We start from the raw sequence: 47434 nt of genomic DNA on the forward strand, positions 1-47434 counted from the left end.
GCTCGCCGCGGTGCTCTACGGGCCGGCGTCGGCGTCGATCACCGGATCGTCACTGTCGGTTGATGGAGGCTGGACAGCACGTTAGCCGACAGGTCGCGCGGCGGACGGCGGGGGGCGCCGCTGTATCCGATGGACCGGGGCAGCTGCCCCTTCGACCCTCCCGCTCCACTGCGGGAACTGCGCGAGCACGAGCCGGTCAGCCGGGTCCGGATCTGGGACGGCAGCACGCCGTGGCTGATCACCCGGCGATGATCACCGAGGTCGTCGGCGAGCTGCTCGACGCGATGGCGGCGGGCCCCAAGCCCGTCGACCTCGTCACGGCGTACACGCTGCCACTGCCGTCGATGATGATCTGCCGCATGCTCGGCGTCCCCTACGCCGACCACGGCTTCTTCCAGCGCATCAGCGCCGCGCTGCTCAACAACCGCACAGCACCGGACGTCGCGCTGGCCGCGAGCACGGAGCCGACCGACTATCTGCGCGAGCTGGTGCACGCGAAGGACGCCGATCCGGGCGACGACCTGATCAGCCGGCTGGTCCTGCGGCGGGTGCGCACCGGCGAGATCGACACCGAGGAGCTGGTGTCGATGGCGAACCTGCTATTCATCGCGGGCCGCTGCTGCGGCTGTCGACGATCGTGCACAGCGGACGGCGCCGGGTCGCCACCGCAGACGTCGAGATCGGCGGGGTCACCATCCGCGCCGGAGACGGCGTGATCGTGGCGGGCGAGGCGGCCAACCGCGATCCCGCGGTGTTCGACGCGCCCGACGAGCTCGACATCCACCGCTCGGCACGCAACCACGTGGCGTTCGGGTTCGGGATCCACCAATGCCTGGAACAGCCGCTGGCCCGGCTCGAGCTGCAGATCGCCTACCCGGCGCTGCTGCGGCGCTTCCCGACGCTGGCGGTGGCGGCCGAGGTGGCGGACCTGCCCTTTCGCCACGACATGCTCGTCTACGGGCTGCACGCGCTCCCCGTCACCTGGTAGCGACCGTCGAGAACGACGTTGCCATGATCAACAGGGCCATTCGATCATGGCAACGTCGTTCTCGACGGCTATCATCGTCGCGTGCCGATGACATCTACCGTCGACGATCTGGCGCCCGGGTCGTCGACCTGACCCGCGCGCTCGGGCTTGCCCAGTCCACGGTCTAGCAGCACCTCGCCTGCCTGCGCGGCTGCGGGCTCGTGGATCACCGCACGGCGGGACGCCAAACCTTCTACGCGCCGACCCAACCCGAGTTGCTGGACCTTCTTGCACAGCGCGGAGCAGTTGCCCGCCGAGACGGGCTCGGCGGCGCGGCTGTGCCCCGAGTGTGGTTCCGGATGACGGCGCCCACCCGCGACGCCGTGCTGCGCCGGCGGATCCGGCTGCTGGCCGCCACCACCATCACCTACAACGTCATCGAGGCGGTGGTCGCGCTCGCCGCCGGCACCATCGCGTCGTCGACGGCGCTGATCGGGTTCGGCCTGGACTCGGTGATCGAGGTCAGCTCGGCAGCCGCCGTCGCGTGGCAGTTCTCGGCGCGCGACCACGCCCGGCGCGAACGCGTCGCGCTGCGGGTCATCGCGGGGCCGTTCTTCGCGCTCGCCACGTTCGTCACCGTGGAAGCGGTGCGGGCGCTGCTGGGTGGCGCCGAGGCCGAGCGCTCCCCCGTCGGCATCGTGCTGGTGGCGATCAGCGTGGTGATCACGCCGCTGCTGTCGTGGGCACAGCGGCGGGCCGGGAGGGAGCTCGGTTCGGCCAGCGCCGTCGCCGACTCCCGCCAGACCCTGCTGTGCACGTACCTCTCCATAGCGGTGCTCGCCGGGTTGGTGCTCGACGCCGCGCTCGGCTGGTGGTGGGCCGATCCGGTGGCCGCGCTGGTGGTGGCCGTGCTGGCCGTGCGCGAGGGGCGGGCGGCCTGGCGGGGCGAGGGGTGCTGCGCGCCGACCGTCGCGACGGCGTGCGGCGACGGTTGCGAGTGCTGCTGACGGCTCACCTAGGCTGGGGTCAGTGACGAGCCTTCGACGTTCCCGGCTCGCCGTCTCGCTCGTCTTCGCCGCCTGCGGCGCCGCCTTCGCCACATGGGCGGCCCGCATCCCCGCGGCGCAGCAACAGGTCGGCCTCGACGCGGGCGGACTCGCGATCGCGCTGTTCGGCCTGGCGCTCGGTTCGGTGCTGATGCTGCTCGCGTCCGGACCGCTGCTGGCCCGCATCGGCAGCCGGACGGGTGCGCTGATCGGCGCCGTCGTCCTGTGCGGCGGGCTCCCGCTCGTCACGGTCGCGGCCACGCCCACGCTGTTCATCGGCGCAGTGTTCGTGCTCGGGATGGGCAACAGCCTGCTCGACGTCTCCATGAACGCCCACGCCGCACGGGTGGAGCACGCCTACCGCCGGCCGATCTTCGCAGGCTTCCACGCCTGGTGGAACGTCGGCGGGCTGGCCGGCTCCGGCACCGGAGCCCTGCTGGCCACCTACGACGTCCCGATCGACGTCCACTTCCCGATCGCGGGCGCGGTGCTGCTCTGCACGGCCGTCTGGGCGGTCACCACCGGATTCCTGCCCGGCCCCGACATCGCCCCCGACACGGCGTTCGCCCTGCCCGGCAAGGCGCTCATCCCGCTCGGGGTGATCGCGTTCTGCGGTTTCCTCGCCGAAGGCACCGTCAACGACTGGAGCGCAGTGCAGCTGATCGACGTCGCGGGGGCCACGGCGGCCGTCGCGTCACTGGGGTTCTTCGCCTTCTCCGCAACGATGATCGCGGTGCGACTCGTCGCCGACCGGTTCGCCGATCGGGTGGGCCTCGTCCCCTTCACCCGAACGGTGGCGGCAACCGGGTTGGCCGGGTTCGCGCTGGTCACGGCGTTACCGACGCCCGCGATCGGGATCGTTGGCTACGCCGTGATCGGGGTCGGCGCAGCCGCGATCGTCCCGCTGGCCTGGAGCAGCGCGACGCGCCGGGATCCGGGCTCCGCCGCCCGCTCGATCGCGGCGCTCGCGACCTGCGGGTACCTGGGTTTCCTCCTCGGGCCGGTGCTCGTGGGTGCGGCAGCCACCGCGTTCGGGCTGCAGGCCGCCATCGGCATCGCGGGACTCGGGCTCGTCGTGGTGTTCCTGCTCGCGCCGACGCTGCGGGTGCGGGTGGCGGCATGACAGCCGTGTGGTGGGTCGAGCTGACCCCGCCGGTGCTGGAGTCGCTGGTGGCCGGTGACCTGACGCGGGCGAGCGCGACCGCCGGCGTCGCGCTCACCGACTTCTTCGTGGCCGCGGACGCTGTGTCGGTGTGGCGCCGCCGGTTGGGGCTGCTCGCCGACCACCCCGGCGCGGCGCGCTGGCTCCTCCCGGCCGCCGTGGTGTCCGACGCCGGCCCGGTCGGCCGGGTCGGCTTCCACGGGCCGCCCGACGGGCTGGGCATGGTGGAGATCGGCTACAGCATCGACGCCGCGCACCGACGCCGCGGCTACGCCCGCGCGGCGTTGCGGGAGGCGATCCGCCGGGCCGCCGCCGCTCCCGACGCGCTGGTGCTGCGCGCCTCGATCCGGCCCGACAACGTGGCCTCACTCGCCACGATCGCCGGCTTCGGCTTCACCGTCGTCGGGGAGATGTGGGACGACGAGGACGGGATGGAGACGCTGTACGAGCGGGCGGTCTGAGCGGCCGGTCCATCCGGGCCGGCGCCACCCCCCAGCCGTCCGTCCCGTTGCAGGAAAGCCACTTTCCTGCAACCTCGTTGCGGGAAAGTGGCTTTCCTGCAAGGCCCCGGCTGCGACGAGCACCAGGGCCCCGAGCTACAACCCGGGACGCCGATCCGCCCACGGCGCCGCCTGCTCCAGCTGCGCAGCCACCCGCAGCAGCACGTCCTCCCGCCCGTAGGCCGCCACCAGCTGCACCCCGACCGGCAGGCCCTCGGGCGTCCAGTGCAGCGGCAGGCTGATGGCCGGCTGGCCGGTGGTGTTGAACACCGGCGTGAACGGCACGTACGCACCGGCGCGCACCATCGGCGCGATGGGGTCGGCCGGGTTGTTGGCGAACGTACCCAGCAGCACCGGGGGTTCTGCGAGCGTCGGCGTGATGAGCAGGTCGAAGCCGTCGGCCCACCACTGGTGCACGGCCCGCCGGTACTGCGCTGCGGCCGCCAGCGCTCGCGCGTAGTCGACGGCGGTCAGCGCGCGGGCCCGCTCCGCCAGCGCCCAGTTGATCGCCTCGACGTCGTCGGCGGTGGCCGGGCGGCCGAGCTGGTCGCCCAGCGCGGCGATGCTCACCGCCATGTTCGTGGCCCAGAGCGCGCCGAAGCGCTGCCCGGCACCAGGATCGGCGAGCGCCCTGGGGAACCCCGGCTCCACCTCGTGCCCGAGTGACTCCAGCAGCCGAGCGGCATTGCGCACGGCTGTGGCGCACTCCTCGTGCACCGGCTCTCCCGTCGGACGGTGGTCCAGCAGCCCGATCCGCAGCGACCCCGGCTCCGCGCCGAGCTCCTCGACGTACGGGCGCAGCGGTGGCGGCGCGATCACGGTGTCGCCGACGCCCGGGCCGCGCACGGCGTCGAGCATCGTGGCGACGTCGCGCACCGAGCGGCTCAGGCACAGCTCGACGCCCAGGTTGCTCTCGTCGCGCGCCGGTCCGAGCGTGATGCGCCCCTGCGTCGGCTTGAGCCCGACGAGCCCGCAGCAGGACGCCGGGATCCGGATCGAGCCGCCACCATCGCTGGCGTGCGCGATCGGCACCATGCCGGACGCGACCGCAGCACCCGAGCCGCCGCTTGACCCGCCCGGCGAGTGCGCCAGGTTCCACGGGTTGTGGGTGGCGCCCCAGGCCTCCGGTTCGGTGGTGGGCAGGCTGCCCATCTCGCAGCTGTTGGTGCGCCCGGCCGTCACCAGCCCGGCCGCCCGGAACCGCGACACGAGCGTGGTGTCGGCCGCCGCGCGCGGCAGCAGCTCCTTCAGCCGGACGTTCCCGTTGGTCGACGGCTGCCCTGCATAGGCCGCCCAGAGGTCCTTGAGCAGGAAGGGGACCCCGCGGAACGGACCGTCGGGCAGCTCACCGGCCGCCGTCGCGCGCGCCTCGTCGAACCACCGGACGACCACCGCGTTGACGGCCGGATCGAGCGTCTCGATGCGCTCGATCGCGGCCTCCAGCAGCTCGCTCGGGTGCACCTGCCCGGTGCGGACCAGTCCGGCCTGACCCGTCGCATCCAGCCAGCGGGTGTCCTCGGCAAGGGAGCTCATCCCCCGTGTCTAACACCTTGATCAGCGCGGCCGCCACGTCGACGTCGGCGTGCCGGATCGTGAGTAGGGTCGGACCCGTCCAGCAGAGTCGGAGGCGCCCGTGGCGGAGAAGGTCGCGCTCACCGGTGCGGCGGCCACCATGCTCGGCACGCTCTACGGGCGGGCCGTCGACGCGCGGTCGCGGCATCCGCTGCTCGCCGACCCGACGGCCGTCGACGTCCTCGACAGGATCGACTACGACTTCGCGAGCCTGAAGATCGCCGCGTCGAGTGCGGTCGGGGTGGCGCTGCGCGCGAAGCGCCTCGACGGCTGGACGCGCGCCTTCCTCGCCGCCCATCCCGCTGCCACCGTCCTGCACCTGGGTTGTGGCCTCGACAGCCGCGTCCAGCGCATCGATCCGCCGCCGGAGGTCCGCTGGTTCGACGTGGACCAGCCCCAGGTGATCGAGCTGCGCCAACGGCTCTACGCGCCGCGCTCCGGCGGGTACACGACGATCGGGGCGTCGGTGCTCGACCCGGGCTGGCTGGCCCAGGTCCCGCGCGGTGGGCCGGCGATCGTGGTTGCCGAGGGGCTCACGATGTACCTGCCGACGGTGGAAGGGCCGGCGCTGCTGCGCCGGCTCGTGGAGCACCTGGGCACCGGGGAGCTCGCCTTCGACACCTACAGCACGCTCGCGGTGCGGCTGACCCGCCGGATGCCGATCCTGCGGGCCACCGGGGCCCGGCTGGACTGGGGCGTCGACGACCCGGCGGCGCTGGCCGGCGCGGTGCCGGGGCTGCGGCTCGCCGAGCGCGTCGGGCAGTTCGCGGCGGCCGCCCCGGACGACCTGCGCCGCGCGCCGCTGAGCTACCGCCTGGAGTGCGCGGTGTTGGGGCGGCTGCCCTGGCTGCGTGACATCGGCGACCTGCTGCGCTACACGTTCGCGCCGGGCGGATGAAAGTCTGAAGCCCATGAGATACGTGGTGATCGGGGCGGGGGCCATCGGCGGCACCATCGGGGTCCGGCTCGCACGAGCCGGCCGGTCCGTGGTGCTGGTGGCCCGCGGAGCCCATCTCGAGGCGATCCGCAGCGACGGGTTGCGGCTGGACGAGCCCGGCGGCTCGCACACCGTCCGGCTGCCGGCCGTCGCAGCGGTCGGGGACCTCGACTGGGCCGACGGGGACGTCGCGCTGCTGTGCACGAAGACGCAGGACACCCCGCCGCTGCTCGAGGCGTTGAGCGCGGTGGCACCGAGCGTGCCGGTGGTCTGCGTCCAGAACGGGGTGGCCAACGAGCGGCTCGCCGCCGAGCGCTTCGCCGACGTGCTCGGGGTGTGCGTCATGATGCCGGCCGAGCACCTCACCCCCGGCCGCGTCGCCTCGTTCTCGGCCGGTGTGCCCGGCCTGCTCGACATCGGCCGCTACCCGAGCGGCGTCGACGCGCTGACCGAGGAGATCGCGGACGACCTCACCGCCGCCGGGTTCAGCGCGCGGCCGACCGCGTCGATCATGCGGTGGAAGTACAGCAAGCTGCTGGGCAACCTCGGCAACGCCGCGGAGGCCGCGTGCGGGTTCGACGACCCCGACCTGCCTGCGCTGTACCGCGCTGCGCGCGACGAGGGCACCCGGTGCCTCGACGCCGCCGGCATCGACGTCGCGTCCCCGGACGAGGACCGCGAGCGGCGGGGCACGCTGCTCGACGTCCAGCCCATCGACGGCGCCGCCCGACAGGGTGGTTCGACGTGGCAGAGCCTGCAGCGTGGCATCGGGTCCGTCGAGGTGGCTTACCTCAACGGCGAGATCGTCGCGCTCGGGGAGCGCCACGGCGTCCCGACGCCGGTCAACACGCTGTTGCTCGCGACGGCGGAGCGGATGGCGGCGGCGCGGGAGGCTCCCGGCCGCTACCGGGCGGCCGACCTGCTCGCCGCCGCGGGCTCCCGAACCGCGCAAGGCAGTGCCTGACCTCCCCGATCGCAGGTCATGCTGCAACCATGCCCTGGTGGTGACCTCGCGAACTGCTGCTGTGGACGGCTTCACCCTCGCCTACGACCGCGCCGGCACGGGCCCAGCGATGGTGCTGCTGCACGGCTGGCCGGGTGATCGCACCGACTACCGCGCACTGACCCCGCTGCTCACCGATTCGGTGGAGGTGGTGGTTCCGGACCTGCGCGGGTTCGGCGAGTCCGACAAGCACCTGGTCGATCCGGCACTCGGGTACAGCGCTGCCGCGCAGGCGCGCAGCGTCGTCGGGTTGATCGACGAGCTCGGCCTGCACCGGCCCGTCCTCGCCGGCTACGACATCGGCAGCCGGATCGCGCAGACGGTCGCCGCGACCCACCCGGACCTCGTCGGCGCGATCGTCGTCGCACCCCCGCTGCCGGGTGTCGGCAACCGGGTGCTCGATGCCGCCGCCCAGTCCGAGTTCTGGTACCAGCCCTTCCACCAGTTGCCACTGGTCGAACAGCTCCTCGACGGGCGGCCGGAGGCGATCCGCACCTATCTCGCGCACTTCTGGACGCACTGGTCCGGCCCGCGGTTCACCCCCGACGCCGCGCATCTGGACCACCTCGCCGCCGCCTACGGCGCGCCGGGCGCGTTCACCGCATCCATCGGCTGGTACCGCAGCGGAGCAGGCACGGTGGCACGGTCGCTCACCGAGACGGCCCCGGCACCCACCGACCGGATCGCCGTGCCCACCACCGTCCTCTGGCCCGAGCACGACCCGCTGTTCCCCCGCGCCTGGTCCGACCGGCTCGACGCCTTCTTCAGCGCCGTCGACCTGCAGTTCCTCGACGGCGTCGGCCACTTCCCCCCGCTCGAGGCGCCGGAGCGCCTGGCCGCGGCGGTACTGGCGGCCGTGGACTGAGCGTCAGTCCCGCTCCCAGTCGGCCACCGACCGCTTCGGCGCGACGATCCGGAAGGCCTCCTCGACGATCGCGGTGACCTCGGTCCAGTCCGGGTCGACGTCGAGCCGCACCCCGAGCCAGCCGCTCCCGCCGACGTGGGGCGGCCGGAAGAAGCGCCCGGGCTCGGCGTCGACGAGCGACTCCTGCACCCCCGGCGGGGCCGGGCACCACATCCCGAGGATGCCCACCTCGTCACACGCGTCCCAGTACTGGACGAGGGTGCGGCGGCCCGCACCACCCATGACGGCGTGCCGTGGTTGAGCTTCTCGCTCACCTCCGGCAGGGCGAGGCAGAGGGCGCGCAGGCGCTCCAGTGCGGGTCTCCGTCATGCCCGATTCTCCCTTGCGGGAGAACCCGTTGCAGCGTCTGGTGCGACAGGTGATCGTCGATCCGGATGCCGAGCAGCCGTTGCACGGGGGCAACGTGAGCACCGGGATCGTCCGCATCGGCGACACCGTCCGGCGCCCGGCCGGGCCGCAGACCCCGGCCGTGCACGCGCTGCTCGCGCACCTGCACGGTGCCGGCTTCCACCATGCGCCGCAGCCGCTGGGCATCGACGAGCAGGGCCGCGAGGTGCTCTCCTACGTTGCAGGGGAGGCGGTGCATCCCGGCCGGCTCGACCTGCTCGACGACGACCGGTCACTGATCGAGATCGGGCGGCTGATCCGCGACTTCCACGACGCAGCCGCGGAGTTCACGCCGCCCGCCGACGCGCAGTGGTGGGTGGCGATCCCCGACGTCGGCGCCGACCTGATCGTGCATCACGACCTCGCCCCCTGGAACCTCATCGCCGCCGACGGCAGCTGGACACTGATCGACTGGGACACCGCTGCGCCCGGCACGCGGCTGTGGGATCTCGCGTACGCCGCCCACGGCTTCGTGCCGCTCACCGCCGATCCGGCGGCCGCCCGGGGGCACCCGGCCCGCCGCCTCCGCGTGCTCGTGGACGCCTACGGGCTCGACGAGGCGCAGCGGCTGCGGCTGGTGGAGCTGCTGCCGGAGCGGACGGGGTCGATGCACACCATGCTCGCCGAGCAGTCGGCCGCGGGCGTCGAGCCGTGGACGACGCTGTGGTGCGAGGGGCACGGTCGGGTCTGGTGGGACGACACGGTGTACATCGCCGAGCGCACCGAGATCTGGACCGCGGCACTGCTCGGCTGAGACCCGGCATCACCGAGCTGCGCCGCCGATCTCCCGGGTGCGCTCCTCACGGAGGATGCGCAGGTGGACCGCCGCCCAGGTGCGGAAGGGCCGCCACGCCGGGGACACATCGGCAAGGATGCGGCCCGGGCCGTACCGCTCGGTGACCTCGTCGTCGAGCCTGCGCTCGTGGTGCGGGAGCGCGTCGGGTGCGTTGGCGCCGCGCAGCACGACGAGCTCCGCGGCGAACGGCCCGAGACCCTTGATCTCCTGGACGGCGGCAACGGCTTCCTCGGGTGGCCCCGCTCGCAGCGTGGCGGCATCGAGCCGGCCCTCGATGGCGGCGTCGGCCACCGCGTGCAGGTACTCGAGCTTGCGTCCCGGCAGCGCGACGTCGAGACGGCGGAGCACCTGGGGCGCCGGGAAGGCGCCGTCGTCACCGTGGCGGCTCACGAGGTCGTTGCGCAGCGCCGCGGCCTGCACGATCCGGATGCGCTGCGACAGCACCGCCCACGCCGCGGCCTCGTACGGCGAGTGGAAACCGCAGGGTCGCAGGCCCGGCAGCTGTGCCTGGGCGCCGGCGATGACCGGATCGCGGCTGCCGACCGCAGGCCAACCGCGGGCGTCGACATCGAGTGACAGGAACCGGCACGCCTGCGCGGCCGCAGCCTCCAGATCACCGGCGCCGGTGACGGCGACCTGCGCGGCGGCGCCCCGCTGGGTGACCGCGACCTCGGCCCGGGACCAGTCGCGCTCGACGCGGAAGGTGGTGCGCAGGGCGGACTCCTCGCTCTGCGCGGCCAGCGCGGCGGGAGCGAACCCCTCCCAGAACGCCCTGCTCGTGGCCAATGACCACGGACCGAGCACTTCGACGAGCACCTCGTGACGTCTGGTCATGCGGGAACCGTGCCACAGCACCCCGACAGAATCGGCCCCGCCGGAATCAGGCTGGTACCGCCGCCGCACGGGACAGGACGCGCGTGGTGCTGCCGTCGTCGTTCGCGATGTCGCGGACGTGCCGGAAGCCCAGCCGCGCCAGCACGGCCGACGAGGCCGTGTTCTCGAGCGCGACGGTGGCGAAGACCTCGGGCAGCTTCAGCGTGCCGAACCCGTACGCGACGATCGCGTCCGCCAGTTCCGTCCCCAGCCCGCTGCCCCACTCCGCCGCAGCCAGCGCGTAGATGATCTCGTGCCCGCCAGTGGTGTCGGTCGGCTTGATCTCGGCGTGCCCGATCAACCTGCCGTCGCGACGGACGGCCCACACGTCGAAGAGATCGTTGTCGTAGACCTTCGAGAAGATGCGCCCGAACAGCGCGCGGTCGGACTCCTCCGACTCCGGGCCGTCCCCCATCCACCGCGAGACCCGGGTGTCCTGGAACAGCGCGACGAACCCCTCCTCGTCGGCGGGGACGTACGGACAGAGCAGCATCCGCTTCGTGCGCAGGACCGGTGTCACGGCGGTCGACGCTACTGAGCCGGCGGTGGGCGGGCAACGGAGATCACGTTCGGGTGCCGGGCCGTGGCCTCAGCTCCGACTCGAAGACGGCCGGTCGGATGTCGAGGACCCGCCGTCCGCTCCGACCTTCCCCCGAGACGCGCCCGGACGGGCGCGCCGCAGCCAACGTTCGGGAGGTTCGACGATGGACGACACGAAGACGGCAATGCTGACGGTGCCCGGAGCCACGCTGTACTACGAGGTGCGCGGCGCCGGCCCGACCGTGCTGCTGATCTGCGGTGGCATCTACGACGCCGCGGCGCTGGCCGGCCTCGCGGGCCTGCTCGCCGAGCGCTACACCGTGATCACCTACGACCGGCGTGGCAACTCCCGCAGCCCGCTCGACGGGGCCCCCGAACCGTTCCCCGTCGACGTCCATGCCGACGACGCGCATCGCCTGCTGACCGCCGTCGGCGGCACCGAACCGGCGTTCGTGTTCGGCAACAGCGCCGGCGGCCTCATCGGCCTGGCGCTGGCCGCGCGCCATCCCGAGCAGGTCGGCGCCGTCGTCTCGCACGAGCCGCCGGTCCTCTCGCTGCTCCCCGACGCCGCGCGCTGGGCCCAGGTGCTCGAGCAGGTGCATGCCACGTACGTCAGCGACGGGGTGGAGGCGGCGATGGGGCAGTTCGGTGCCGCGATGGGCATGGCGGACGGGGGTGGCCAACCGCCCATGGACCAACTCCCGCCCGAGGTGGCCGAGATGCTGGGGCGGTTCGCCCGCAACACCGAGGTCTTCGTCGGCTACGAGATCATTCCGTTCGGCGCCTTCACCCCGGACGTCGCGGCGCTGCGGGCGGGCTCGCCGCGGGTCGTGCTCGCGGCCGGTGCGGACTCGGCAGGCGAGCCACCCCACCTGGCCGCACTCGCGGTTGCCGAGCGACTGGGCACCGAGGCCGTGCTGTTCCCGGGAGACCACGGCGGTTTCGGCACCCATACCGACGGGTTCGCCACGGAGCTGCAGAAGATCTTCTCCGCGAGCTGACGATCCGGCGCCGGATTAAGCCCGGGCTGAAAGGGAAGAGATCGGACCGATCCCGCGGATACGGTTCGGCCGAACGGCCGAATCGGATTCCACAGGGAGAGAACGACGATGAAGGTGCTCCGCTGGACACATCGCGCGGTGGCGACGCTGGCGGTGGCCGCCGCGCTGCTCGTCGCGCAGGCGGGTGTGTCCGCCGCCGCGACGCAGAACCGGGACTACGCGGGCGGGTACTGGCTGTACGTGGACTTCGCCGACGGCAACGTCTCGGGCAGCACCGGCAACCAGGCGCGATCGATCTATCTGGACCGTGCCACCAGTGCGAACCCGGGATCGTGGACGGGGTGGATCGAAGCGCGCACGAACACGTTCAGCACGGGTTCGACCGGCTTCGGGAACTACTACTGGCGCACGTGCGTCGAGAACTACCAGGGCGGCTTCGCCTGCGGCGGCTGGTACCGGCCCTGATCGTCGGCACGCCCCACGTGCCGGCGGGTATCGACCCGAATCCAGATCGACAGCCCACATAACCGGACAGTGATCGATCGGTGAACATCCGGACGCGAGAGCGTTGAGGAAGCTCATCATGCTCGATATCCCCGACGAGGTCCGGGACAAGGTCATCGCCGACGGAAACGCCGTGTGGCTCGATGAGCTGCCCTCGGCTGTGGCGTCGTTGGCGCAGGAGTGGTCACTGACCATCGGCGCCACGCTGCGCGGCGGCCAGAAGGCGTTCGTCGTGGAGGCGACACCCGTCGACGGGACGGCGGCCGTCCTGAAGGTGGGCGTTCCGGGACTCGGCGCCAGCTCACCTGTGAGGCCACCGCTTTGCGCCTCGCCGACGGCGAGGGCTACGCGAGACTGCTGCGCGACGACCTGGACCGTGACGCGCTCCTGCTCGAGCAGCTCGGCGCCGCCTTGTACGACGTCGTGCCTGATCCGGCGACGCGGCACGACCGATGTGCGATGTCGCTGCCCGGCTCTGGCGTCCGGTCGGCCCCGATGTCGACCTGCCGACGGGCGCCGACAAGGCACACGAGTCCTCCGACCTGCTGCCGCGGCTGTGGGAGGAGACGGGTCGGGCGTGCTCGGTAGCGACCGTCGAGGACGCTCGAGCGTGCCTGGAGCGTCGTCGCCGCGCCCACGATGACCGGCATGCCGTGCTCGTACACGGCGACGTCCACGGCCTCAACGTGCTCCAGGCGGCGGACGGCACGTACAAGCTCATCGATCCTGACGGCCTGCGCGCTGAGCCGGCATACGACCTCGGCACCATCATCCGATGCAACCCCGACACCGGCGACGACCTGCACGCCAGGGCGAGGCGGCTGGCCGCCCACACCGGTGTGGACGCCACGGCGATCTGGGAGTGGGCAACGATCCACCGCGTCATCAGCGGGCTGTACAGCCGGCAGGTCGGGTTCCAGCCGTTCGGTGACCTGTTGCTCGCCGAGGCAGATCGCCTGACCGGATGAGCGGGCCAGCCGTACTTAGCGGGCGACGGGAATCGAACCCGCGTAGCTAGTTTGGAAGGCAACTCATCAGCCTGGCCCGACGCCTCTAGCAGCAACGATCCCCACACGGGCGCACTACGGGAACCGCTCCAGTCGCACCCGTGGACGGCGTTTCGTGTCACGTGTGTGGTGTCACGCGCCGACCGTCCCGTCGACCGACATGCGCTCGTTCGCGACCGCGCACAAGGGGCTCGGCACTACGATCAGAGCCGTGCTCACGCCTACCGAGCGCGGATACCTCGACCGCGGGAGACCCACACCGTGTCGACGACCGACCCTCAACATCCGGCGGCCAAGCAACCGCCTGTCCCCTCTGCCGAGGCATCTTCAGCGACTCCGCGCCGCTGCGATCCGCCGAGGACCTGACCCGGGCCGGGATCTTCGACGACGGCGAGGTCGAGGAGTTCATCGCCGACCTCTACGCCATGCGCCGCTCGGACGTCGCCTGACAAGGCGGCAGGTCGTCCTCGACACCGACGTCGCGGATCATCAAACGGCGACTGCCAGGCGCGTTGATGCGCGAGATCGTCGACGCCCAGGCCGGCATCACCACGGATGCATGGGACGACCTGGGCAGCCAGCGATGACTGCGTCAGCATGCAGCTCGCTGGCTCTGCCACCAAGTGGCATGATCGCGCCGATGCCTTCCCACACGAGCTCCCGGGTACCTATCGCGTCGCCGACGGTGCCAAGGTCGAATTCTCGGACGCGCTGGCCACGTGGATTCCGCTGGCGTACGACGAGTTGGTCGCCACCGCCCATACGTACCACGCTGTCATTACATACATGGAACTCAGTCAGCGCGTTCAGGATGTCTCTGGAATGAAGACCCGAATGCTACTGGCGAACTGGATCGGCAAGCTACTGGAGGAAGTGGCACGCCGATCCGTGGCCAACGATGAGCCACCCTTGACGTCACTGTGCGGACATCAAGACGGGACGATCGGCTCCGGCTACGCCCGCGCACCTAAAACAACCCAAGATGCGCCCGGCGAGGACATCGAGCTCTACGCGGCAGCACATCGCTTAATGTGCTACCAGAAGTATGCTACCGACCTACCGTCCGATGGCGGCATGCCTGCACTAACGAGGGCCGAACGCGAGCGGCGTGCGCGGGAGATCTCACAGAAGCCAGAAGACGCCGCTCGACTCGATCGCTTGCATCCGGCGATGTGAGGGAGTCAAATTCCCCGGACTCGCAGTCAGCCGACCTTGATCTGCTCGTCCCCGAAGTTCGCGACGATCTGCAGATCCCCGCCCAAGGCGCTCACGTAGCGGTCGAGGACATCGATCCCGGCCAGTTCGCCGTTCTCGATCTGACTGACCCTCCCAACAGTCACGCCCATCGCCTGGGCGACCTGACGCTGGGTCAACCCACGGCGCTTGCGCATCTCCGCCAGGCGGTGCGCCCGTACTTGAGCAAGCAGCCGCGACTTGCCTTGCTCGACCTCCTGCTCGCCGATCGCCTCGACATGCTTGCCCCGAACGTCCGACCACCGAACTGTGCTCATTGCTCCTCCTCGCCCTCTGCCGCGCGTTCCTTCAGGTACGTCTCGTAGAGCTGCTCTGCACGCGGGACGGCCTTGCGGTACCACTCACTCCACCTGCCGGACTTGTCACCCGCGACCAGCAGCACCGAGCTACGCCATGGATCGAACGCGAACAAGATCCGCATCTCCGTCGCGCCCGCCGAGCCTGGCCGTAGCTCCTTCATGTTGTGGATCGACGACCCCTTGATCCGATCCACCAACGGCCGGCCCAGGTTCGGACCACCCTCGGCAAGGGCTTCGATCGCGTAGACCGCCTGCCGGTGACTCTCCGGATCGCTGGCGGCGAGCTCGTCGAGCCAGCGATCGACCTCGTCGGTCAGGTAGACCTCCCACACGTCGCCTCCTCGAGCCTAGTTTAGCTTTCGCTATACATCGGCGCCAGAGCGTGAGACTACGCACGATCTCATCACTGATCTCACGAGCCGACCCACCGCACATCACCCGTTGCTCCTACACGCACAGGCTGACGCAGGACGACAGCAGCAGCTCAGGCAACATTTGGCGTCACGGCCGCTTACGGAACGATCTTTATCGGGGTAAAACCCCTGGTCAGAGGTGGAGCGGGCGACGGGAATCGAACCCGCGTAGCTAGTTTGGAAGACTAGGGCTCTACCATTGAGCTACGCCCGCGTGCCACGGACAACGCCCGCAGCCCCATCAGCCTAGCGGACCCCTCGACGCCGGCGGCCACGCCTCCCCGGCGCGCCCGGCCGGCGACCGCCGCGGTCGGCGAGATCCATGCGGCGTCGTGATCCACCGCGACGGCAATGGCGTGGACGGGCCCCGACACCGCTGGCCTACACTCCCACCGACGGGGTGTAGCGCAGCTTGGTAGCGCACTCGCTTTGGGAGCGAGGGGCCGTGGGTTCAAATCCCGCCACCCCGACCAGGTCAGGTAGGGCGTGGATGATCTTCCACCCCTCCTGACCGGCCGAGATGTAGCAACCGTGTAGCAACGGGAGCGGATCACTCGACATCCCAGTCGATCTGGTCGAGCGCCTCACGCATGGCATCCAGGTTGGTGTGGGCATAGATGCTCAACGTGATGTCGAGGTCTGCATGGCGGGCGATGGCCTGCACAACGTGCGGGGGCGTCCCCAGGGCCAGGAGCAGGCTCACAACGGTATGGCGGAAGTCGTGCAGCCGAACGCCCGGTAGACCCGCGCGAGTACGGATCCCGTCGAAGTGGCGGTTGAGGCTACGCGGCTCCATGGGCGTGCCGACACTGGTGGGGAACACCAAGCCGTGTTCCTGCCAGATCTCCCCCGCATCGACGCGCTCCTTCCCCTGCCGAGCCAGATGGTCGAGAAGGGCCTTTCGAGTGATCTTCGGCAGCGGGACGGTTGCGTCTGACGCTTGGGACTTGGTGTCGTCGACTACGAGCCGGCCACCGACCCGTTGGACTGTCTGAGCCACTGTCAGCGTGGCCCTGACGAGGTCGACGTCCGTCCAGCGCAGCCCGAGCAACTCACCGCGGCGTAGGCCCAGAGTCGCAGCGACAACATAGAGACCGTAGAGGCGTGTCTTTCTCGCCTCAACGAGCAATTGCTTCACCTCTGACACCTGCAATCCTTTGCCGACCTTGTACCGTGGTGTCGGTATCTGGACGAGCTTGGCGACGTTGCGCGTGACGAGCTCGTCCCGCTCAGCATTGCTCAGCGCGTTCCGGAGCACCGCGTGGATGAATTGGATCTGCCGCTTGGAGGGAAATCGTCTGCAGCATTTCCCCGCCGAGCAGCACTTGTCGTCATCCTTGCGATGCCGGTCGTACCCGTTGAGGCAACACAGGCACTTGGCGCGGCATGCAGCAACGAGGTGTCGAACGTCTGCCCCGGTGAGCTTTTCAAGCCTCTTCTTCCCCAGTACCGGGACGATATGCAGGCGAACCGCACTCTCATAGCCTCGCCATGTCGTCGCTCGCTTGACTTCCTTAACCTGGGCGAGCCAGTACGTCAGGTAGTCCGAGACCGTGACGGCGCGGTCCGGAACAGCGATCCCGTTCGCCGAGTCACCCTTGAGGCGATCCAACTTCTCCCGAACCTCATCAAAGCTGCGACCATATACTGGTTTTCGCTTCATCACACCGGTTGTCGTGTACACGTAGGCGCTCGCTACCCACAGGCCATCCGAGGCGCGCTGATAGATCGAACCCTCTCCATTGACACGGCGTCGCTGTCGATCTGCCTTCTTCTCCATCACAGCGCTCCTTCAAGCAGTCGATCCACATACTCGTCAATTGCCGAATTTGGAACCCGTCGCAATCCACCAATCTTGACTGATCGCAGTTCGCGGCGACGAATCAGGTCGAAGACTTTCCACCGGCTGATTCGCAGGCACTTCGCGGCCTCTTCCACGGTGTACAGAATTGTTGTCAATTTCCCTCCCTTCGGTCGCTTTAGGCGGTGGTGCGTTCCTGCTTGGCGAGCGCGCGATGCTCCCGGGCCCTGGCGGCCGCTGATGCGGCGAGTTGGGCGTCGGCGGTGGTGTTCCAGCCGATTCCGGCGAGGGTGAGGTCACAGACGATCAGGGTGGTGTCGTCGACGTCGTCGTGGTGGCGGGTGCGCCAGTCGAGTTGTCCGCTGCGCTGCCATTCGCGGCGTTGCGCCCGGATCGCTTTGTGGGTAGTGGAGTAGCGGCGGCTCTTGGTGGCGAAGTGGCCGCCGAAGCCGAGCATGTGGGTCCAGCGGCGCAGGCGACCGAACGTGTCGTGCCAGTCCTGCTGCTGCTCATCAGAGGTGTAGTCGCTGGGGCAGCCGCCGAGTTGCCAGGCGTAGGCGATGAGCCGTCCGAGGTGGGTGTCGGCGTCGCTGTAGTGCTCGGCGGCTTGGGCGTTCATGCGGCTGGTGACCGGGAGCCCGGCAGGCTCGGTGGCCTTGGTGGCGTACTTCGCCAGGTAGGCCGCGACGGCCTCAGAGGTAATCTCCCCGCCGGTCATGCCGTTGACGGGGCGGATGTCGAGCTGGGAGCCCCAGGCGATGGGCCAGGTGTGGCCGGTGTCGGCGTAGTCCGGTGTGCGGAACCCGGTGGCAGTGACGGAGCCGGCGACGAGCTCGGCGAGTGTCTCGGCGGTGATATCCGCTGGCGGGGCGAGTATGGCATCGGGATCGTCGAGGTCGACGGTGTCGAGGCGGATGAGAGCGTGGAAGTGGACGACGCCGCGGCGTTGGTACTCGGCGACCTTGCCGTAGGAGACCCGGAGCTTGACCCCGTGTGCCTTGGCCCAGGGTCGCAGTGCCCGGTTGAGGCTGATCATGGTGCGGCGCCAGAGTTCGCCTGCCCAGCCGTTCCAGACCACGTGTGCGGCGTGGTCGTAGCAGTCCAGGCAGATCGGGCGCCCGAGCGCGGGTGAGGTGTCGGTGTGGCGCTGGGTGCAGACCAGGAGCCTCCCGTGTGGACACGGGGTGATGGTGCGGCGGATGCGGCAGGGTCGGACCTTGCCGGTCTTGGCGTTCACGACGCGGGTGTGGACCGGCCCGAAGCTGGGGGCGGTGAGGGTGGCGAACACGGCCGGGTGCCCGGTGACCGACGTCGGGACGCCTTTGCCGCCGGTGAGCCCGGCTTTGATCAGTTGGTAGGTGTCGGCCCGGTAGGTCTCGGCACACGGTGGGCAGACCGAGGCGCGGCGGTCGCCGCAGGGGACGTAGAGCACGCCGTCGGGCATGTGGGTGGCGGTGTGGCGGGTGTCGAGGATCCGTCCGCTCGAGCTGTCGACGGTGTGGATGGAGCCGGTGAGCCGAACGGGTCGGGTGCAGCCACGGGTGTTCGCGGTGTGGGCGAGCCAGCGGCTGTGACCGTCGGATCCGGCGCGGTGGAGCAGCTGCCGACGTGCGGGTGTGAGGGTGGGTGCGGTCATGGTGGTGGCCTGCGGGCGAGTTCGGGGTCGGTGTAGACGGCGTGGCTGCGCAGCGACCGTGACAGCGCGTCGGCCTCGTTGGGGGGCATCGCGATGTCGAGGGGGTGGGCGAAGGTGTCGAGGACCGACCGCAGGATGAGCCGGATCTCCCCGCTGATGGTGGCGACGCCGATGTTGACGAATCCCGGTGTGCGGTAGCGGTCGGGATCGGCGGTCAGGGCAAGCTCGGGGATGAACAGTGCGGCCTGGGCGCCGGGGTGGGTGCGCAGGGTGGCGGTGTGGTCGGTGGGGTTCACCAGGCCACCACCGGGAAGCCGTGGCCGAAGTAGTCGCGGGCGATGTGTTCGGCGCGGGCGAGGATGGTGGCGACGTCGGCGGGGGTGCGGTTGTCGGTCCAGCTGATCAGGTTGCCGGTGGCGCCGATGTCGAAGCGCATGTGGGCGTCGATCGCGGCGAGCGGGTCGACCACGGAGACGTTGAGGGTGTCGCCGTAGCGGGCGAGGTGGGCGGCGAGGGCGAACACGAGCTGTCGGGCGGTGAGGGTGTAGGTCTCGGCCTGCAGGAATACGGCCTCACTGCGGACGTTGCGGGTGGTCGGGTTGTCGAGCGTGGCGGTCATGGCAGTACCTCTCTGGGTGGGTGGTTGGCGGTCACCCCCATCCCCGGAATCCCCCTTGGTGGTGTGGGGTGGTGGCCGGGGATGGGAGTCGCCGTCAACGACCGAATGTGGTGGGTTCGTCGATCGTCGGAAGGTTCGCGAGGGTGATGGCGTCGGAGACGCCGCATTGGTCGCAGTGGCAGACCAGGCCGCAGCCGTGTTCGGCGTGGCCGGGAAGTAGTCCCTTGCAGCGACACGGCGCCCAGGGGCTCCAGAGGTGGCCGAGCCGGTCGCACAGCTGGATCGCTGAGCAGGGTGGGCAGTTGACGATGCCGGATTCGGAGATGACCCAGCCGGTTTCGGCGAGGTAGTTGACGGCGTCGTCTTCGGTGTCGAAATGGACGACGTAGTCGGCGGTTTCGTCGAATTCTTTCCGGCAGTCATCGCAGCTCACGATGAAACAGGCAGCACGACGGATCGTCATCGCAGGTCTCCGAATCGTTGTGGCGCGAATCGCTGTTGTGCGGCTTGGCGGGTGATGCCGAGGCGGGTGCCGATGTCGGCCCAGGAGTAGCCGGCTTCCCGTAGCCCGGTGATGGCGTTGCGGATGGCGTCGTCGACGTCGGTCGCGAGGTGGGCCAGCGTGGTGAGTCCTTCGATGTCGCCGGTGGCGATGCGGCGGCCGTGGGCGGCGAGGATGCGGCGGGTGAAGGCGGCGTAGTCGTCGTTCTCCACGACGTTGCGGTGCCGGGTGCGATGCGGAGCAGGGTCTGCCCCGGAGTGGCGATGTGGCGTCAACAGCGGATTGACACTGGAGGCGGTCACGAGCGCGCCCCGGTGAACGTGCTGGCCATCGGCTTGTCGACGCTCACCGGGCCGGTGTGGCGGTGGCGGCGGGCCACGATGATGGGCCGGAACAGCGGTCCGATGAGTGCGGCGAGGATGCCGGACAGGCTCAGTGCGGCGAGCACCACGATGGCGACGGTGGTGGCCTGTTCCTTGAGCTGTGGTGATGCCTGTGCGGCGTTGCCGAGGATGACCAGGACGGTCACGGCGAGCGCGGTCAGCGTGATCGGCTGAGTGATCTTCCGGGCGTTCATGGGCAGACTCCTCCTGTGAGCGGAATAGCGACGGCTATTCCGGCGGGGTTGGCGAGAGTGGTTTAGGCGGCGTTTCCGCGGCGCATCAGAGCGGCGGCGATGATGTACCGGATTTGGGCGTCATCGAGGTAGGCGGCTTTGAACCGGCGGGGTATTCCACCTTCGGCGAGTAGCCAACCGACGCCGTGGTCCTCGGGGTGAATGGTGCGGGCGCTGTAGCCCTCTTTGGCCCATCCGACCGACAGCACGATGTCGGAGCTGGAGTCGGTGGTGCAGCGGAACGCGACCCGGAACCCGAACAGGTCCCGCAGGCTGGTCGGGATGATGTCCGCCGACGGGCGCTGAGTCGCGGCCACGACGATGATCCCGGCGGCACGGCCACGGGCGACGAGGTCACGAACGAGGGTTTTGAACTCCTCCTGCTCCTCCTTGGAGCCGATGGTGACGGAGAAGAACGCGAGTTCGTCGATCACGCAGAGGATGGCTTCAAGGCCATCGGTGCGCAGGATCTTGCGGCGGCCTGCGACGTCGAGCAGGTGATACCGGATGTCCATCTCGGCCTGCAGCTCGCGCAGGCGGGTGAGGGCGTCGCGGATGGAGTTGCCGACGAACACGTCAGCGACCGGGCGCCAGAGCCCGAGTTCGACGGTCTTGCCGTCGAAGAGCCACAGCTTCACGTCCGAGCAGAGCGCGGCGTGGGCGATGACGGTGTTGAGCAGGCTCGACTTGCCGGAGCCGGGTTCGCCTCCGATGAGCAGGTTGCGGTACATGAGGGTGACCTCCACTGGGAGGCCGTTCTCGTCGATCCCGAAGTGGATCGGGTCGTAGATCGACAGTGGGCGACACGGGGTGGGTCCGCGTCGGCGGCGGCGGTTGCTGGTCACGGTGATCAATCCCTGAGTGTCGTGTTGGTGTGGTGTCGTGGTGGTGCTCCTTGGGTGGTGCTGGCGGAATGGATGCGCGCGCGGTCCCCGGTGTGGGGGTGCTGGTGCTCGCATCGACTCCGTCGCGTTGAGCGGAGGTCAGATGTAGTCGCTGACGTCCACTCCTCCGAGCCCGGCAACTGCGGGCGGCTCAGGGTTCGTGCTGGCCGTGCTGGGCGCTGTGGAGCCGGCGTTCTTACGCATTGACCGGGATGCGGTCGGTGCCGGTGCTGCCGCCTGGGCAGGGTGGGCGACGGTGTTGCGGCTGGGCAGCGGGACGACGGTGCCGTCGTCGATGAAGTCGTCGGGGTCCAGGGCCAGCCCGTGGATGACCGAAGGCGTGATCAGCGCGGAGGTGGACAGCGGGTCGCGGCGGACGATCTCGATGATCACGAGCGCGGCTTGCGCGCGGTTGGGGTGGACGCGGACATCACGGGCCCAGCAGGCGGTGGCCAGCTCAGCGGTGACGTTCTCGATGTCCTTGACCGACATCCCTGCCGGGAGCCACACTCGGACGCGTTCCCCGACCGGGGATGGGCGTGACCACAGCAGGAACGGCATCCGGCCGTTGTGGGTCATGGTGCGGGTTTGCGCGAACGCGGCCCTGATGCGATGCCGGGTGGTGACACACCACAGTCGGCGTTGAGTGAACCGGCGCGAGGCCGGGACGATCACGATGACGGCCGTGGTGCCGCCGATGATCCAGAGCGTGGCGTCCGGGCCGACATGAGGCCGGAGCATCACGATCGCGGTGATGATGACTGCGATGAGGGTCAACTCCGCACGCATGCGGATCAGGAACCCGAGAACCCGCAGGACGGGGTTGGACTCCGGGCGGGTGAAGAACTCCACCGTGCCTGTACGGCGGGAGGACCGGCCGAATGTGCCGGTACGCGGACGTGACGTGCGTGCCATGATTGGTTCCTCTCACTCATTACCAGTGGGGTGAGGTGACAGAGGCGGACGCGGGGCCGTTCAAGGTCGGGAAACCGGCGGTCCCGTGTCCACCCCTGACGTTCACGTGCTGAGGATCAGAAGCCGATGTTCTGCTCGTCCTCGATAGCCAGGCGGAATGCCACCGCTGACTTGAGCTGACCCAGGTAGGTCATGGCGATCTCCATGCACTCCGTGGCATCGACCAGACGGCCGTAGCGGACGGCAGTGCCATCACTCACGATGTCGGCGGCCAGCAGAAACTGTCCGGCCTGCATGGCGGCTTCCCATGCGATGTCGTTCAGCGAACGCTCGATGGTGCGCCACACCTTGGTGGTGTCGAGCTGGGAACGGCGTTCCTTCGCGTCGTTGGCGGGCTGCGGGATGGTCGCGGCCTTACCGTTGGATTCGGACATACCAACTCTCCTTTCACTCGGTCGATGGTCGGTGCGGACGTGATCAGTTCGCAGACGGCGAAGGCTTGGCGCCGTTGATCGGGACGACGGACTTGGCGCGGTACGCCACACGTGCATTGCCGTTCTGAACCCACGGCATCGCCTGGAGACGCTCCACCGAAACGCGCTGACCCTGTGTCACCTTCGGCGGCTCAACAGCTGCCACAGTGACCAGAATCGTCTCCGCGTCGGAGTCGGCCCAGGCGACGAGCTTCCCAGCAAACAGCGGCAGGTTCGTGCCACCCTGCTTGTCCCGACGGTGAACACCCTCCTTGTCCAGACGCGGCTCGAACGGGCCGCAAGCCTGAAAGTCCGTGGACGAGGTGTCGATGATGAGATCCATGACTGCTGTGCTCCTCAGAGGATCAACTTGCAGGATGCGCATCCGATCGGATGTGCAGTACAAGTTGACGCCCGGGAACGCAGAAGGACCCGGACAAACTGTCCGGGTCCCTTTGTCTTCGCAGGTCAGAGGCTGTTGGCCGCTACCTTGATCCTTTCGCGGATCGTTGCCCATGGCAGATCACGGCCAGGTGCGCTGCGCGGCTCATGAAGCTGCCACACATCATCCCCATAGATCAAGTCGGCACCGACGCGGCGGAGCCCGGCGATGTGAGACTCCCACGCTGGTTGCCGTGCGTGCGCGGCATTGATCCTCGGAAAGATGACGACCGGGAGACCCCGCGTGCCGAGTGCTTCGCCGAGCATCGTCAAGGCCTGGTTGTCAGCGATGCCGAGAGCAAGCTTGGCAACCATGTTCGCCGAGGCCGGTACAACGGCGTAGCAGGTGACGGGCGGGTGAGGGCTCGTCTCGCCGGGCATGCGTGGCTCAACGCGGACCGGGAAGCCGGTCACCTTCTCGAGCCGATCGCCTTCTCCGGAGGCGTCCAGCCAGGCGCCGGCTGTGGGCGTCAGCGTGACGGCCACTTGCCAGCCTTCGGCGATGAACGGCTCGACCAACTCCGTTCGCACGAACTCGATTCCACCCGATGCCGAGCAGACGAGCCCGAGAGTGTGGGCGGTGCTCGTCATCGAATCGCTCGGCATCGCTCCGCGAGCCCACCCAGCACGGACGACGAACTCTGACCACTACCGGCAGCTCTCCGGTACATCGTCTTGACCGTCTCGCGCACGACGGGATTGTGGCGTACGAGCTGAGGCGCCATGTCCTCAGCTTCACGCAGCAGCTGTGTCGCGTCGCCGTCCTGCGCGATCAGGCTCAGGGCGCGGGCGACGTCGATCATGTGCGAGACCTGTCGTTCGGCAGGGAGGTTCGGAGCAGTTACTTCCTGCCCGTGTCGAGCGACGTAGTCGACATCGCCGAGGTCCAGCAGCGTGGAGAGGCGGTGCAGCTCGACGTTGGTAGGGCCGAATCCGGTCTGCCAATAGTTGCCGTCATGACCGAGCAGGGCTGCGGCGCGGGTGGCGCGGCTGATTAGTTCGGTGGTCGCGGCGCGATCGTGTCGTCTCGCAGCAGCGACGGCCGTCCTCAGTCGCAGCATCCCCAACAGGCTCAATGCCGCCGGATCGTTGTTCGCGAGGTGCGGGCGCATCCATTCCGCAGCGGTGTTTCCGAGCTCTACGGCGTCGTTGAAGCGCCCCGAAGCCAGGAGGGCATGTGTTGCTGCCCGAGCAGCTGACGCGAGCACAAGTGGGTCGTCCGCCTGATCAGCGGCGTGCATGGCGCGTTCCGCAGCGATCCAAGCCAGATCCGACTCACCGACCTTGCTCAGGGTCGTTGCCGCCAGGTGGTGCGTGCGAGCAGAAACCGCCCATCCCCCACGCGTGTCAGTCGTTGCGGCGTCTTCCAAGTCCTGCGCTGATGAGATCAGGCGTGGAAGCTCTGCGATGACGAGACCAAGACGGCCCTGTTGGTAGTTCGTCCAAGCGTGCTCAACGAGCCGAGCTGCACGATCCGTCGGGAGCGGAGGACGCGCCGGTGGTTGCTGGAACAGCGTCCGGGAGAGCCGCCGTGGCGTCATCAACGCGTCACGGATCGCGGGGATGTCGTCGTCGTCCTGGTCATCCTCGACAAGGACCGGTTGACCGAGCAGATCACCGAGTTCGACACGAAGTGCGCGAGCCACTTCCGTCACGATGTCTACACGACGAATATCGCGGACACCGCGCTCTACCTTGCTGACCCAATCCTCGGACCTACCCACGAGATCGGCAAGCATGCGCTGACTGATTCCACGACGACCACGGTAGAACGCAATACGTTCCCCGATACGCATTTCATCACCAGCACCACGCACGCCTCAATTTTACCACGCACGAGGCACCTGCGAGGCGGATTGGCGAAGTCGCGTGCAGCGGGGCCAAGATCGTTTCCAGGGTCACGCCGTGATCTCACGTAGATGCGGTGAGGACTTTCTATACGTCTTCAAGCCGCGCCCTGCCGGGCACGGACCGGACTGCGGCCGAACGGCAATCGCCCCCTGACCCTCCGGCCTGACGGCCTCTGGGCGGGGGCGAACCTATGGACCGCCGGCTACGCGCCGGTGGGTGGGCGTGAGGCGAGTGGGGTCATCCCCGCTGGCCGCAGATCGTCTTAGCGTGCCCGAACAGCGTCAACCCCGCTACGCGTCCCGATCCCGCCAGTGGTGTCGTCGAGCATGCATGGACCCAGCTCCGTCGTGGCCGGGTAGCGGGATCGGGAGTTCCGGGTTGACGCCGCCCAGTCCCGCCAAGTGCTGGCCAGGACCGCGGGAATGGGCCAGGGTGCATGATTCGGAGCGTTGTCGCGAGATGTGAACGGACAAGGCCTCGCCGCAGCGCTAGAGAGGTCGAGGGTTAAATAGGTTTTCCCGATCACGCCGCTTCCAGACGATAGAGTCGGCCGCTTGGCTCGACGCTTGCAGAGCCTCGGCAGCAATCCGTTTTCCGGCCTCAGAGTCGAACTTTCGACTCGTTCCCATAGAGTCTCTTTCCCATAGTCGATGCCTAGTGTCTTCAAACAGAAATCCAAAGGTAGTAGAGGCTGGAATTACCACATGAGGAAAGACGGTTGTTACACTGTAGATAATTGGACCTTCAGTGGTAGGTGGCACATGAAGGATCTTGCCGAATGCATATCGTGGAGAATCGTCCCCCTGACTATCAAGCCTCAAATATGGCACGACTGCATACACTGGCAGCTTACTCTGATTCAGAATCGAGAAACGAATATTATAGACATGGTCATAGTGACTCGGCGGCTCTCCCGGCAGAACTGGACCGTCCGAAAGCATCCGGACCGGATGAATCGCCACCTCCCAAGCGTGAAAGAGGTCAGCTTGTTCACGTTCACGCTCCTCTTCGAGGCGCGTCAATTGAGTCTGAGCGATTTTGGCACTACGGCGCGAGGCATTGGAAGAACGGATCGCAAAGAAGAGAGCGAACGCCGCTATTAATCCCGCAGTGTAGCCGGGGGCATTTCCCGTGACGAGCCATGTCCAGAAATCAGGCGGGAGTTGCGAGGGCACTATTGGAGGCACTACCGGGGGCACTGCTACACCTTAGACCGTCCAAGAGTCACCAACATTCACGACGTCCAACCTGGTCAAGCAACACCGCACGCCTCTCTGACCATGAAGGCGGCAACCTGACTGCAAGATCATGCCGATTTTGCGAGCTGCCAGCCGGAATGCGCGGTCCCGGCTGCGGGTGCCTGTAGCAACCGTGTAGCAACGGTCTCCTCCAGTGACCGCCGTGGACAGTCGTGATCACCATCCGGCACTGGTCAGACGCCTGTCCCGCACCGCTCCACACGGCTTGCCGCAGCTTTGGGAGCGAGGGGCCGTGGGTTCGAATCCCGCCACCCCGACCAGGGTCCGTGGTCGGCACGACGTGGGGCCCGGAGTTGCCCTACCGGTCGCCCTGCTGGCCATGGCCGGCTTCGTGGTCGGGCTGCTCGCGCCCTCCCCCAGATCGTGATCCCCATGCGCGTCGCGCTGGCGGGCGGCACCCGGCGGGGTCGGGTGGTCGGGACCGTCCAGGCCGGCCTGCTCGTCGGCCTGCTGGCCTCACGCGCCTACTCCGGAATCCTGGGGAAATGTTGGGTGGCGGGTGGTGTTCGTGGCATCCGCGCTGCTCACCGCGGCGCTGGCGGTGCTGGCCAGCATGCCGTCGCTGCTGCCAGGGCGCTGACGTCCCCGCCGGCCGGCAGGCTGGCCGACCGGATCGGGGGTCGCTCCACACTGGCGATCGTGCTGGCGATCGCCGTGGCCGGCTGGGCGGCGCTGGCGTTGGGTCATCGCGAGCTCGGGTGGCTGGTGGTCGGCACGGTGCTGCTCGACGTCGGGGTGTGGAGCAACCAGGTCGTGAACCAGACGATGCTGTTCGCCCGCGACGGTGCCCTGCACAGCAGGCTCAACACGCTCTACTTCAGCACCCGGTTCCTCGGGATCGCTGCGGGTTCGACGCTCGGCGTCGTGAACTGGAGCGCCTACGGCTGGCCGCAGGTCGGGCTCGTCGCCGTGACGTGCCTGGTGGTGGCGGCGCCGATCGCCTGCTCGCGGGCGGTCAGCCGCTGAGTGCGAGCACGCTCTCCACCGCTACCACGGCCCCGACCGCCAGCAGCATCCCGGAGAACGCCGTGGCGAGCACCGGGCCGGAGAAGCGGTCGGCCAGCCCTGCCGTCGAGTTGAGTGCGATGACCAGCAACGACGTGCCGATCGCGCCGGCCATGGGCAGTCGCAGCGCGATGACCAGCGCGGGAACAGCCAGGAAGCCGCCTCCGACGCCGAGGAAACCGGTGCGGAAGCCGATCAGCATGCCCAGCCCGACGACCTTCACGACCAGCACCGCGGCCGTGGCGCGTACCGCGGCCAGCACCGCGACGCCTGCGAACGCCAGCAGCAGGACCGGCTACGGGACGTGCCGGTTGGCCAGGCTGCCCAACCATGCGGCCGGGATGCCGGCCGCGCCGAACGCCAGCCCCACCCGCCACCGCACGTCCCCGGCGACGGCGCGCACCGCAGTGCCGACCACGGCCGTCACCCCGACGATCACGAGGCTGCCCGTGGTGGCGCCCTGCGCGCTCCGGCCGAGCAGGTAGACCAGCACCGGAACGGTGAGCACGCCTCCGCCCCCGCCGAACGCGCCGATCAATGCCGATCAGCAGGCCGACCCCGGCGGCGGCAAGCAGCACGGCGCCTCCCTCGGCATCATCTCGACACGTGGTCTCCGCCCGGCAATGTACGGTCATTTATTCGGGGCGGCAAACCGTCCAGCGGGGTGCGGCCGAGACCAGTTAGAACGGCACCGAGCCCGCGTGCGCCGCGGCGACGGCGGCGGCGATGCGGGCCAGCAGCCTGCGCAGCCAGGTGGGGCGCGACAGTGGAGATGCAGTGCTCATGAACCTGTCCTCAGGAACCGGGGGCGGGGGGCTCGGTAGCGCCCCGGTCACCTCGGACGAGGTCAGCGGGTGCGCGCGAGCGGCCGACAGAGCCGGTCGTCGACCGAGAGCTGGTCCATCGCGAGCAGGCACACGCAGAACGTGTGCCGAGGCGCGGACGAGGCGGTCATGTGCTCAGTGCACCACTTCCCCATCCGGTTGCGCAACGCGCGCCAGCTGGGCGTGGACGGCGGCGGTGGTGCGAGCGACGTCGCCGGTGGCCAGCAGGTCGAGCAGGGCGCCGCGCAGCAGTGCCAGCACGGCCGTCCCCGCGACCGGGTCGTCCTGCACGTCCACGAGGATGCGGAGCCAGCTCTCGACGCTGCCGGCGGCGTAGCCGGCCCACGCACCCACCGGCTCGACGAGCGAGCGCGCGTACCCCTCGACCCACAGCCGCAGCAGGTCCCGGTGCTCCGGGTCGGCGAGCCAGCCCCAGATCGCCCGACCCACCGCCGCGAGTCCGGCACCACGCGGGATGGCGTCGAGCAGCGCCAGCTCGTCGACGCGTGCACGCTCGATCACCGCCTGGACCAGCCCGTCCTTGGACCCGAACAGGTACAGCAGCACGCGCGGACTCGATCCGACGGCCTCGGCGAGCGGGCGCAGCGACATGTCGAGCAGTCCGTGGCGCAGCACGTGGGCGTAGGCGAGCTCGAGCAGCTGCGTCCGGCGCGCGGAACCTGGTTGCGATGCGTCGGGCACCCGGCCATTCTGCACTGAAACAAGTGTTTCAGTGATCGTTCTCGGAGGTGCACCGTGTCGGACGCAGTGATCCGGCCGCTCGGCAGGCCCGGCGACCTCGGCTGGGTCGTGATGGCCCACGGCGAGCACTACACCGCGGAGTACGGCTGGAGCCCCGCGTTCGAAGCGCACGTGGCGCGCTTCGTCGCCGACTTCGCCGCCGGCCACGACACGACGCGGGAGGCGGCGTGGATCGCCGAGGTGGGCGGCAGGCGCGTCGGTTCGGTGGCGTGCACGGCGGGCGAGCCGGACACCGCCCACCTGCGGGTGCTGCTGCTCGACCCGGCGGCCCGCGGCCACGGTCTGGGGCGGCGGCTGGTGGAGACCTGCGTCGGGTTCGCCGTCGACGCGGGCTACCGCCGCATGCAGCTCTGGACGACCGACGTGCTCGAGACCGCGCAGCGCATCTACCGGGCCGCGGGCTTCCGGCTCGTCGCCGAGGAGCCCTTCACCGAGTTCGGCCCCGAACTGCTCGGCCGGACCTACGCGCTGGAGCTGCCCGCCGGCACGAGCCGGCGCGCCATGAACACGTCGTCGACGTAGGCGCCGCCCAGCAGGAACTCCTCCTGCAGCACACCCTCCTCGACGAACCCGCACGACGCGTAGAGGTGCCGGGCCACCGCGTTGGAGCCCAGCACCCGCAGCGTGATCTTGCGAGCGCCCCGTTCGGTCGCGGTCGCGACAGCCGCCTCCACCAGCGCCCGGCCCAGGCCGTGGCCGGTGAACCCCGGTCCCACGGCGAGGCCGTTGAGCTGCAGGACGTGGGCGTGCGACGGCACCGGCAGGGGGTTGCTGACCAGGGCGTAGCCCGCCACCACCCCGTCGATGGTGCCGACCAGCACGTTCTCCAGCGGGAAGCGGTCGAGGAAGGCCCACGGCCCGGTCTGGCGCGGCGCCGGGGTGGTGGCCTCGCTCCAGGTGGCCTCGTCGATGGCCACCAGCGCGGCGTCGTCGTCGGGCCGGGCCCCGCGAATCTCGATCATCCGGTCATTCTGAGGTGATCCGGGATACCATCGCGCCACTGGGCCATCGTCTGGCCGCAGTCCGGGCAGTCCACCGCGAATCCGGTGACGTCGGACTCGACCAGTTCGAGGTCGACGTCGCATTCGGCGCAGTTCCACCAGCCGGTGGTGCTCGTGCTCGTGGTCTCCATACCGCCACGGTAAATCACAGCACTGTCATTTCGCCGGATGCCGTCGACGGCGGCTCTGACGCGCGGGTGATCAGCGAGAGAATCCCCGGGTAACGGTGGGGGCTCCACTATCGAGTGAACCCCGCGGGGGGACGAGACGCCCCCGGCCGGTCAACCCCCTCCCTCGACCGGCCTCGGGTCCACGTCGGCCGTGCCAGCCGGCGTGGACCCGGCATCTCGTCCGGTCCCGAGCCGATCCGGCCGGCTCAGAGTTCGGCGACGAGGTCCGCGATCGAGTCGATGACGCGGTGCGGGCGGAACGGGAAGCGATCCACCTCCCCCGCCGTCGTGATCCCGGTGAGCACCAGCACCGTGCGCATCCCGGCCTCCAGACCGGCCACGATGTCGGTATCCATCCGGTCCCCGATCATCGCGGTGGTCTCGGAATGGGCCTGCAACCGGTTGAGGGCGGCGCGCATCATCAACGGGTTCGGCTTGCCGACGAAGTACGGATCGACGCCGGTGGCACGCGTGATCAGTGCCGCCACCGCACCGGTGGCGGGCAGCACGCCGTCGCTGGACGGGCCGACCGCGTCGGGGTTGGTGGCCACGAACCGGGCGCCGTCGAGGATCAGCCGGATCGCCGTGGTGACGGCCTCGAAGGAGTAGGTGCGGGTCTCGCCCAGCACCACGTAGTCGGGCGCGGTGTCGGTGAGGACGTACCCGATCTCGTGCAACGCCGTGGTGAGCCCGGCCTCGCCCACCACGTACGCGCTGCCCCGAGGGCGCTGGCCGTCGAGGAACGTGGCGGTGGCCAGCGCGGACGTCCAGATCGCCTCCTCCGGCACGTCGATACCGGTGGTGCGCAGGCGGAACTGCAGGTCACGCGGGGTGTAGATCGAGTTGTTGGTGAGCACGAGGAACGGGGTGCCCGCCGCTCGCAGCTTGGCGATGAACGTGTCGGCGCCGGGGATCAGTCGTCCCTCATGGACGAGCACACCGTCCATGTCGGTCATCCAGCACTCGATCGGCTTGGGGTCGGCCACAGGTGCAGGGTAGGGCCCAGTGCGGAACGATGCCCGTTGCGTGCCCGTTGTCCTGGTGGACGACCTGATGGGGAGTGGTGGACGTGGTCGGGACGATAGTCACGGTCCTCGTGGTGCTGATCATCGTTGCAGGGGTGGTCTGGCTCATGCGCCAACGCGCCGCGGCACGGGCCCGCGAGCTCGACGATGCCCGGTCGGAGGCCCGCCGGTGGGTGGAGCGGCTCGGCGGGCAGGTGCTCAGCCTCACCGGCACCGATGACGCGTCCCGGCAGGCGATCGCCGACGCCGCGGAGCGCTACACGGCCGCCGGGTCGCAGATGGACCAGGCGCGCAGCGTCGCGCAGGCCCGCCAGGTCACCGAGACGGCCTACGAGGGCCTCTACTACGTACGGGCCGCCCGCACGGCGATGGGCATCGACCCCGGCCCGGAGCTGCCGCCGCTGCCCGGCCAGGAGCGTGCCGGCGCCGTCACCGAGGCGCGGGACGTGCAGGTGGAGGGCCACTCCTACAGCGCGTCGCCGTCGCCGTCGGACCGCAACCAGCACTACTACCCGGGTGGCACGGTCGCCGGGCGGCCGGTGCCACAGGGCTGGTACTCCGAGCCGTGGTGGCAGTCCGCGCTCGTCGCGGGAGCGTGGGGCGTCGGCTCCGCGCTGCTGTTCAGCTCGATGTTCTCCGGGATGGCAGGCGTCGCCTACGCCGACGGGATGTCCGGCTACGACGGGGGCTGGGGCGACAGCGGCTGGGGAGACAGCGGCGCCGGAGACAGTGGCGGGGACTGGGGCGGCGGCGATCCCGGATCGGGCGACGTCGGTGGCGACTGGGGCGGCGGGGGCGGGGACTGGGGCGGCGGCGATTTCGGCGGCGGCGGGGACGCCGGCGGCAGCTTCTGACGTCCGGAGCCGACCGCTGCGGCACCCGAACCAGAGGGCGGCAACGCCTATCGTCGAGATCATGAGCACCGCACGCCGAACGGATCCGTCGCCGTTCACCGAGATCACCGGACCTGCCCGCCACGCCGCCTTCGCCGAGCTCGCCACCACCGGGCCCGTGCAGCAGGTGGACCTGTTCACCGGTGTGCGGGCCTGGGTGTCCACCGGTTACGCGGAGACGCGCGCCCTGCTCGCGCACCCCGACGTCGTCAAGGGTGGGGCGCCGTTCCTCGATGCCGTCTCACCCGAGGTCGCCGCCGCGATGAACACGCACCTGCTCGGCGCCAACCCGCCCGACCACACGCGGCTGCGACGGCTGGTCTCGGCGGCGTTCACGGCGCGGCGGACCGAGGCGCTCGCACCCCGGATCCAGGAGATCACCGACGCGCTGCTCGACGGTCTCGAGGCTGCCGGCCCCGGCCCCGTCGACCTGGTCGCCGGGTTCGCCTACCCGCTGCCGATCACCGTGATCGCCGAGCTGCTGGGCATCCCGGAACTGCGCCGCGACGACTTCCGGCGCTCGTCGTCGATCGTCACCAACGGGGCGCTGCACGGGCTCGACGCCTGGGGCCGGGCCGCCATCGAGATGGTCGGCTACGTGCGGGAGCTGATCGCGGAGAAGCGCGCCGCCCCGGCGGACGACCTGCTGTCAGACCTCATCGCCGTGCAGGACGGTGGCGACCGGCTCAGCGCCGACGAGCTCAGCTCCATGGTGTTCCTGCTGCTCACCGCGGGCCACGAGACCACGGTGAACCTGATCTGCGCCGGCACCCACGCCCTGCTGACCCACCCCGACCAGCTCGCGCTGCTGCGGGCCGAGCCGCACCGGTGGCCGGCCGCTGTCAACGAGCTGTTGCGCTTCGACGGGCCGCTGCAGGTGGCGATCCCCTGGGAGACGGCGGCGCCCGTGCGCGTCGGGGACGTCACGATCCCGGCCGGTGACGTGATCGTCACGGCGCTGCTGGCAGCCAACCGCGACCCCGTGCGGTACCCGGACCCGGACCTGCTCGACATCACCCGCGACGCGAGCTCGCACCTCGCGTTCGGGCACGGCATCCACCACTGCATCGGCGCCCCGCTGGCCCGGCTGGAGGGCCGGATCGCGCTCAGCTCCCTGTTCGGACGGTTCCCCGAGCTGAGGCTCGCCACCGGCGACGAGCCGACCAGGGAGGTCGGGTTGCTGATGAACAAGCTGGTGCGGTTGCCGGTGATCGTCCGGTAGGTGCCCGCGACCGTCAGGCGCTCACGGCGGGCTGGCAGGTGGGACACCAGAACAGGTTGCGGGCCGCGTGCTCGGCGTGCGCGATCGGCGTGCCGCAGACCAGGCACGGCATGCCGGCGCGACGGTAGGCGTAGACCTCGCCGCCGTGCCGGTCCTTGCGGGGCGCGCGGCCGGTGCGGCGCGGATCGTGTTCGGGGGCCACCGTGTCGATCCGGCCGACCCGCACCCCGGCACGCATCAGCACGACGAGATCGGCCCAGATGGCGTCCCACTGCTCGCGCACCAGCGCACGGCCGGGCAGTTGCGGGTCGATGCCGTGGCGGAACAGCACCTCGGCGCGGTAGACGTTGCCGACGCCGGCGATCACCGCCTGGTCCATGAGCAGCGTGGCGATCGGGGCCCGGGAGCGGCCGATCCGGGCCCAGGCGCGGTCGGGGTCGGCGTCGCGGCGCAGCGGGTCGGGGCCCAGCCGGTTCCGGATGGCCCGCACCTCGGCGCCGGTGATCAGCTCGCAGGCGGTGGGCCCGCGCAGGTCGGCGACGTGGGTGGCGCCCACCAGCCGCATCCGGATGAGGCCGCGGGGTTCCGGCACCGGCACCGGCTGGTCGTCGAAGGTGCCGTAGAGGCCGAGGTGGACGTGCACGATCAGATCGCGCTCGTAGTGGTGGAACAGGTGCTTGCCGTGCGCATCGGCGCGGCGCAGGACGCGACCGTCGATCAGCTTGGCGTCGGCCTCGAAGCGGCCCTGGGGACTGCTCACGTGCACCGGCTGCCTGCCGAACCGGCGCTGGTGCAGCCGCGCGAGCCGGTGCAGCGTGTGACCTTCCGGCACGGCTAGCCGGGGATCTGGTCGGCCGGGAGCGTCGGCGGCACCCCGGTGCTCACGTACGCGTCGAGCAGGTCGATGCGCCGCTGGTGGCGCGGCTCGTCGGAGAACGGCGTGGTGACGAACGCGGTGGCGATCTCGGCGGCCTCGTCGAGGGTGTGCATGCGGGCCCCGATGCCGGCGACCTGCGCGTTGTTGTGCTGGCGCGCGAGCGTGGCCGTGTCGACGCTCCAGGTGAGCGCGGCGCGGATGCCGGGCACCTTGTTGGCGGCGATCTGCTCGCCGTTGCCGGAGCCGCCGAGCACGATGCCCAGGCTGCCCGGGTCGGCCAGCGTCCGGCGCGCGGCCTCCACGCAGAACGGCGGGTAGTCGTCGACGGCGTCGTAGCGGATCGGGCCGACGTCGATCGCCTCGTGACCGAGCCCGGTCAGATGAGCGACCAGGTGGGCCTTGAGCTCGAAGCCGGCATGGTCGGATCCCAGATAGACGCGCACGGGACGGAATCCTGCCCTACCGGCCCGCTCCCCTGCGCCGACGGGTCCGTCGAGAACGACGATGTCATGATCGAAAGGGCTCGTTGATCATGGCAACGTCGTTCTCGACGGGGTGGTCACTTGCGGCCGCCGCCGAGCAGGCCGCCCAGGATGCTGCCGATGTCGATTCCACCGGCCGGGGCCGCGGCACCGCCGCCACCGCCGCCGAGCACGCTGCCCAGCAGCCCGCCCAGCACGTCACCGATGCCGCCGCCGCCCGCGGGCGCGCCGGCCGGGGCCGCGGCCGCGCCGCCGCCCGTCAGCTTCGAGGCCAGCCACGACATCACGATCGGGGCCAGGATCGGCAGCAGCTTGGCGATGAGGTCGTTGCCGCCGGTGCCGAGCGCGCCGAGCTGGTTGACGACCTGGCCCTGGTTCGCCCCGAACACGTGGCTGACGATCTTCTGGCCCTCCGCGGTGTCGACCTGGCCGAGGTCGACGCCGCCGTTGACCAGATTGGGGTCGTGCTGCTGCACGGCCTGCGCGAACGACGACGCGCCGCCCGGGTCGTCGGTGTTGGCCTGGATCCCGCCGAGCAGGGCCGGCAGCGCCTGGCGGGTGGCCTGTTCAGCGGTCTGCTCATCGACACCGAGCTGGCCTGCCAGCTGGGCGAGCGGGATCTGGGACAGGATCTCGTCGACTGCACTCACGTCAGGACGCCTCTCTACGGCCACCCCCACGGCGGCGACGCGCCGCAGCCTACTGATCGCGTCCACCACACCGATCGTGAGTAGGGCCCACCGATCAGGGAATGGCGTCCTCGGTCACTTCGAGGGCCGCCTCCGCGGCTGGGGGCTCCGTCCGCGCGTCGAGCTGCTCGCCGATGTAGCGCAGCACCACAGCGGCCGCCGCGGCCGCAGGGACCGCGAGGAACGCACCCGCGATGCCGTAGAGCGTGCTACCCGCGGTGATCGCCAGCAGGACCACGGCGGCGTGCAGGCCGAGGCTGCGGGCCTGCAGGATCGGCTGCAACACGTTGCCCTCGAGCTGCTGCACGATCACGATGATCACCAGCACGATGAGCGCGGTGGTGAACCCGTTGCTCACCAGCGCCACGAGCACTCCGAGTGCGCCGGCCACGATCGCGCCGACGATCGGGATGAACCCGCCGAGGAACGTCAGCACGGCCAGCGGCAGCGCCAGCGGCACCCCGAGGATCAGCAGGCCGCCACCGATCAGGACCGCGTCGACGAGGCTGACGATGGCTTGGGTGCGGATGAACTCACCCACGGTCTTCCAGATCCGCTGCAGCACCTCGGCCAGGTGCCCGCCCGCACCGTCGCCGACGACCCGGCGCAGCCACGGCAGGAACCGCGGCCCGTCCTTGACGAACAGGAACGCGAGCACCAGCGTCAACACGAGGGTGATGACACCGGACGCGATGCCACCGACACCGCTGAGCACCCCGGCGGCGATGGAGCTGATGCTCTGCTGCAGCTGCCCGGTGACCTGCTGCAACACCGCGTCGAGCTGGCCCTGCGCGAGGTTGAGCGGCGGCCCCGCCAGCCAGTCGCGGATCGCGGCGATGCCGCCGGAGGCGCTCTGCACGATCTGGCCGATGCTGCCCGAGACCGACGTGGTGATCAGGGTGATCAGCAGTGCCAGCACCACGATCCCGCTGAGCAGGACGGTGGCCGCGGCCGCCAGCGGTGGGAAGCGGTGGCGCAGCAGCCAGGCCGCCGGTGGCCACATCAGCGTGGCGAGCACGACCGCCAGCAGCACCGGGAACACGATCGACCACAGTGCGCCGATCAGCCAGCCGATCAGCACCAGCCCCGCTGCCACCAGCAGCAGCCGCAGGCTCCATCGCGACATCCAGGTCACACCCTGCCCGATGGCCGAGCCCCGTGTCGTCCCCCGCGTCGCCGTCACGCGCACAGGCTCCCAGACCGGACGAACGGGCGTGATCAGGCGCGCTGGCACTGCAGCCTCATGGAACCTTGTGGCTACCCACCAGTCCAGCCACCTCAGGAGCCCTGTAGCTGCCGACCCGGCACCGCTCACCGCGTCGAGCATCCGCAACGAGATGTCCGTTCGAGCCGCGCAGCCGCGAACACCCTGCATCCAGGAACCCGTCCGGGAAGCCGGGCAACGACCCGAACTCTTCGAGCCGAAGCACACACCCCGGGTGAAAGCCCAGGAAGGCCACCTACCATCACCGGCGTGAGTGCTGGGATCGTGCTGGTCGGTGGCCGCTCCTCCCGCATGGGCACGTCGAAGGCCGCCCTCGAGTGGCACGGATCCACGCTCCTGTGGCGGGCCGCGGCGCTGCTGCAGCGCTCCCTCGACGGGCCGGTGGTGGTCGTCCGCGCACCCGGGCAGGAACTGCCCGACCTTCCCGACGGCGTCGAGGTGGTGGCCGACCCCGTCGAGGGTCGCGGTCCGTTGCAGGGCATCGCCACCGGGCTCGCGGCCGTCGCGGGACGCGCGGAGGCCGCGTTCGTCTGCCCCACCGACATGCCGCTGCTGCACCCGGCGTTCGTGCGCCGCGTGCTGGGGGCACTCGGGTCCGATGTGGATGTCGTACTCCCCGTGGCGCTGGGGTTCGCCCAGCCGCTCGCCGCCGCGTACCGGACGGCGCTCGCACCGCGCGTCGCGGCGCTGGTGGCGGCGGGACGGATGCGCCCGGCGATGCTCTTCGCCGAGGTCGCGGTGCTCCGCCTGGACGAGGCGGCGCTGCTCGCCGACCCGGACCTCGCCGCGGCCGACCCGGCTCTGGACTCCCTGCTCAACGTCAACGAGCCCACCGAGTACCGCCGCGCCCGCGATCGTCCGGCGCCGGAGGTCACGGTGGTGGCGAGCGGCACGTCCACCACCGTCCGGGCGTCGACGCTGGGCTCCGTGGACATCCCCGCGACAGCCACCGTCACGCTGAACGGCGTACCGATCCGGCCCGCTCCCGGGTTCCCGCTCGTCGCTGGCGACAACATCGCCTTGACCTGAAGTTCACTTCAACTCCTAACGTTGCGCCCAGCGAGCGGAACTGTCGGTGCCGCCCGCGAGACTGAACTCCGTCGGCACGCACCGATGAGTTCCGACGGCGGCAGCCGTCTACCCCGTACGGCCGGCGTGGAGCGAGGGAGCAAGCGGATGAGCATGGAGATGACGGCGTGGCACGCGATGTACCAGGCCGCGCACGCCGAGGAGGAGCGCAGGCCGTTCTCCATGGCCACCCTGCGTCGCATCGGGGGGTTCGCGCGGCCCCATCGACATCGACTGGCGGCGTTCCTGGTGCTCAGCGTCGTGGGCGCCGGTCTCGCGGTGGCCACGCCGGTGCTGGCCGGGCGCGTCGTCGACGCCATCGTGAACAACGGACCGGTCGGGGTCGTCGTCGGCATCGCAGTGCTCATCGCGGTCATCGCGGTGGCCGAGTCCGGCCTGGGGATCGTCACGCGCTGGTTGTCGGCCTCGCTCGGGGAGGGCCTGATCCTCGACCTGCGCGCGGCGGTCTTCGACCACGTCCAGCGCCAGCCCGTCGCGTTCTTCACCCGCACCCGCACCGGCGCTCTGGTCAGCAGGCTCAACAACGACGTGATCGGCGCGCAGCGCGCGTTCAGCGACACACTGTCGGGAGTCGCCGGCAACGTCGTCACGCTGGCGCTCACGCTGGCCGTCATGTTGAGCCTGTCCTGGCAGGTCACGCTGCTGGCGCTGGTGCTGCTACCGGTGTTCGTGCTGCCCGCGCGGCGCATCGGGCGCAGGCTGGCGCAGCTGCAGCGCGAGGCCGCCGAGCAGGACGCCCGGATGGGCACCCAGATGACCGAGCGCTTCTCCGCGCCCGGCGCCACGCTCGTCAAGCTGTTCGGGCGCCCCGACGAGGAGACGCGCGAGTTCGTCGCGCGCGCCACCCGGGTGCGCGACATCGGGGTGCGTTCGGCGATGGTGCAGTGGGTGTTCGTCTCGTCGCTCACGCTGGTCTCGGCGCTGGCGCTGGCGCTCGTCTACGGTCTCGGCGGCTACCTGGCGCTCACCGGTGGCATGGCCGCGGGCGACGTCGTCGCGCTGGCACTGCTGCTCACCCGCCTCTATGCCCCGCTCACGTCGCTGGCCAGCGCCCGCGTCGAGGTGATGGGGGCGCTGGTCAGCTTCGAGCGCGTGTTCGAGGTGCTCGATCTGACGCCGCTCATCGCCGAGCCCGCCACCCCGCTGCCGCTGCCCGACGGTGCGCTGTCGGTCGAGTTCGACGACGTCCGCTTCGGCTACCCCGCTGCCGACAAGGTGTCGCTGGCGTCGCTGGAGGAGGTCGCCCAGCTCGACACCCGCGGCGGCGAGGAGGTGCTGCACGGGGTGTCGTTCCGAGCCGAGCCCGGCCAGATGATCGCGCTGGTCGGCTCGTCGGGTGCCGGCAAGTCCACCATCGCGCAACTGCTGCCGCGGCTCTACGACGCCGACTCCGGCTCCGTCCGCATCGGCGGTGTCGACGTGCGCGGCCTGTCGTTCGACACGATGCGCGGCGCGCTCGGGCTCGTCACCCAGGACGGGCACCTGTTCCACGAGTCGGTGCGCGCCAACCTGCTGCTGGCCGCGCCGAAGGCATCCGACGAGGAGATCTGGGACGCGCTGCGTCGCTCCCGCCTCGACGGGCTCGTGGCGTCGCTGTCCGACGGGCTCGACACCATCGTCGGCGAGCGTGGCTACCGCCTCTCCGGTGGTGAGCGCCAGCGGCTCACGATCGCCCGACTGCTGCTCGCGAAGCCACGGGTGGTGATCCTCGACGAGGCCACGGCCCACCTCGACTCCACATCGGAGGCCGCGGTGCAGGAGGCACTCGGCGAGGCTCTCTCCGGGCGCACGGCCATCGTCATCGCCCACCGCCTGTCCACCATTCGCGCGGCCGACCAGATCCTGGTCCTCGAGGCCGGCACGGTCGTGGAGCGCGGCACCCACACCGAGCTCATGGCCCGCGATGGGCGCTACGCGCAGCTGCACCACACGCAGTTCGACCAGCCGGAGGCCATGGCCGCCGTCACAACGCCGTTGACCTCAAGTCCAGTTCAGCTACGAGGCTGAGCGCATGGCTGATTACACGCTGCCCGACTGCCCTACGACTACGCGGCGCTGGCGCCGCACATCGCGCCGGAGATCATGGAGCTGCACCACTCCAAGCACCACCAGGCCTACGTCACCGGCGTCAACACCACGCTGGAGCAGCTGGCCGAGGCCCGTGCCGCCGGCTCGTTCGGCACCGTCAACGGGCTGGAGAAGTCGCTGGCGTTCCACCTCGGCGGCCACATCAACCACTCGATCTTCTGGACCAACCTCTCCCCCGACGGCGGCGACAAGCCCACTGGAGACCTCGCCGCCGCCATCGACGACCAGTTCGGCTCGTTCGACGCCTTCCGCAGCCAGTTCCAGGCCAACGCGCTGGCGATCCAGGGTTCGGGCTGGTCGGTGCTCGGGTGGGAGCCGCTCGGCAAGCGGCTGCTGATCTTCCAGCTCTACGACCAGCAGGCGAACATTCCCGCCACGATCGTGCCGATCGTGCTGCTGGACATGTGGGAGCACGCGTTCTACCTGCAGTACCGCAACGTCAAGGCCGACTACGTCAACGCCTGGTGGAACGCGGTGAACTGGGCCGACGCACAGGCCAGGTTCGCCGCCGTCACCGCCTGACGAGCGCCGGGGCCCGGGGCCGGTCCGACGATCGGCCCGGGGCACCGGCTCAGGTCGCATCGCTGTCGTAGGCGGCGATGGCGACCGGTTTCGTGAGAACCACCGTTGCGGGCACAGCTGGGGCGGGATCGGCGAGGAGGTGGCGCATCACGGCCGCTCGCGGATCGCGCAGTGCACGCAATTCCTGCAACGGCGCGCGCAACTCGGCCAACGGCCGGCTGATCTCCTCGAATTCCGGACCGAGTTCCCGACGGATCTGTTCCTGGGCACCCGAACCGAATTCCTTGACCTTCCGGACGGTCTGGCCGAGCCAGGCAGCAGCGCCCGGCAGCCGTTCCGGACCCAGGATGAACAACGCCGCAACGACGAGCACCAACAGCTTCTCGAAGCTCAGATCGAACATCGCGAATCGCGTCAGTCGCCGGTGGTGGCCGCAACCGGTGCGGCAGCGCGCACCGGCGGCACTGCGTCCGTCGCCTGTGGGAGCGCTGACGTGACGGGATTCGGGGCGGCGGCACCCGGGGTGGCGGGCCTGTCGCCGTCCGTGTCGTCCTTGCCATCGGCAACGGTCTCCCGCACCTCGGCCTTGAGGATCCGGGCCGAGCGACCGAGGCTGCGTGCCGCGTCAGGCAGTCGCTTCGCGCCGAACAGCACCACCACGACGCCGAGAATGATCAGCCAGTGGGTCGGACTCAATGCACCCATCGGATGCCACCTTTCGCTATCACCGGGGACAACGGGAACGCATTCTGCACAGCGGAGCGTAGAGTCGTCGAGCCGGGCGCGAACACCGGGTCCGCGGTTACGGAATTAATTCACGGATCCGTGAACGAAGTCCGGGGATCGCCCGACCGGTCCAGTATCGAACACCTGAACACGACGTTGGGTGAAGTGTGGCGCGCATTCGCGTCATCGGTCCGTCAGAGACCGCTCCCCAGGTGCGAACGGTTCCGGCCTGCCGGTAGCCGACGCAAACCCAGTTCGAGGAGTTCTCCGTGTTCGAGGGGTTCAACAAAGGGTTCGTGAAGGACGCGATCAACCGCAGTTCGGAGAATCCGCTGGACCGTCGCCGCTTCCTGCGGGCGGCCGGGATCACCGGTGTGGGCCTGGCGGGCGTGGGTGCGCTCGGGCTGGGTGCGGGCACGGCGTTCGCCGGTCAGCACGGCCACAAGGAAGAGGCGGCGCAGGGTCCCAGTGACGGCGCGATCCTGAACTTCGCGTTGAACCTGGAGTACCTCGAGGCGGAGTACTACCTGCGTGGCGTGTTCGGCGAGGGGCTCAAGGACAGCCAGATCGACGGCACCGGCGACTGCGGCGCCGTCACCGGCGGCTACAAGGTGAAGTTCGAGACGAAGCTGGGCCGCCAGTACGCCGAGGAGATCGCAGGCGACGAGCGCGCGCACGTCGACTTCCTGCGCGCCGCGCTGGGTGACGCGAAGGTGGCGCGCCCGGAGATCAACCTCACCGACGCGTTCAACGCCGCCGCGACCGCGGCCGGGCTGATCAAGCCGGGCGAGGCGTTCGACCCGTTCGCCAACGAGGACAACTTCCTGCTCGGCGCGTTCGTGTTCGAGGACGTGGGCGTCACCGCGTACAAGGGCGCCGCCCCGTTGATCTCGAACAAGACCTACCTCGAGGCCGCTGCCGGGATCCTCGCGGTCGAGGCCTACCACGCGGGCCTCGTGCGCACGGTGCTGCTGTCGAAGGGCCTCAGCGTTCCGGCAGGCGCGATCTCCGACGCGCGCGACAGCCTCGACGGCAAGACCGACGACGACCAGGGCATCGTCGACGCCGACGGCAACGGCAACATCGTGCCGACCGACGAGAACGGCATCGCGTACTCGCGCTCGGCCGGTTCGGTGCTCAACATCGCCTACCTCAACCCGGCCCAGGTCAGCTCGGGCGGGTTCTTCCCCAAGGGCGTCAACGGCGAGATCAACACCAGCGACAACAACGCCTGATCGACCGCGCACGTCTCTCCTGATCGAGGCGACATGGACAGGCGATCAGGGACAGCCGGGGTGAATCCGCCCCGGCTGTCGCCGTTTCCGGAGCCGTCGAGCACCCTCCCCGCACGTCCTGTCAGGAGCATCGGATGCCCACATCGTTCGCACCGGTTGCAGCGCGGAGACGCCGTCGGGGCAACCCCGACGGCACGATGAGCCTGATCGATCACCTCTACGAGCTGCGCAACCGGCTGGCGATCGCCCTGATCGGGATCGCGGTCACCACCGTCGTCGGCTACGTCTGGTTCGCCACTCCGCTGTTCGGCGCGCCCAGCCTCGGCGACCTCCTCAAGCAGCCCTACTGCTCCATCCCCGCGGGGTCGCGTGCCGTGTTCACTGCCGACGGCTCCTGCACCCTGCTCGGCACCGGCCCGTTCGACCAGTTCACGCTGCGCCTCAAGGTCGGAGCCACCGCCGGCATCGTGCTGGCCTGCCCGCTGTGGCTGCACCAGATCTGGCGGTTCATCACCCCGGGGCTGCACGCCCACGAGCGCCGCTACGCGCTGGCGTTCGTCCTGTCCGCCGCGACGCTGTTCGTCACCGGAGCGGTGCTGGCCTATCTCGTGGTCTCCCAGGGCCTGGCGTTCCTGCTGACGATCGGGAGCACCGTCCAGGTCACGGCACTGACCGGGGAGGCGTACTTCGGCTTCGTCATCGCGCTGCTGCTCATCTTCGGCGTCAGCTTCGAGCTGCCGCTGCTCGTCGTCATGCTCAACCGCATCGGCGTGCTGAGCTACGCGAAGCTGCGCAGTTCCCGCCGCGGGCTGATCTTCGGTCTGTTCGTCTTCGCCGCCATCGCCACCCCCGGCCAGGACCCCATCTCCATGACCGCGCTCGCCGGGGCTCTCACCGTGCTGTTCGAGGTGGCCATCCAGTTCGCCCGCCACCACGACCGGGCACTTGCGCGGCGGCGCGCCGCGAGTGGGCTCGACGACCTCGATCCCGACGAGCCCTCGCCGCTCGACACCCGGCCGAGCCCGCTCGAGCGGTAGCGCCCGGGGCCCTGCCGCATTGCAGGAAAGCCACTTTCCCGCAACCTCGTTGCAGCAAAGTGGCTGTCAGGAGAATCCCCATCCGAACGCGGCCTACCAGCGGGACCTACCGGGAAACGCACCCGACACCCCCGCGCCGGCCCCGTTGCGAGAGCCCGCCGCGCCGGGCGAGTGATCAACGCCCACCGGTTCCGGTTCGATCATGAGCCAGTGCGCGCTCGACCACCGGCACGAAGATCAACGCCCACTGGGTCATGGTCAACACCGAACCAGTGGGCGTTGATCACCCCACCCGCACCGCAGCGCCCCACGCCGGGCCCTCCTGTGCGCCTCGGCAAGCATGATCCGCGCGAGCCGCACCGCAACGTCATCGACAGGGCCGTGGCGTGCGGCTCGCGCACCCCGGGAGGGTCCCGGTTCTCCTCTTTCATGGCGGCCGCAGGCCATGACGGACTTTCCTGCAACGGAGGCGCCACGGCGTGCGCAGGCGCTACCGCGGCCGCCCCGACGCGCTGAGCGCGACCTCGCGGGGCGCAGCGGTCTCGGCGATCCAGCTGAAGGCCCCGGTGCCTGGGTAGAGCGACAGCGCCGTCCGCACCGCCTCGACGGCAGGGCCGCCCGCAACACCGACCACGAGGCAGGCCACGCGCACGAGCCGCTCCCACGCCGGGTGCGTCGTCGCGGTGTGCAGCGCGACGCCGTCGCGGCCCTCGGCCCAGCGGATCAGCTGCGGCACGGCGGGCGCGGCGATGAGCCGGATCGGGCCACCGGCGCGCGCGTCGTCGAGGGCTGCCAGGAAGCTGCCGAGCGCCGCCGGGTCGCCCGCCCCGACGCGGGCCGAGGCCGCGACCGTGCTGATCCGGTCCCCGATCCCCACCCGCCGGGTTCCGCCGGGCGGTGCGGGTGCATGGCCGGTCCGCACGGCGAACAGCCCGGCCAGGGCGTCGACGTGCAGGCCGGCGATGGCGGCGAGCGGTGCGTCGAGCACGGGTTCGGTCAGCAGGGACACCCGACCACCCGCTCCCGGCCGGATCCCCCAGTGCCGCCAGACGTTGGCCACCGCGACGTTGCTGATGCCGAGCTCGGTGGCCAGCGACCGCGTCGACCAGCGGGCCGTTCCCGGTCCGGGTGGCTGCAGCGTGCGCAGCACCACCGCGGCCGCGTCGACGGTCGCCGGCCGGCCGGAGCGCGGCGCGTCGCGGAGGCCGTCGAGCCCTTCGGCGCGATAGCGCTCCCGCCAGGTCGTGACCGTCCGTGTCGAGCAGCCGAGCTCCCTCGCCACCGCCGACGGCCCCATGCCGGCACTGCAGAGCAGCACGATGTGGGCGCGGCGGGCCAGCGCGGCACCGGCGGCGGGATCGTCTCGCCAGGACTGCAGCAGGTCTGCATCACCGCTGCTCACCGGCAGTGGCGACCGGCTGTGCACGAGATGGGGCTCCATCGTTCGACGGTCGGCCGCGGTCGGCCCTGACAACCAGGCATTCGGGACCCGGCCCCCAACGGTTGTAGTCCGATCAGGTGAATCCCGGGGCAGTGGCAGATCACTGCACGGCGTGCCGCTGAACCGTTCCCGTCGCAGCCGCGAAAGCAGGGTGTGACGACCCAGCTGATGGACCCGGCTCCGCCCCGGACGGAGGCGCCGACGCAGGCGGCAGCCTCGCGCGTCCGGCCGGCGGGTCCCGACACCGGCCGTCACCAGCACGTGGTGCGACGGCCTGATCGCAATGCCGCCGGTGGCACCCGTTGAGACCGTCGAACGGACCGGTCTGCCCGATGACCGTGCAGGCTGTGGGCTGGGCGTTGCACGCACTCGAACCCGACGAGGAACTGGCGCTGGCGCTGCACCGTCCCGGATGCTCGTCCTGCCAGGAGACGATCGACCGCGCCGAGCGGGTGCTGGGCGTCGTGGCCTCCGCGGCGATCCCGGCGATCCCGCCGCAGTCGCTGCGGGAGAACCTGCGCGCGATCGTCGCAGCGACGCCGCAGGCCCACCTTCCGAACCAGTGGGTGGGGCCAACACGGACCACCGCCACGGTTCCGCTCCCCCAGCGTGTGCCTCCTCTCGATCGGCCTGGTCCGGTCAGGCCACGCGACCGCCGCCGGCGGGCGCTGATCGCCGCGGTGTTCGCGGTGGTCGTGCTCGGGGCCGGTGGCGTGACGGGGTACTCCACCCACGAGCACCAGCAGCGCGGCACGCAGCTCGCGCAGTCGCAGGCGCTCGCCGACGTCGTGGCGCAGGTGATCCGGCCCGGCACCGCCAAGGCGACGCTCGCCACCAGCGCCGGGATGCCGGCGGCCGCGGTGCTCGGCAGTGCTGCCGATCGCACGGTGGTCACGTCCGGACTGCCGCCCAACGATCGGAGCAACTCGACGTACGTGCTCTGGGGCATCAGCACGGCCGACCCGCAGCCGCTGGGCGCGTTCGACGTGGAAGCCGGTGACGCGGGCGTGCACGCTCTCGGTGCCGCCGCCGGTCCGAACTTCCTCGGCTATGCCATCTCGCTCGAACCCGGCAGGTCCGCACCCGCCCGGCCGGGCCCGGTCGTGGCGAGCGGACTCGTTTCCACCTGAACCGTCTGCACACTTTTCGCGAATGCTGATCGTGAGCACAATCGCCGCACCACCCCGCACTCCGGATACCGCGCCGGCCGAGCTACCTCGCCGCGTCGCGGCCCTGATCGGAGTGCTGGCGGTCGGTGCCGCTCTCGGATTCGGGCATCTGGTGGCCACCCTGATCGCGCCGTCATCGTCGCCATTCCTGGCCGTCGGCGACACGGTGATCCGGTTTTCCCCGCAGTTCCTGACCGAGTTCGCGAAGCACACCTTCGGTACCCTGGACAAGCCGATCCTGCTCAGCGGCATGGCCGTGGTCATCACGATCGTGGCCGTCGTGGCCGGCCTGCTGTCTCGCCAACGGGCGATCCGCGGGCTCGGCATCGTCATCGCGATGGGCGCGCTCGGCATCCTGACGGTGATCATCGCTCCCGGCTTCGCGCCGAGCCAGCTGATCGCTCCCGTGGTCTCCGTCGTCGTGGGCGCCGCCGTCTTCATCGGCCTGCATCGCCTCGCGCTCACCGCGTACGCCACACCCGCCACCGACGGGGCCGGGCGGCAGGTCTCGCGCCGCAAGGTCCTGATCGGGTCGTCGGCCGCGGTCGCGGTGGCGTCGCTCGGCGCGACCGGTGGCGGGCTGCTGATCGGGGGTGGCGGTGTCGCCGACTCGCGTCGCACGGTGACGGCGCAACTGGCGCGGGCCACCCTGACCGAGCGGGCTCCCGCCATCCCGGCCGGCGCCGCGTTCCCCGAGTCGGGCACCCCGACGTTCCTGACGCCCAACGCCGACTTCTACCGGATCGACATCGCGCTGCGGATCCCGAGCCAGACCGCGCAGGACTGGTCGCTGCGCATCCACGGCATGGTCGACAACCCTGTGACCTTGTCTTTCGACGACCTGCTCGCCCGCAAGCTCGTCGAGCGGACGATCACGATGACGTGTGTCTCCAACCCGGTCGGCGGGGACCTCGTGTCCACCGCCAACTTCATCGGCGTCGAGCTGCGCGACATCCTGCTGGAGGCGGGAGTCCGGCCGGGGGCCGACCAGATCTACTCCACGAGCATCGACGGCTGGTACACCACCACCCCGCTCGACGTGCTGATGGAGCCCGGTCGGGGCGCGCTGCTGGCGATCGGGATGAACGGGGAGGCGCTCCCACCGGAGCACGGCTTCCCGGTGCGCATGGTCGTCCCCGGCCTCTACGGCTACGTCTCCGCCACCAAGTGGGTCGCCGACCTCGAGGCCACCACGTTCGGCCAGAAGCAGAGCTACTGGCGCGAGCGGGGCTGGGCGGAGAAGGCGCCGATCAAGACCCAGGCGCGCATCGACAAGCCACTGGGCTTCACGTCGGTGCCGGCAGGCAAGGTCACGGTGGCCGGGATCGCCTGGTCGCAGCCCACCGGCATCGGCAAGGTCGAGGTCCGGATGGACGGCGGCCAGTGGCGCGACGCCGAGCTGGCCACCGAGGTCAACTACGACACCTGGCGCATGTGGCGTTCTGATTTCACGCTTTCCCCGGGTAGCCACACCGTGCAGACGCGGGTCACCGACCGCAATGGCGTGACGCAGACCGAAATGCGGGCCGACCCGATCCCGGACGGTGCCAGTGGCTGGCCCGCCACCATTTTTTCGGTCGCCTGATCGGGTGAACCGAAACTTTTTCCGAACCGGCCCGAACCGTTGGGCAAGAACCACCGAATGTCTTCACAACTGGTCCGGATCTCCCGGGCCGAGCTCGAGGAGGAACCCCGTGCGTAAGATCCAGCGACTCGCCGCCGTCGGTGCCATGGCCGCCCTGACCGTCGCACTCAGCGCCTGCAGCGGC

General features: G+C 70.1%; 58 protein-coding genes, 2 tRNA genes and 1 pseudogene (1 of these 61 cut by a window edge). 26 read left to right on the forward strand and 35 right to left on the reverse strand.

Annotation, left to right across the window (positions count from 1 at the left end; genetic code table 11):
- The 6 genes from ACFPFQ_RS02350 to ACFPFQ_RS02375 all read left to right on the forward strand — a co-directional run.
- Positions 1–85 carry the 3' portion of a 3-hydroxybutyrate dehydrogenase gene (locus tag ACFPFQ_RS02350; RefSeq protein ID WP_379614198.1) on the forward strand. It extends 668 nt beyond the left edge of the window, so only the last 85 of its 753 coding nucleotides appear in the window; its start codon lies beyond the left edge, outside the window; its stop codon occupies positions 83–85.
- Positions 86–230: 145 nt separating this feature from the next.
- Positions 231–716, forward strand: coding sequence for a hypothetical protein (locus ACFPFQ_RS02355; RefSeq protein WP_379614200.1), 486 nt, complete (start codon positions 231–233; stop codon positions 714–716).
- On the forward strand, positions 638–988 hold the full coding sequence (locus tag ACFPFQ_RS02360; RefSeq protein WP_379614202.1) for a cytochrome P450: 351 nt from the start codon (positions 638–640) through the stop codon (positions 986–988). The genes ACFPFQ_RS02355 and ACFPFQ_RS02360 overlap by 79 nt, the downstream gene beginning before the upstream one ends.
- Positions 989–1326: 338 nt before the next feature.
- Positions 1327–1974, forward strand: a complete 648-nt coding sequence (locus ACFPFQ_RS02365; protein WP_379614204.1) for a cation diffusion facilitator family transporter — start codon at positions 1327–1329, stop codon at positions 1972–1974.
- Between the two features lie 22 nt (positions 1975–1996).
- Positions 1997–3136, forward strand: a complete 1140-nt coding sequence (locus tag ACFPFQ_RS02370) for an MFS transporter (protein ID WP_379614206.1) — start codon at positions 1997–1999, stop codon at positions 3134–3136.
- Positions 3133–3636 carry a GNAT family N-acetyltransferase gene (locus ACFPFQ_RS02375; protein WP_379614208.1) on the forward strand — a complete coding sequence of 168 codons (504 nt, stop codon included), beginning with the start codon at positions 3133–3135 and terminating at the stop codon, positions 3634–3636. Before ACFPFQ_RS02370 ends, ACFPFQ_RS02375 begins: the two co-directional genes overlap by 4 nt.
- A 135-nt stretch (positions 3637–3771) precedes the next feature.
- On the opposite strand, the gene ACFPFQ_RS02380 is transcribed toward ACFPFQ_RS02375, so the two are convergent.
- On the reverse strand, positions 3772–5208 hold the full coding sequence (locus ACFPFQ_RS02380) for an amidase (RefSeq protein ID WP_379614210.1): 1437 nt from the start codon (positions 5206–5208) through the stop codon (positions 3772–3774).
- Positions 5209–5308: 100 nt separating this feature from the next.
- Here ACFPFQ_RS02380 and ACFPFQ_RS02385 point away from each other — a divergent pair, with 100 nt between their 5' ends.
- From ACFPFQ_RS02385 to ACFPFQ_RS02395, 3 genes are read left to right on the forward strand one after another with little or no spacing between them, the layout of a single operon-like run.
- Positions 5309–6145: a class I SAM-dependent methyltransferase gene (locus ACFPFQ_RS02385; protein ID WP_379614212.1), complete on the forward strand. Its 837-nt coding sequence runs from the start codon at positions 5309–5311 to the stop codon at positions 6143–6145.
- 13 nt (positions 6146–6158) lie between these two features.
- The gene (locus ACFPFQ_RS02390) at positions 6159–7148 is read left to right on the forward strand and encodes a ketopantoate reductase family protein (RefSeq protein WP_379614214.1); all 990 of its coding nucleotides are present in this window, start codon (positions 6159–6161) and stop codon (positions 7146–7148) included.
- Positions 7149–7185: 37 nt separating this feature from the next.
- Positions 7186–8052 carry an alpha/beta fold hydrolase gene (locus ACFPFQ_RS02395; protein ID WP_379614216.1) on the forward strand — a complete coding sequence of 289 codons (867 nt, stop codon included), beginning with the start codon at positions 7186–7188 and terminating at the stop codon, positions 8050–8052.
- 3 nt (positions 8053–8055) lie between these two features.
- Here the strand turns inward: ACFPFQ_RS02395 and ACFPFQ_RS02400 are convergent, their stop codons facing one another.
- A complete protein-coding gene (locus ACFPFQ_RS02400) occupies positions 8056–8334 on the reverse strand; it encodes an MmcQ/YjbR family DNA-binding protein (protein WP_379614218.1) in 279 nt (92 codons plus the stop codon).
- Between the two features lie 85 nt (positions 8335–8419).
- Here ACFPFQ_RS02400 and ACFPFQ_RS02405 point away from each other — a divergent pair, with 85 nt between their 5' ends.
- Positions 8420–9253, forward strand: coding sequence for a phosphotransferase (locus ACFPFQ_RS02405; protein ID WP_379614220.1), 834 nt, complete (start codon positions 8420–8422; stop codon positions 9251–9253).
- A 9-nt stretch (positions 9254–9262) separates the two neighbouring features.
- Here ACFPFQ_RS02405 and ACFPFQ_RS02410 read toward each other — a convergent pair whose 3' ends face one another.
- Together ACFPFQ_RS02410 and ACFPFQ_RS02415 are read right to left on the reverse strand one after the other, a co-directional pair.
- Complete coding sequence (locus tag ACFPFQ_RS02410) at positions 9263–10129, reverse strand: DNA-3-methyladenine glycosylase family protein (RefSeq protein ID WP_379614222.1); 867 nt, start codon at positions 10127–10129, stop codon at positions 9263–9265.
- 46 nt (positions 10130–10175) lie between these two features.
- Positions 10176–10688: a GNAT family N-acetyltransferase gene (locus ACFPFQ_RS02415; RefSeq protein ID WP_379614224.1), complete on the reverse strand. Its 513-nt coding sequence runs from the start codon at positions 10686–10688 to the stop codon at positions 10176–10178.
- Positions 10689–10872: 184 nt separating this feature from the next.
- On the opposite strand from ACFPFQ_RS02415, the gene ACFPFQ_RS02420 reads away from it, so the two are divergent.
- The 3 genes from ACFPFQ_RS02420 to ACFPFQ_RS02430 all read left to right on the forward strand — a co-directional run bounded on the left by ACFPFQ_RS02420 (position 10873) and on the right by ACFPFQ_RS02430 (position 13181).
- Positions 10873–11709 carry an alpha/beta hydrolase gene (locus ACFPFQ_RS02420; RefSeq protein WP_379614226.1) on the forward strand — a complete coding sequence of 279 codons (837 nt, stop codon included), beginning with the start codon at positions 10873–10875 and terminating at the stop codon, positions 11707–11709.
- Positions 11710–11817: 108 nt separating this feature from the next.
- A complete protein-coding gene (locus tag ACFPFQ_RS02425; protein WP_379614228.1) occupies positions 11818–12174 on the forward strand; it encodes a hypothetical protein in 357 nt (118 codons plus the stop codon).
- Between the two features lie 491 nt (positions 12175–12665).
- Positions 12666–13181, forward strand: a complete 516-nt coding sequence (locus ACFPFQ_RS02430; protein WP_379614230.1) for an aminoglycoside phosphotransferase family protein — start codon at positions 12666–12668, stop codon at positions 13179–13181.
- A gap of 457 nt (positions 13182–13638) precedes the next feature.
- Here ACFPFQ_RS02430 and ACFPFQ_RS02435 read toward each other — a convergent pair whose 3' ends face one another.
- The gene (locus tag ACFPFQ_RS02435; RefSeq protein ID WP_379614232.1) at positions 13639–13773 is read right to left on the reverse strand and encodes a hypothetical protein; all 135 of its coding nucleotides are present in this window, start codon (positions 13771–13773) and stop codon (positions 13639–13641) included.
- A gap of 44 nt (positions 13774–13817) precedes the next feature.
- On the opposite strand from ACFPFQ_RS02435, the gene ACFPFQ_RS02440 reads away from it, so the two are divergent.
- The gene (locus ACFPFQ_RS02440) at positions 13818–14396 is read left to right on the forward strand and encodes a hypothetical protein (protein WP_379614234.1); all 579 of its coding nucleotides are present in this window, start codon (positions 13818–13820) and stop codon (positions 14394–14396) included.
- Between the two features lie 26 nt (positions 14397–14422).
- Here the strand turns inward: ACFPFQ_RS02440 and ACFPFQ_RS02445 are convergent, their stop codons facing one another.
- The 3 genes from ACFPFQ_RS02445 to ACFPFQ_RS02455 all read right to left on the reverse strand — a co-directional run bounded on the left by ACFPFQ_RS02445 (position 14423) and on the right by ACFPFQ_RS02455 (position 15400).
- A complete protein-coding gene (locus ACFPFQ_RS02445) occupies positions 14423–14731 on the reverse strand; it encodes a helix-turn-helix domain-containing protein (protein ID WP_297655121.1) in 309 nt (102 codons plus the stop codon).
- Positions 14728–15105, reverse strand: coding sequence for a type II toxin-antitoxin system RelE/ParE family toxin (locus ACFPFQ_RS02450; RefSeq protein ID WP_379614236.1), 378 nt, complete (start codon positions 15103–15105; stop codon positions 14728–14730). Before ACFPFQ_RS02450 ends, ACFPFQ_RS02445 begins: the two co-directional genes overlap by 4 nt.
- Before the next feature lie 221 nt (positions 15106–15326).
- Positions 15327–15400: transfer RNA gene (locus tag ACFPFQ_RS02455), tRNA-Gly, on the reverse strand.
- A 182-nt stretch (positions 15401–15582) separates the two neighbouring features.
- Here ACFPFQ_RS02455 and ACFPFQ_RS02460 point away from each other — a divergent pair.
- Positions 15583–15659: transfer RNA gene (locus ACFPFQ_RS02460), tRNA-Pro, on the forward strand.
- Between the two features lie 77 nt (positions 15660–15736).
- Here the strand turns inward: ACFPFQ_RS02460 and ACFPFQ_RS02465 are convergent.
- The 14 genes from ACFPFQ_RS02465 to ACFPFQ_RS02530 form a co-directional block, all read right to left on the reverse strand.
- Positions 15737–16966, reverse strand: coding sequence for a tyrosine-type recombinase/integrase (locus ACFPFQ_RS02465; protein ID WP_379614238.1), 1230 nt, complete (start codon positions 16964–16966; stop codon positions 15737–15739).
- A complete protein-coding gene (locus ACFPFQ_RS02470) occupies positions 16966–17124 on the reverse strand; it encodes an excisionase family DNA-binding protein (RefSeq protein WP_379614343.1) in 159 nt (52 codons plus the stop codon). Before ACFPFQ_RS02470 ends, ACFPFQ_RS02465 begins: the two co-directional genes overlap by 1 nt.
- Positions 17125–17165: 41 nt before the next feature.
- Positions 17166–18623 (reverse strand): replication initiator, encoded by a 1458-nt coding sequence (locus ACFPFQ_RS02475; RefSeq protein ID WP_379614240.1) that lies wholly within the window; start codon positions 18621–18623, stop codon positions 17166–17168.
- Positions 18620–18919, reverse strand: a complete 300-nt coding sequence (locus ACFPFQ_RS02480; RefSeq protein WP_379614242.1) for a hypothetical protein — start codon at positions 18917–18919, stop codon at positions 18620–18622. The genes ACFPFQ_RS02475 and ACFPFQ_RS02480 overlap by 4 nt, the downstream gene beginning before the upstream one ends.
- Positions 18916–19242, reverse strand: a complete 327-nt coding sequence (locus ACFPFQ_RS02485) for a hypothetical protein (protein ID WP_379614244.1) — start codon at positions 19240–19242, stop codon at positions 18916–18918. Before ACFPFQ_RS02485 ends, ACFPFQ_RS02480 begins: the two co-directional genes overlap by 4 nt.
- 94 nt (positions 19243–19336) lie before the next feature.
- Complete coding sequence (locus ACFPFQ_RS02490; RefSeq protein ID WP_379614246.1) at positions 19337–19705, reverse strand: hypothetical protein; 369 nt, start codon at positions 19703–19705, stop codon at positions 19337–19339.
- Positions 19702–19956, reverse strand: coding sequence for a hypothetical protein (locus ACFPFQ_RS02495; protein ID WP_379614248.1), 255 nt, complete (start codon positions 19954–19956; stop codon positions 19702–19704). The genes ACFPFQ_RS02490 and ACFPFQ_RS02495 overlap by 4 nt, the downstream gene beginning before the upstream one ends.
- A gap of 86 nt (positions 19957–20042) precedes the next feature.
- Positions 20043–20321: a hypothetical protein gene (locus tag ACFPFQ_RS02500; protein WP_379614250.1), complete on the reverse strand. Its 279-nt coding sequence runs from the start codon at positions 20319–20321 to the stop codon at positions 20043–20045.
- Positions 20322–20383: 62 nt separating this feature from the next.
- Positions 20384–21205 carry an FtsK/SpoIIIE domain-containing protein gene (locus tag ACFPFQ_RS02505; RefSeq protein WP_379614252.1) on the reverse strand — a complete coding sequence of 274 codons (822 nt, stop codon included), beginning with the start codon at positions 21203–21205 and terminating at the stop codon, positions 20384–20386.
- Positions 21206–21343: 138 nt separating this feature from the next.
- Positions 21344–22159, reverse strand: a complete 816-nt coding sequence (locus tag ACFPFQ_RS02510; protein ID WP_379614254.1) for a hypothetical protein — start codon at positions 22157–22159, stop codon at positions 21344–21346.
- Between the two features lie 116 nt (positions 22160–22275).
- The gene (locus ACFPFQ_RS02515) at positions 22276–22593 is read right to left on the reverse strand and encodes a hypothetical protein (RefSeq protein ID WP_379614256.1); all 318 of its coding nucleotides are present in this window, start codon (positions 22591–22593) and stop codon (positions 22276–22278) included.
- 43 nt (positions 22594–22636) lie between these two features.
- Complete coding sequence (locus ACFPFQ_RS02520) at positions 22637–22975, reverse strand: hypothetical protein (RefSeq protein ID WP_379614258.1); 339 nt, start codon at positions 22973–22975, stop codon at positions 22637–22639.
- Positions 22976–23100: 125 nt separating this feature from the next.
- Entirely contained in the window at positions 23101–23664 is a 564-nt protein-coding gene (locus ACFPFQ_RS02525; protein ID WP_379614260.1) for a flavoprotein, read from the reverse strand.
- Positions 23661–24890: a helix-turn-helix domain-containing protein gene (locus ACFPFQ_RS02530; protein ID WP_379614262.1), complete on the reverse strand. Its 1230-nt coding sequence runs from the start codon at positions 24888–24890 to the stop codon at positions 23661–23663. Before ACFPFQ_RS02530 ends, ACFPFQ_RS02525 begins: the two co-directional genes overlap by 4 nt.
- Positions 24891–26555: 1665 nt before the next feature.
- Here ACFPFQ_RS02530 and ACFPFQ_RS02535 point away from each other — a divergent pair.
- Positions 26556–27149 carry a hypothetical protein gene (locus tag ACFPFQ_RS02535; RefSeq protein WP_379614264.1) on the forward strand — a complete coding sequence of 198 codons (594 nt, stop codon included), beginning with the start codon at positions 26556–26558 and terminating at the stop codon, positions 27147–27149.
- Here ACFPFQ_RS02535 and ACFPFQ_RS02540 read toward each other — a convergent pair.
- The 3 genes from ACFPFQ_RS02540 to ACFPFQ_RS02550 form a co-directional block, all read right to left on the reverse strand.
- Positions 27139–27450, reverse strand: coding sequence for a TSUP family transporter (locus ACFPFQ_RS02540; protein ID WP_379614266.1), 312 nt, complete (start codon positions 27448–27450; stop codon positions 27139–27141). The two genes, ACFPFQ_RS02535 and ACFPFQ_RS02540, sit on opposite strands and share 11 nt — an antisense overlap.
- Positions 27451–27483: 33 nt before the next feature.
- Positions 27484–27696, reverse strand: coding sequence for a TSUP family transporter (locus tag ACFPFQ_RS02545; RefSeq protein WP_379614268.1), 213 nt, complete (start codon positions 27694–27696; stop codon positions 27484–27486).
- A 451-nt stretch (positions 27697–28147) separates the two neighbouring features.
- On the reverse strand, positions 28148–28714 hold the full coding sequence (locus ACFPFQ_RS02550) for a TetR/AcrR family transcriptional regulator (RefSeq protein ID WP_379614270.1): 567 nt from the start codon (positions 28712–28714) through the stop codon (positions 28148–28150).
- A 54-nt stretch (positions 28715–28768) separates the two neighbouring features.
- Here ACFPFQ_RS02550 and ACFPFQ_RS02555 point away from each other — a divergent pair, with 54 nt between their 5' ends.
- Positions 28769–29296: a GNAT family N-acetyltransferase gene (locus ACFPFQ_RS02555; protein ID WP_379614272.1), complete on the forward strand. Its 528-nt coding sequence runs from the start codon at positions 28769–28771 to the stop codon at positions 29294–29296.
- Here the strand turns inward: ACFPFQ_RS02555 and ACFPFQ_RS02560 are convergent.
- From ACFPFQ_RS02560 to ACFPFQ_RS02570, 3 genes are all read right to left on the reverse strand, one after another.
- Complete coding sequence (locus tag ACFPFQ_RS02560) at positions 29236–29736, reverse strand: GNAT family N-acetyltransferase (RefSeq protein WP_379614274.1); 501 nt, start codon at positions 29734–29736, stop codon at positions 29236–29238. The genes ACFPFQ_RS02555 and ACFPFQ_RS02560 overlap by 61 nt on opposite strands.
- Positions 29733–29906, reverse strand: coding sequence for a hypothetical protein (locus ACFPFQ_RS02565; RefSeq protein ID WP_379614275.1), 174 nt, complete (start codon positions 29904–29906; stop codon positions 29733–29735). The genes ACFPFQ_RS02560 and ACFPFQ_RS02565 overlap by 4 nt, the downstream gene beginning before the upstream one ends.
- A 245-nt stretch (positions 29907–30151) precedes the next feature.
- Complete coding sequence (locus ACFPFQ_RS02570; protein ID WP_379614345.1) at positions 30152–30901, reverse strand: HAD-IIA family hydrolase; 750 nt, start codon at positions 30899–30901, stop codon at positions 30152–30154.
- Positions 30902–31077: 176 nt separating this feature from the next.
- Between ACFPFQ_RS02570 and ACFPFQ_RS02575 the strand changes: the two genes are divergently transcribed.
- Positions 31078–31824, forward strand: a complete 747-nt coding sequence (locus ACFPFQ_RS02575; RefSeq protein WP_379614347.1) for a hypothetical protein — start codon at positions 31078–31080, stop codon at positions 31822–31824.
- 61 nt (positions 31825–31885) lie between these two features.
- Positions 31886–33085, forward strand: coding sequence for a cytochrome P450 family protein (locus ACFPFQ_RS02580; protein ID WP_379614277.1), 1200 nt, complete (start codon positions 31886–31888; stop codon positions 33083–33085).
- A 13-nt stretch (positions 33086–33098) separates the two neighbouring features.
- On the opposite strand, the gene ACFPFQ_RS02585 is transcribed toward ACFPFQ_RS02580, so the two are convergent.
- The 4 genes from ACFPFQ_RS02585 to ACFPFQ_RS02600 form a co-directional block, all read right to left on the reverse strand.
- Positions 33099–33917, reverse strand: coding sequence for an Fpg/Nei family DNA glycosylase (locus ACFPFQ_RS02585; protein WP_379614279.1), 819 nt, complete (start codon positions 33915–33917; stop codon positions 33099–33101).
- 2 nt (positions 33918–33919) lie between these two features.
- A complete protein-coding gene (locus ACFPFQ_RS02590) occupies positions 33920–34405 on the reverse strand; it encodes a ribose-5-phosphate isomerase (protein ID WP_379614281.1) in 486 nt (161 codons plus the stop codon).
- 116 nt (positions 34406–34521) lie between these two features.
- Positions 34522–35094 carry a DUF937 domain-containing protein gene (locus ACFPFQ_RS02595; protein ID WP_379614283.1) on the reverse strand — a complete coding sequence of 191 codons (573 nt, stop codon included), beginning with the start codon at positions 35092–35094 and terminating at the stop codon, positions 34522–34524.
- 94 nt (positions 35095–35188) lie between these two features.
- Positions 35189–36259: an AI-2E family transporter gene (locus tag ACFPFQ_RS02600; protein ID WP_379614285.1), complete on the reverse strand. Its 1071-nt coding sequence runs from the start codon at positions 36257–36259 to the stop codon at positions 35189–35191.
- 348 nt (positions 36260–36607) lie between these two features.
- Here ACFPFQ_RS02600 and mobA point away from each other — a divergent pair, with 348 nt between their 5' ends.
- From mobA to ACFPFQ_RS02615, 3 genes and pseudogenes are all read left to right on the forward strand, one after another.
- A complete protein-coding gene (gene mobA / locus ACFPFQ_RS02605; RefSeq protein WP_379614287.1) occupies positions 36608–37387 on the forward strand; it encodes a molybdenum cofactor guanylyltransferase in 780 nt (259 codons plus the stop codon).
- 153 nt (positions 37388–37540) lie between these two features.
- On the forward strand, positions 37541–39454 hold the full coding sequence (locus ACFPFQ_RS02610) for an ABC transporter ATP-binding protein (RefSeq protein WP_379614348.1): 1914 nt from the start codon (positions 37541–37543) through the stop codon (positions 39452–39454).
- A gap of 4 nt (positions 39455–39458) precedes the next feature.
- A pseudogene (locus tag ACFPFQ_RS02615) lies at positions 39459–40057 on the forward strand (superoxide dismutase).
- A gap of 49 nt (positions 40058–40106) precedes the next feature.
- On the opposite strand, the gene ACFPFQ_RS02620 reads toward ACFPFQ_RS02615, so the two are convergent.
- Together ACFPFQ_RS02620 and tatA are read right to left on the reverse strand one after the other, a co-directional pair.
- The gene (locus ACFPFQ_RS02620) at positions 40107–40460 is read right to left on the reverse strand and encodes a twin-arginine translocase TatA/TatE family subunit (RefSeq protein WP_379614289.1); all 354 of its coding nucleotides are present in this window, start codon (positions 40458–40460) and stop codon (positions 40107–40109) included.
- An 11-nt stretch (positions 40461–40471) separates the two neighbouring features.
- On the reverse strand, positions 40472–40762 hold the full coding sequence (gene tatA / locus ACFPFQ_RS02625; RefSeq protein ID WP_379614291.1) for a Sec-independent protein translocase subunit TatA: 291 nt from the start codon (positions 40760–40762) through the stop codon (positions 40472–40474).
- Positions 40763–41052: 290 nt separating this feature from the next.
- Between tatA and ACFPFQ_RS02630 the strand changes: the two genes are divergently transcribed.
- Complete coding sequence (locus ACFPFQ_RS02630; protein WP_379614293.1) at positions 41053–42018, forward strand: ferritin-like domain-containing protein; 966 nt, start codon at positions 41053–41055, stop codon at positions 42016–42018.
- A gap of 134 nt (positions 42019–42152) precedes the next feature.
- Positions 42153–43055, forward strand: coding sequence for a twin-arginine translocase subunit TatC (gene tatC, locus ACFPFQ_RS02635; RefSeq protein WP_379614295.1), 903 nt, complete (start codon positions 42153–42155; stop codon positions 43053–43055).
- Positions 43056–43545: 490 nt separating this feature from the next.
- Here the strand turns inward: tatC and ACFPFQ_RS02640 are convergent, their stop codons facing one another.
- Positions 43546–44496 carry a helix-turn-helix domain-containing protein gene (locus ACFPFQ_RS02640; RefSeq protein WP_379614297.1) on the reverse strand — a complete coding sequence of 317 codons (951 nt, stop codon included), beginning with the start codon at positions 44494–44496 and terminating at the stop codon, positions 43546–43548.
- A gap of 332 nt (positions 44497–44828) precedes the next feature.
- On the opposite strand from ACFPFQ_RS02640, the gene ACFPFQ_RS02645 reads away from it, so the two are divergent.
- Complete coding sequence (locus ACFPFQ_RS02645; protein ID WP_379614299.1) at positions 44829–45626, forward strand: anti-sigma factor; 798 nt, start codon at positions 44829–44831, stop codon at positions 45624–45626.
- A 22-nt stretch (positions 45627–45648) separates the two neighbouring features.
- Positions 45649–47250, forward strand: a complete 1602-nt coding sequence (locus tag ACFPFQ_RS02650) for a molybdopterin-dependent oxidoreductase (protein ID WP_379614301.1) — start codon at positions 45649–45651, stop codon at positions 47248–47250.
- The last annotated feature ends 184 nt before the right edge of the window (positions 47251–47434 follow it).

It is taken from the genome of Pseudonocardia sp. GCM10023141, from assembly GCF_042653605.1.

Bases quoted from the DNA above. Each gene is read 5' to 3' on its own strand.
- tatC (WP_379614295.1), top strand. From the start codon at position 42,153: ATGCCCACATCGTTCGCACCGGTTGCAGCGCGGAGACGCCGTCGGGGC.
- ACFPFQ_RS02430 (WP_379614230.1), top strand. From the start codon at position 12,666: ATGTGCGATGTCGCTGCCCGGCTCTGGCGTCCGGTCGGCCCCGATGTC.
- ACFPFQ_RS02445 (WP_297655121.1), bottom strand. From the start codon at position 14,731: ATGAGCACAGTTCGGTGGTCGGACGTTCGGGGCAAGCATGTCGAGGCG.
- ACFPFQ_RS02465 (WP_379614238.1), bottom strand. From the start codon at position 16,966: ATGGAGAAGAAGGCAGATCGACAGCGACGCCGTGTCAATGGAGAGGGT.
- ACFPFQ_RS02510 (WP_379614254.1), bottom strand. From the start codon at position 22,159: ATGGCACGCACGTCACGTCCGCGTACCGGCACATTCGGCCGGTCCTCC.
- ACFPFQ_RS02380 (WP_379614210.1), bottom strand. From the start codon at position 5,208: ATGAGCTCCCTTGCCGAGGACACCCGCTGGCTGGATGCGACGGGTCAG.
- ACFPFQ_RS02645 (WP_379614299.1), top strand. From the start codon at position 44,829: ATGACCGTGCAGGCTGTGGGCTGGGCGTTGCACGCACTCGAACCCGAC.
- ACFPFQ_RS02420 (WP_379614226.1), top strand. From the start codon at position 10,873: ATGGACGACACGAAGACGGCAATGCTGACGGTGCCCGGAGCCACGCTG.
- ACFPFQ_RS02485 (WP_379614244.1), bottom strand. From the start codon at position 19,242: ATGACCGCCACGCTCGACAACCCGACCACCCGCAACGTCCGCAGTGAG.
- ACFPFQ_RS02640 (WP_379614297.1), bottom strand. From the start codon at position 44,496: ATGGAGCCCCATCTCGTGCACAGCCGGTCGCCACTGCCGGTGAGCAGC.
- ACFPFQ_RS02440 (WP_379614234.1), top strand. From the start codon at position 13,818: ATGCAGCTCGCTGGCTCTGCCACCAAGTGGCATGATCGCGCCGATGCC.
- ACFPFQ_RS02500 (WP_379614250.1), bottom strand. From the start codon at position 20,321: ATGAACGCCCGGAAGATCACTCAGCCGATCACGCTGACCGCGCTCGCC.
- ACFPFQ_RS02365 (WP_379614204.1), top strand. From the start codon at position 1,327: ATGACGGCGCCCACCCGCGACGCCGTGCTGCGCCGGCGGATCCGGCTG.
- ACFPFQ_RS02475 (WP_379614240.1), bottom strand. From the start codon at position 18,623: ATGACCGCACCCACCCTCACACCCGCACGTCGGCAGCTGCTCCACCGC.
- ACFPFQ_RS02425 (WP_379614228.1), top strand. From the start codon at position 11,818: ATGAAGGTGCTCCGCTGGACACATCGCGCGGTGGCGACGCTGGCGGTG.
- ACFPFQ_RS02565 (WP_379614275.1), bottom strand. From the start codon at position 29,906: ATGGAGACCACGAGCACGAGCACCACCGGCTGGTGGAACTGCGCCGAA.
- ACFPFQ_RS02535 (WP_379614264.1), top strand. From the start codon at position 26,556: ATGCGCGTCGCGCTGGCGGGCGGCACCCGGCGGGGTCGGGTGGTCGGG.
- ACFPFQ_RS02650 (WP_379614301.1), top strand. From the start codon at position 45,649: ATGCTGATCGTGAGCACAATCGCCGCACCACCCCGCACTCCGGATACC.
- ACFPFQ_RS02525 (WP_379614260.1), bottom strand. From the start codon at position 23,664: ATGACGAGCACCGCCCACACTCTCGGGCTCGTCTGCTCGGCATCGGGT.
- ACFPFQ_RS02600 (WP_379614285.1), bottom strand. From the start codon at position 36,259: ATGTCGCGATGGAGCCTGCGGCTGCTGCTGGTGGCAGCGGGGCTGGTG.
- ACFPFQ_RS02580 (WP_379614277.1), top strand. From the start codon at position 31,886: ATGAGCACCGCACGCCGAACGGATCCGTCGCCGTTCACCGAGATCACC.
- ACFPFQ_RS02560 (WP_379614274.1), bottom strand. From the start codon at position 29,736: ATGATCGAGATTCGCGGGGCCCGGCCCGACGACGACGCCGCGCTGGTG.
- ACFPFQ_RS02375 (WP_379614208.1), top strand. From the start codon at position 3,133: ATGACAGCCGTGTGGTGGGTCGAGCTGACCCCGCCGGTGCTGGAGTCG.
- ACFPFQ_RS02570 (WP_379614345.1), bottom strand. From the start codon at position 30,901: ATGACCGACATGGACGGTGTGCTCGTCCATGAGGGACGACTGATCCCC.
- ACFPFQ_RS02620 (WP_379614289.1), bottom strand. From the start codon at position 40,460: ATGTTCGATCTGAGCTTCGAGAAGCTGTTGGTGCTCGTCGTTGCGGCG.
- ACFPFQ_RS02610 (WP_379614348.1), top strand. From the start codon at position 37,541: ATGGAGATGACGGCGTGGCACGCGATGTACCAGGCCGCGCACGCCGAG.
- ACFPFQ_RS02490 (WP_379614246.1), bottom strand. From the start codon at position 19,705: ATGACGATCCGTCGTGCTGCCTGTTTCATCGTGAGCTGCGATGACTGC.
- ACFPFQ_RS02410 (WP_379614222.1), bottom strand. From the start codon at position 10,129: ATGACCAGACGTCACGAGGTGCTCGTCGAAGTGCTCGGTCCGTGGTCA.
- ACFPFQ_RS02400 (WP_379614218.1), bottom strand. From the start codon at position 8,334: ATGGGTGGTGCGGGCCGCCGCACCCTCGTCCAGTACTGGGACGCGTGT.
- ACFPFQ_RS02520 (WP_379614258.1), bottom strand. From the start codon at position 22,975: ATGGATCTCATCATCGACACCTCGTCCACGGACTTTCAGGCTTGCGGC.
- ACFPFQ_RS02575 (WP_379614347.1), top strand. From the start codon at position 31,078: ATGCGCCAACGCGCCGCGGCACGGGCCCGCGAGCTCGACGATGCCCGG.
- tatA (WP_379614291.1), bottom strand. From the start codon at position 40,762: ATGGGTGCATTGAGTCCGACCCACTGGCTGATCATTCTCGGCGTCGTG.
- ACFPFQ_RS02390 (WP_379614214.1), top strand. From the start codon at position 6,159: ATGAGATACGTGGTGATCGGGGCGGGGGCCATCGGCGGCACCATCGGG.
- ACFPFQ_RS02405 (WP_379614220.1), top strand. From the start codon at position 8,420: ATGCCCGATTCTCCCTTGCGGGAGAACCCGTTGCAGCGTCTGGTGCGA.
- ACFPFQ_RS02515 (WP_379614256.1), bottom strand. From the start codon at position 22,593: ATGTCCGAATCCAACGGTAAGGCCGCGACCATCCCGCAGCCCGCCAAC.